Genomic DNA, 56,991 nt, shown 5'->3' with positions numbered 1-56,991 from the left:
AGGGCGATGTTGTCGGCAACCGAACCGCTGAAGAGGAAGGCCTCCTGGGTCACCATCACCACGGCGCGGCGCAGGTCCGTGGTAGCCAAGTCGCGCAAGTCCACCCCGTCCAGGGTGATGGAGCCGGACGTGACGTCGTAGAAGCGGGCGATGAGTTTGGCCAGCGTGGATTTGCCGGCACCTGTCTGTCCCACCAGGGCCACGGTTTGCCCTGCGGGGATGTGCAGGTCCAGGGCAGGAACAACCAGTTGGCCGTCGCTGTAGCCGAACTCCACGCCCTTGAAGTCGATCTCACCCCGTGAACTCTTCAGCGGCACCGGGTTCTTCGGCGGACGGACCGTGGGCACTTCCTCAAGCAGCCCCGAGACCTTCTCCAATGCGGCCTGGGCACTCTGGAACGAGTTGTAGAACATCGCCATCTGGTCAACGGGCTGGAAGAAGCGCTTGGTGGAGAGGATAAGTGCCAGCAGGACACCCACCGCGAGCTCGCCGCTGAGCACCCGGAAGCCTCCGAACAGCAGGACCACGGCTACGCAGACGTTGCCGATCAACACCAACCCTGGCTGGAAGATGCCGTTCAGGTTGATCGAGCGGACAGTGTTCTTGCGGTAGTCCTCGGCCAACTCGCCATAGCGGGCTGCGTTCTCGCGCTCCTTGCGGAAGGCCTTCACTGCACGGATGCCGGTCATGGTCTCCACGAAGTGCACGATGAGGCGCGCCGAGACCACGCGGGACTCCCGGAACGCGATCTGCGAGTGCTTCTGGTACCAGCGGGCCAGGAAGAACATGGGGACGCCGGCCGCGAGCACGATCAGCCCACTGCGCCAGTCCAACGCAAACACCGTGAAAGCGGTGAACACCATGAACAGCATGCCCGAAGCCAAGGAGCTGACGCCGGAATCCAGAAGCTCCCGCAGGGCTTCCAGGTCCGAAGTTTGACGGGCAATAATGCGTCCCGAGGTGTATTTCTCGTGGAATTCCAGGCTGAGGCGCTGCGTGTGCCGGAAAACGCGGAGCCGGAGGTCCAGCAGCATCGCCTGGCTCAACCGGGCCGTGGAGGTTACGTAGAGCGCGGTCATTCCAGCCGTGGCAATTGCGGCGGCCAAGTAGAGCGAGCCAGCCAACACCAACGGACCGTTGTCGCCGGACTGAAGTGCCGGGAGTGCGTGGTCGATGCCGAACGCGATCAGCGCCGGCCCCGCAACCCGGGTGAGCTGCGAAACCACCACCATCACGATCGTCAGCCAGAAACGCAACCGCACCGGTCGGATGAGCGAGGCAAGCAAGGCGAGCGACCGGCGTCGTACGGCTTTGCTGTCTGCTTTGCTGAGGAGGGTGTTGTCCTCATTGGCGGTACCAAAGGTGGTGGCGCTCACCGGCGGGCCTCCTCAGCTTCTTCGAGCTCGTCCAGTTCGGTATCGAGGTCTTTCGGGCCCGCGTCCAGGCTGGCGATGACGTAGCGGTAGTGGTCGTTTTCGGCCAACAGTTCCGTATGGGTTCCGACGGCGGTGATGGTCCCGTTTTGGAGCAACGCCACCCGGTCCGCCAATGCCACAGTGGAAGGACGGTGCGCGACGATCAATGTGGTGGTCTCGCGGAGGACCTCGCGCAAGCGGGCTTCCACGCGTTCCTCGGTGTTTACGTCCAGGGCGGACAGGGGATCGTCGAGGACCAGGACTTTCGGCTTGGCGGCGATGGCACGGGCCAGGGCAATGCGCTGCCTTTGGCCGCCGGACAAACTCAGGCCTTCCTCGCCGATCAGGGTGTCAACGCCCTCGGGCAGGGAGTACGCAAACTGGGCCTGGGCCACGTCCAACGCCTCGTCCAGGGCGGCGTCACTGGGATCGGGGGCGCCCAGGAGCACGTTGTCCCGGACCGAACTTGAGAAGAGCGTGGTGTCCTCGAAGGCTACGGCCACGATCCTGCGCAGTTCCGCGATGTCGACGTCGCGGACGTCAACGCCGTCGATGGTCACTGCACCGGACGTCACATCGTAGAGGCGGGGGACCAGTTGAAGCAGCGCGCTCTTGCCGCTTCCCGTGATTCCCACCAGGGCCATGGTTTCGCCGGGACGGATGTCCAGGGTGATGTCGTGCAGAAGGGTGCCGCCGTCGTCGAACCCGAAACCTGCCTGCTCAAAACGCAAGGCGCCTTTGACGGTTTCCGGTACCACCGGCACGTCCGGCGACGTGATGGTGTTTTCGGTGTCCATGACCTCGAAGTGGCGGTCCAGAGCGGTCTTGGCCGTCAGCGCCATCGCCAGAAGCATGCCGGAAAATTCAACGGGAGTAGCCACAACCGCCGCGGTAGCGAAGAAAGCGACCAAGGCACCGATGCTGAGCTGACCGCTGGCCGCCAGCATGATGCCCACCACCAGTCCGACGCCCAGCGCGAGCTCAGGCAGCAGGGTGACAACCAGCGTGAAACCGGCCTGCTGTTTAGCTTTGGCGATCTCGGTCTGGCGCAGCTCCTCGGCCTGGCCATTGAAGTTTTCCAGCGCCTCGCGGCTCCGTCCGAACGCCTTCAGGACGCGGATGCCGTGGACGGATTCTTCCACCGTGGTGGCGAGGTCGCCGGCTTGGTCCTGGCTGAGCCGAGTGACAAGGCTGAAGCGCCGACGGAACCGGAAGGAGTTGATCATGATCGGCACGGCCGCGGCCAAGAAGATGAGTGCCAGCTGCCAGCTCATGGAAAACATGACTCCGACGCCGATGATCACCGTCAGCGTCGTGACCACCAGCATGATCGCGCCGAACGCCATCCACCGGCGCAGGAAGCTAAGGTCCGTCATGGCCCGCGAAAGCAACTGGCCCGAGCCCCAGCGGTCGTGGAACGCAACCGAGAGCTGCTGCAGGTGTCCGTAAAGGGTCACACGCATCCGGGTCTCCACGGTGGTGGCCGGATTGATCACGAACTGGCGGCGCAAGGCCACCAGGCCGGCTTCGGCCACGCCGAGGCCAAGAATCACGACGGCGGCAATCCACACTGCTTCCGGGGAGCCGCCGGGCTGCAACGAGTTGTTGACCAGGATCCGCAAAACCTGCGGGATGGTGAGTGCGACGATGCTGGCAAGCAGGGCGCAAATGAGGCCCATGACAAGGCGGGGGAGGATGGGCCGCACATGGGGATACAGGCGGCCGACGGAGGTGAAAAATGACGTTTGCTTGGACATGCCCGCTTCTCAACAGCTGGATCTTCAGATGGTGCGGAGGTAGTTTCCCGTAGCAACTACCCTATGCCATGGCGTGATTCGTTTCACAGGACCACGCAACGTCGGTGAAATGTTTGACCCAGTTATTGGGATTCGTAATGCTGCCCGGTGTTTAGTTGCGCGGCGTGAGCGTCAGCAGCACAGCTTCCGGGCGGCAGGCGATGCGGACGGGAGCGAAGCGCGAGGTGCCGATGCCGCCCGAGACGTTCACCGGCGTCGTGAATCCCTTGCTTTCCCAATCGTGGAGGCCCTTGGCGCGCCACGTGGGGAGGTCGCAATTGGAGACCAATGCGCCGTAACCGGGGACGCAGATCTGGCCACCGTGGGTGTGACCGGCGATGATCAGGTCTGCACCGGCCTCGGTGAAGTGGTCCAGCACGCGTTGGTACGGAGCGTGGATCACGGCGACTTTGAGGTGAGGCCGGGCGTCCTGGTTCACGGTGCCGCGGGGCCAGCCGGCGTAGCGTTCTCTTCCCAGGTGGGGATCGTCAACGCCGGAGAAATCGAACCGCAGACCGTTGAGCACCACAGACTGGGCGCGGTTGGTGAGGTCGATCCAGCCACTCATGCCGAAGGCGGAGCGGAGCTTGGGCCAGTCGAGCTGGAGCGGTTCCTTCTTGGGTTTCGACGGACCACGGAAGTAGCCCGCAGGGTTCTTGATCCGCGGAGCGTAGTAGTCGTTGGAGCCGGGAACGAAGACGCCGGGGAACTCCATCAAGGGCTTCAAAGCCTGGATGAGGGGGTCGATGGCCTTGGTGTGGCTCAGGTTGTCGCCCGTGTTCACCACGAGATCCGGCTTGAGGTCTGCCAGGGACTGCAACCACTGGGTCTTTTTGGCCTGTCCCGGGACGAAGTGGATATCGCTCAGGTGCAGGACGCGAAGGGGTGCCGAACCTTCGGGGAGGATTGGCAACGTTTCGTGGCGGACCTCGAACTGGTCCTTCTCCCACCAGCCGTAGGCGGCCGCCGCCGTGCCTGCCGTTGCACCCAGGGCAGCAGTGACGGCAAAACCGCGCCCGAATGAACGGACGCGGTCTGCCAGCGAATCCCGGAACGCCACCCGCTAGTCCTTGCCCGGGGCGTCGCCGCTGTTTCCATTGCCGTTACCGTTGTTGCCGGTTCCGGTGGACGGGGCCGGGTTCGGTGTCTGCTTCGGTGCGGACGGCGTGGTGTTCGACGGCGTGTTGTTGCGTTGCGGTGTCGGCGCGCCGAGCAGGTTGGACGGCGGTTGCTGGAACGGGTTGGTGCCGTATGCCGGGGCGACAGCCAACATGTAGTTGGTGAACTGCGGGCCGGCGATCATGTAACCGTCAACGAAATCGTAGAACTTACCGTTGACCGTGAGATTGCGTCCGTAGCGCGACTGGTTACCCAACGGGTCTCCGAACCAGGACGCTGTGGCGAGACCAGTGGTGTAGCCGACAACCCACGTGGAGCCGTTGGTGTCGTTGGTGCCGGTCTTGGCGGCAACAGGGAAGTTCTTGGAGTTCAAGGCAGGGCGGATCAGCGAGCCTGAACCTTGATCCAGCACCTTGCCCATGGCGTAGGCCACGCCCCGGGCTACCTCAGGTTTCACGGCGTCCTTGCAACTGGACGACTGGGCCGGAAGATCAGCGCCCGATTGGTCCTTTACCGAAGTAATGGCAATCGGTGCACAGTACTTCCCATCTGCTGCGAAGGTTGCAAAAGCCGCGGCCATGGTCAGGGGGGCGGTCTGGGTAGCACCGATCAGGTTAGACAGTCGAGTCATAGGCACCTGTGGGTTTGGATCCGTGACCTTGCCGGTGCCGTCTCGGGTCGGAAGCCCCCCGTGAATGCCGGTGGCGTCTACGATCCCTTGAATGCCACAGAGATCAACCTGTGACGCAGAGGCGAACGTTGCAGTGTTGATCGAGTTCATGAGGCCGTACAGCACCGTCATGTTCCTGTAGTAACCCTCGTCAGAGTTCTGAAGGTCGAAACTGCCAGGCACGTTTCTGTCGTAGAAACCGTCGACTGGCGTCGGACAGGTGTTCTTCCACGGGAAGTTCTGCGGATAGTTTCGTCTGGAAGCATTGATGGTGGTTTCCATCGACTTGCCCTCGTTCAGCCACTGGGCGAACGTGAAGGGCTTCATCGTCGAACCGGGCTGGAAGCCGCCAATGCCGTTGAGGTCGTTGCCGTTGGCGTCGAGTACATCAACGTTGAAGTTCTGTGTCTGATCAAACTTGCCCTCTTGAGGCAGCCAAACGGTGTTCTGGGCCATGCTGACGATCTGGCCCGTGCCCGGCTGGACAGAGACGATCGAGGCACCCCACTTGTCCGGGTTGGCACCTGCCGTGGCGTCGACCTGCTGCTGCGCCACGTTCTGGGCGGTCGGATCAAGGGTGGTCTGAATGGTCAGGCCGCCGCGCATGACGCGCTTTTCGCGGTCTTCCTGCGTGTCACCGTAAGCGGGGTTGTTCAGCAGGAGGTGCAGGACGTAGTCGCAGAAGTACGGAGCCATCGAGGCGTAGGCACAACCCTGGCGGGCCGGGGTCACCTTGGTGGTGACCGGCGTGGCCACGGCTTCATCGTGCTGGGCCTGCGTGATCTTCTTCTGGGCCAACATGGCGTTGAGCACCAAGTCGCGGCGCACCTTTGAGTTGTCCGGGTTGGTGATCGGATCAAAGGCCGACGGGCTGTTCACCAGGCCGGCCAGCAGGGCGGCTTGGGGAAGTGTCAGGTCTTTGGCGGTGGTGCTGAAGAAGAACTTCGATGCCGCTTCAATGCCGTAGGCGTCGCGGTTGAAGAAGACGATGTTGAGGTAGCCCTCAAGGATCTGCTCCTTGGAGAACTTCTTCTCCAGGGCGATCGCGAGCTTCATTTCGCGGAGCTTGTCGCCCACGCCCTTGTTCACACCGTTGAGCAGGACGTCGTCGCCCTTGCCGGAAGCCACCAATGACTCGTTGATGACGTTGTTCACGTACTGCTGGGTGATGGTGGACGCACCCTGCTTGTTGCCTCGGGCGGTGCTCACCAGTGCTCGCATGATGCCGGTGGTGTCGATGCCGCCGTGCTCATAAAAACGGCTGTCCTCAATGGAGATGACAGCGTCCTTGATAAACGGGCTCATCGCGTCCAGCGGAACCTTGGTCCGGTTCTCCGCGTAGATCGAGGCGATCGGCGTACCGTCCTTCGCCAGGATCGTGGTGTTCTGGCTGGGCGGATCCACCTGGAGCTCCGCTGGCAGAGTGTCAAAGAACTGGATGGAACCACTTGCGGCACTGCCCGAGACGGCTGCGGCCGGGACAAGAAGTCCAGCCACCAGGACGCCACAGATCGCACTCACGCCAAGGAAACCTAGAATCTTTCCGAGGGTGGTGGCAGTGTCGAATATGGGGTTCTTGCGAGTCACCATGTTTTCCAGTTTACCGGCACGGGCTAGGCTTTCTGTCATGACCAAATGGGAGTACGCCACGATTCCGCTTATTATTCACGCCACCAAGCAGATCCTGGACCAGTGGGGCGAAGACGGCTGGGAGCTTGTCCAGGTTGTCGGCGGCCCCGATGGCAAAGGCCTTGTCGCATACCTGAAGAGGGAGAAGCAGTAACCATGACCACCCCCGCAGAAACCACCTCTCCCGCGGAATCCGGCGCCCCGACGTCGGCCGTCGAGCAGCGTCTGGCCGAGCTCGGACTGACCCTTCCCGAGGTCGCTGCCCCCGTGGCTGCCTACGTGCCCGCCGTCGTCTCCGGCAACTACGTTTACACCTCCGGACAGCTGCCCTTTATTAACGGCAAACTCGAAGCTACGGGCAAGGTCTCGTTGGGCGAGTTGGGCGCGTCGGATGAAGCAACTGTCGATCCCGAGGAAGCCAAGCGCTACGCAGCCGTGTGCGCGATCAACGCCCTGGCCGCCGTCAAGAGTGTCATCGGCGACCTCGACCGCGTCACCCGCATCGTCAAGGTGGTCGGCTTCGTTGCCTCCGAGCCCACCTTCACCGGCCAGCCCGGCGTCATCAACGGTGCTTCCGAACTTCTGGGACAGGTATTCGGCGACGCCGGCATTCACGCCCGTTCCGCCGTCGGCGTTTCTGTCCTGCCCCTCGACTCTCCCGTAGAGGTCGAGCTCATCGCTGAATTCAGCTAAGGAACCGGTTCACCGAAGTGCCGCAGCTTGCCCGTCGCCTTTTTGTACTGCCCCCGGAACTCGAAGGGGCAGCACAGAACTGGCTTGAGCTCGGCGAGCGGACCCCCAGGGCCGCCCGCTATGCCTCATCTGTTGTCCTCTTGCGCGATTCGCCCTCCGGTTTGGAAACCTGGCTTGGCTACAGGCCCGGTTCCTCGCCGTTGGGCGTCGTTGCGTTCCCCGGCGGGTCCTTGGACCCGTCCGATGACGACCCCGTAGCTTGGGTGGGTCCCTCGCCCCAGCAGTGGGCCGAGCAGATGGGAACGGACGACGTAGGACTCGCCCGCCGTCACGTGGTGGGCGCCATCCGTGAGCTCTTCGAAGAGACCGGCGTCCTGCTGGCTGGTCCGGATGCCTCCTCCACGGTGGAGGCCAACTCCACCGTGGAGTGGATGCGTGCCCGCGAAGCCGTGGCCGCCCAGGAGAAGTCCTTCACGGAGGTGCTCACAAAGCGGGGGCTTTCCCTGCGAACCGATCTGCTGAAACCGCTGGTCAACTGGCTCAGCCCGGACTTCGCCCACACGCGTTTCAACACCCGGTACTTCGCCGCCACGGTTCCGGTGAACCAGCAGCCCAGCATCCTTGGCAGCAAGGGTGTCTGGGGCCGGTGGGTGTCGGCGTCCGAGGCCATCGCCCTGCGCGATACTCCTGCCCTGGGCGATGAGATCGGCCAGCCAAACACCGTGGGCCTGACCTTGGGCCAGCTTTTGGTGCCGGGCTCGGAGATCATGCTCGAGAAGATGGCCCACGCCAATGGCTGCATCGCGTACCTGAGCTACAAACGCAAGGCCCACGTTTATCAGCCCAAGCTGGTGGACGAAGGCGGGCAGCTCATGCTCGAAGTCGAAGCCGCACGCACCGTCGCCGGCGAGCCCCAGCGCGAACGCTGACCCTCGCTCACATCCCACCCGCTTGAGTCGATCGCTCGCTCACCAAAACAACAAAAAGCCGCCCCGGCGTCGAACCGGGGCGGCTTTTTTGTGAAGCTTTTTAGCGCGAACGCTGGCGGAGTCGCTGCATGTCCAGGATGACGACGGCGCGGGCTTCCAAGCGCAGCCAGCCGCGCTGAACGAACTCGGCCAGTGCCTTGTTGACGGTTTCGCGGGAAGCGCCCACCAGTTGGGCCAGTTCTTCCTGGGTGAGCTCGTGGGCCACCAGGACGCCGTCGGTGGCCGGACGACCGAAGCGGTCAGCGAGGTCCAGGAGCGCCTTGGCAACGCGGCCCGGCACGTCGGAGAAGACGAGGTCGGACAAGGAATCGTTGGTCCGGCGCAGGCGGCGGGCCAGTGCCTGCAGCAGCTGGGCGGAAACCTCGGGACGCGTGCGGAGCAGGGCGTTGAGGCTCTCGTTCTTCAGGCCTGCAAGGCGCGTTTCGGAAACGGCGGTGGCCGTGGCGGTACGCGGGCTGGGGTCGAACAACGCCATCTCGCCGAAGAGTTCGCCCGGGCCGAGGATGGCCAGCAGGGACTCGCGGCCGTCGGGGGAGGTACGGCCGAGCTTCACCTTGCCGGAAACGATGAAGTAGAGCTGGTCACCCTGGTCGCCTTCGCGGAACACGGAAGCTCCACGTGAAAGGTCCACCTCGGTGAGTTCGTCCGTCAGCAGGCGGAATGCGTCGTCGTCAAGGGTGGCGAAGAGGGGTGCGCGGCGCAATACCTCGATGTCCATGAAATCTCCTGAATATAAGTTTCGGTCGTGGCGCTCCAGCCATTGTTTCAGAATTTTTGAGCTTCTGTGACGTACTTGGCACGTGAAACGCTGAAATGGCGCGGGTTGGCGGCGTCCGAGGCCCAAAGGACCGCCTTAAAACAACCTTTGACCGTGACCCCATGGTGATGTGACTAACGGTTGGCTGTCAGGGTCCACAACTACAATTGGCGCTACCCGGCTATGAGGAGCATTGGTGTTTGGCTTGACGATATTGGATTTGGCATTGATTTTGATGCTCCTGTCCTACTTGATCTATGGCCTGCGCAACGGCTTCATGGTCACCTTGGGCGGTATTGCCGGATTCATCGTCGGTGCCATCGCTGCATTCGTGGCCGTCCCGCTCGTCAGCAACTGGGTGACCGACAGCGGCTGGAGGCTGGCCGCCACGGTGGGGGCCGCCGTCGTACTCATCGCTTTGGGGCATGGGCTTGGGACCATGATCGGGCGCAAAGTCCGCCACGCCGTGCGGATCAAGCCGTTGCATGCGGCGGACCGCCTGATCGGTGGCGTGGTGAGCGTGGTGGTGGCCGCGCTGGTGATGTCCATGCTGGCGTTCAGCATCAGTTCCCTTGGTGTGCCGTTTGTGTCGCAGCAGTTGGCCGAGTCCCGGGTGATCCGTTACATCGACAACATAACGCCGACGCCGGTCAAGAGCACCATGGCGCAGCTGCGGTCCACGGTGATCGGCGACGGCATTCCAAAGCTGATTGAGGGCATCGGGCCGGGCACGGCAGTCCCTGTTCCCAATGAGTCCACCGACACTCCGGCTTTGAACAAGGCTGCTGAATCCGTGCTGAAGATCGCCGGAACGGCCTTCGAGTGCGGCCAGAACCAGACCGGTTCCGGATTCGTGGTTTCGCCCGGGCGCGTCGTCACCAACGCGCACGTCGTGGCGGGCGTGTCGCAGCCCGTTGTGGAAATTCCCGACGGCGGTGCGTTGCCGGGGCGCGTCGTCTACTTCGACCCCCAGCGGGACATCGCGGTATTGGCCGTGGACGGCCTGAAGTCCAACCCGCTGCCGCTGAGCCCGGACCTGCCGGGTGGAAGCCCCGCAGCGTTTGCCGGCTACCCGCATGGCGGTCCCTTCCAGTCGAAGCCCGCCACAGTGCAAGGGATTTCGCCCATTCTGGTTCCGGATATTTATGGCAACAATCCCTCGCCGGAGCTGGTGTACAAGCTGGCCGGGGATGTCCAGCCCGGAAACTCGGGCGGACCCCTGCTGACGATGGACGGCCAGGTAGCCGGCCTGATCTTCGCCAAGACCACCACGGATGCGGCCTTGGGCTTCGCCTTGACCATGGCCGACGTTGAACCTGTGGCGGCGCAGGCGCCGGGCCTCAGCGAGCAGGTCTCCGCTGGGCAGTGCACACGCAAATAACCAACGCTCTCTCACATCACCCGGGCATTTGGGTGGCCCTCTCTCACATAGTGACTGTTTTAGGGCACGCTCTCTCACCTAATGGGCCTAATTCCCGGACGCTCTCTCGCGGCGATAGATTGGGAGCCATGACTGAAGCCACCCCCGCCACCGAAGCCGGTCGCGGCACCATCCTTGTGATCAACGGACCCAACCTCAACCTTCTGGGCACACGCGAGCCCGAGAAGTACGGAACCTCCACGCTGGCCGACGTCGAGCACCTCGCCATGACTTCAGCCACCGCGCATGGCTTCACGGTGGAGTGTGTGCAGTCCAACCACGAAGGTGACCTGGTGGACGCCATCCATGCAGCCCGCGGCACCGCCGTCGGCATCGTCATCAACGCGGGTGCTTACACGCACACGTCCGTGGCGCTTCGGGATGCCATCGCGGCCGTGCAGTTGCCCGCCGTCGAGGTCCACATCACCAACGTTCACCAGCGCGAAGAGTTCAGGCACCACTCGTACCTCTCGGGGGTGTGCAACGCGATCATCGTTGGCGCAGGCGTGCTCGGGTACAAGCTGGCGATCGATTACTTGGCTGATACGGTCTAGCGCGCTGGTGCCGGTGAGCGAGGGTTCCCGGGAAGCCCGTGGGTTGTGAGCGAGGGTTCCCGGGAAGCCTTGGGGATGTGATGGAGCGTTACAGGGCGGTGAGCCGCAGCACGATGGCGTGCTCCGGGTTCAGCACGGGCATCGGGAGCCCGACTTCGCCCAGGAAACGCCCGCTGGCTTCCGCCCCTGACACCAACCAAGGAGCTGGCTTGGCCTCGGTAAACGTGTGGCCGTAGTCGGCATCCGCCGGGGTCGGAAAGAGAAGCTCCGCCCGGTAGGAACGCAGCGGATCGAGCCCCGGAAGTGCCACCCGGCCCAGGAGTTCGTTGAAGCCCGTCCGGGTCTTGACCACGGCGAACAGTGCCGCTGTGGCACCTGCTGGAGTGCCGCCGTCGTGCTCTGAAGCAACCACGCCATGTACCATCAGCGACTCGTCCGGGACATCCGCACGGACCATTCGTCCGCTGTGGATGAGGCCCCGATGTTCCTTGTACAACGCGATGAAGCGCTTGAGTTCCTCGCGCTCGGCGCCCGCAACGGACCGGACGTCCCACTCCATGCCGAAGTGCCCGAACAAGGCCGTGATGGCACGGAACGAAAGGTCGTGCGTGCGGCCGGTGGTGTGGGAGGTGGTGGGGCCGACGTGCCCGCCGACCAGTTCGGGCGGAACCACGACGCCGGTCCAGCGCTGGATGGTCTGCCGCTCCAGGGCATCGTTGCAGTCCGAAGCCCAGATCCGGTCTGTCCGTTCCAGGATCCCCAAGTCCACGCGGGCGCCGCCGGAGGAGCAGCTCTCAATCTCCACACCCGGGTGAGCCGCCCGCAAGGCGTCGAAGAGCCGGTAGGCGGCCAACGTTTGCTCGTGCACTGACGCCCTGCCGGCATGACCGTGTTCCAGGAGGTCCCGGTTCTGGTCCCACTTGAGGTAGCTGATGTTGTTCTCCCTCAGCAGGGCATCGATGCGGTCAAAGATGTACTGCCACGCTTCCGGGTTCACGAGGTCAACCACGTGCTGCTGCCGCCACTCCAAGGGGAGCCGCCCGCCGTCCTTGTGGGACACGGCAGCAGGGCCAACGATCCACTCCGGATGCTCCCGGGCAACGTCCGAATCCAAGTTGACCATTTCCGGCTCCACCCACAGTCCGAACTCCATGCCGCGGGAGGTCACGGCGTCGATCAAGGGAGTGAGACCCGAAGGCCAGAGAGTCTCGTCGACGTACCAATCGCCCAACCCGGCGTGGTCGTCGCGGCGCCCGCGGAACCACCCGTCGTCGAGCACGAAACGCTCAACGCCAAGGTCGGCAGCCGACTCCGCCAGCTCGATCAAGGTGTCCAAATTGTGGTCGAAGTACACCGCTTCCCAGGTGTTGAGGACTACTGGACGGGGTGTGGCCACATGGTGGGGACGTGACCGGAACCAGCTGTAGAACGCCTCGCTGATGCCGTCCAGCCCACGGTCCGAGTACGCGGCGAACAGTGCCGGAGTGGTGTAGCTGTCACCTGGTTGCAGCACCACTTCAGCCGGGCCCAGGAGCTCCGAACCGCCCACGATGGTGCGGCCATCGGCCACGCTGTCCGCGAACTGCTCATGGTTGCCGCTCCATGCCAGATGCGTGGCCCACACCTTGCCATGGCGGTTTCCAAAACCGGCCGTCCCGGCGGCCAGCAGCACTGACGAATCATGCCCTGTGCGGCCATGGCGGCCGCTGCGCACCCACGTACCTTGCTGGATTGCCCGTCGCTGCGGGCGCCGCTCACGGCACCAGCGCCCGGTCAGGTCCAAAAGCTCGACGGCGTCCGGCGCCACCGGAAGCATGGTGGCCAGCTCATCCACCTGGAAAGGCGAAGAGCCGTCGTTGGTCACTGTGTGCCGCAGTTCCAGAAGCCCGCCCGGATGCAAGGTGACGTTGCTGGTCACCGTGATACCGGCGTCGGGATCCGACTGAAGCACGACGGCGGTACTGCCGTCCGTCGTCGCACTCACCACGCGCAGGCGCACCGAGAAGTCGAAGCCGGGTACGCCGTCTGCGATGCGGTGACCACGCAGCCCAGGCCGGCCCTGCCACGACGACGAGGCCTGGGGGAGGAGCCCGGCAGGAACGTTGGCGTCGATCGAGGACGGCGGGATGGGCTCGTTGAGGATGGCGAGGTCGGGCAGGGAATCGCCCAGGTCTGCTCCCCAGTGGGTTATCTCAGCCTCTCCTCGGTGGGTGCTGATCACCAGGCTGGTACCTGCGGAACGGAGATGGAGCGGTTGCATGTATGAGTCGCTTTCAGGATCGGGAGTTTGGTGTTGTGAGGCCTGCTCTGCGTGCTTTGCGGGGTAAATGGGGCGCAGAGCAGGCCTCGCAACGGGAGGGTTCTACTTGAAGAGTGCGTTGACTTGCTCGTTGGCGGCTGTCAGCGAACTGGCAGGGGACTTACCCGAGACAACCGCGTCCATGGCCGGCTTCATGATTCCGGAAACCTTGGCGGCGTTGTCCGTGATCGGGAGCATGAAGGTGGTCTTGTCCTTCACATGCTGGGTGAAGGCGCTGACGTCCACGTTCTTGGCTTTGAAGGCATCTGCGGCCTTCTCGGAGGAGGTGGTGATGGCCGGGAATACGACGGCCTTTGAAGCTACGACGTCCTGGCAGGCGGCGGAACCAAGGTATTCCACCCACTTGATGGCTGCGTCCTTCTTCTTGGTGCCGGCCCACACGGAATCGGCCAGACCGTTGAACATGGACGCACGTTTGCCTTCGGGGCCCTTCGGCGTGGGAGCGATGCCGACGTCTATGCCCTTGTAGCCGGTGTACTGGCCGATCATCCAGGAGCCGTTGCTGTTGATGGCGGCCTTGCCTGCACCGAAGTTGTCGGCGGCGTTGGCACCGACGGTGGTTTCAAGTTTGGGCATGTAGCCCTTCTCGGTGAGCGAGGCCCACCAGTCGATGGTGTCCTGAAGCTTCTTGTCGTCGTAGTTGAAGTGGGTACCCCAAGGGTTCTTGTCCGTGGTGGTCCAGCCAGTGGTGGCGGACAGGTAGCTCCACTGCGTCTGGCCGGCGTTCTCCGCGTCGGATCCCGGCAGACCCAATCCGTAGACGGCAACATTGTTCTTGTCGAAGCCCGCTTCGTCGCCGCGCTTGCCGTTCTTATCGATGGTGAGGCGGGCGATCACCTTTTCGTACGTCCCGCCGTCCTGCGCGTTCCAGGTCAGCGAGCCCATCTGTTCGGAGGTGATGCCGGCGTCGGCAGCCATCTTCTGGTTGTAGAAGAGTGCGATCGTGTCCCAGTCCTTGGGAAGGCCGTAGCGCTTGCCGTCCTGGCCCACCCAGAGGTCTGCGAGGCCTTCGTTGTACTGGGAGAGGTCTACGTTGTCCTTCGAAACGGCGTCATCGAGGGCCACCAGCTGTTTGGTCTTGAGGAAGTCCGGATACTTGGACAGGTGGTCCGTGAAGACATCCGGCGCAGTGCCGGAGGCCATGCCGTTGGTGAGCTTGGACCAGTAGTCGTCCCAGCCGGTCTGGGTGATCTTGACGGTGATGTCCGGGTTGGCCTTGCTGAAGTCAGTGGCGCACTGCTGGTATGCGGGGAGCTGGTTGGCGTCCCAGAGCCAGTAGTTGATCTCGCCCTTGGCCGAGTCTCCGCCGGAGCTGCCTCCGGAGGCTCCACCCGAGCAGGCGGACAATGCGAGGACGGCGGCTGCTGCGACGGCGACGGCGCCGATTGCCTTCTTGTTCATCATGGTTGGTCCTTTCAGGACGGGATGGGGTGCGTACCGGCGCATGCCGGTTTCCGCGTGAGGGAGGTGGAGAGAGCTATTTGGTGCCGTTGAAGCCGATGGAGTTGACGATTCGTTTGCCGAAGATGGCGAAGAGGATCAGCACGGGCGTGGCGGACACGAGTGTTGCGGCCATGAGCCCGGACCAGTCGGGAGCACCTTGCGGGGACTGGGATTTGAAGACCCCCAGTCCCACGGTGAGCACCCGGGATTCTTCGGAGGTGCCTACCAACAGGGGCCAGAAGTATTCGTTCCACTGACCCATGAACGTCAGCAGCGCCAGGGTCGCGATCGGGGCTGCGGCGTTGGGCATGATGATCTGGAAGAAGATCCGCCAGTGTTTGGCGCCGTCGAGCATTGCGGCCTCTTCAACTTCCCGGGACATGTTCAAGAAGAACTGGCGCATGAAGAAGATGGCGAACGGGGTCATGAACAGGTATGGCAGCACAAGTCCGAGCATGGAATTGAGCAGGCCCAGGTTCTTGATGAGCAGGAAGTTGGGCAGGGCGGTGAAGATCGGCGGGACAAGCATGGTGGCAAGGAACAGGGAGAAGACTGCGTCGCGCCCCTTCCACCGCAGTCGGGAGAAAGCGTAGGCGGCCATTGAGCTGAAGAACACGGCGCAGGCTGTGGTGATGCCTGCGAAAAGCAACGAGTTCCAGAGGTACTGCCAGAAATTGATCGACGCGCCCGAGCCGCCTTCTGCGATGGCTTCGGAGGAACTCTGGAGGCCGAAGACCCGCTTGAACGCCCCCAGGTTGAAGTCGGCCGGCAGCAGGTTGGCGGAGTTCGCGGCGAGGGATCCGTTGGTGGACAGGGCTGTGCGCAGCACCCAGTAGAAGGGCAGGATGCTCACGGCGATGGCCAAGGCAAGGAGGGTCAGGGCGATGGCGCGGCGCCAGTTGAAGGGACGGCTGAGTGGGCGACGGCCGACGTTGGTGCGTGAGGTAAAAGTGGTCATGGCGTGTCCTTAGTCCAGGTCCGACTGGTTGCCGCGGAGGAACTTCATCTGGATGAAAGCGACGATGGCAAGGATGAGGAAGAGGATGACAGCCAAGGCAGATCCGTAGCCGAAGTCCTGTTCGTTGAAGGCGCGCTGGTAGATGTAGAACTGCAGCACGCGGGTCGCATTGACAGGACCACCGGCCGTGGTGACCGCAACGGTGTCAAACACCTGGAAGGAGCCGATGACGGTCACGACGAGGACCAGTACAAGAACCGGTCGCAGCAGTGGCAGGGTGATCCGCCAGAAAGTGGTCATGGCTTTGGAACCGTCGATGCTGGCGGCCTCATAGACACTGCTCGGGATGGCCTGGAGCCCGGCGAAGATCAGGAGCGCCGTGTAGCCCATGTGCCGCCACGTGTTGATGAGCGCTTGCGTGGGGATGGCCCATTGCTCGCTGCCGAAGAACGCTACCCGGGGCAGCCCGGTCCATTCGATGATCTGGTTGATGATGCCGATCTGGTAATCAAGCATCCAGAACCACAGCAGAGCCGCGATGACGTTCGCCATCAGGTAGGGCATCAGGAGCGCGCCGCGAATGAGTGTGGATCTGGCAACCCGGTGCATCAGGATTGCAAGGCCCAGGGCCAAGGCCGTCTGCAGGACGATGTTGATCACCACGTATTCCCCCGTGACGCCCAGGGCGTTCCAGAACAGCGGATCCTTGGCTATGCGTTCGTAGTTCTTTGCGCCTATCCATTCCGGATCGCCCAGGATGCTGTACTCGGTGAAGCTGAGGTAGATACCCCGGATGGTGGGGACAAGGTAGAAGAGGATCAATCCGACCATCGCCGGGGCGATGAAGAAGAGCGCGACTTTCAAGTCTCCGATGCCGCGGAACCCGTCGGATGGTTTTCCCCGCTTGTGCGACTTCCGCGGCGCCCTGGGGGCAAGTCCAGGATCCGGTTGCTTGGTTAGCGTGGTCATCGTCGACCCTTTCTTGGGAGTGATGCGGGTAACAGCTGGAGGCGAATCTACACGAGTAGATTTTGCCTTGGCAAGACTTGCCGCAAATTTTTGATGATAAATGTTCGGAATTGTTGCTTTTGTTGACTCGTGTAGATCGCGGGTGCGACACTCGACCGTACACAGGACACGACGGACAAACGGCTGCTCTGCGCGGCCGCAGGAAAGGCAAACAATGACGTTTTCGATTGGTGTTGTTGGCGTGGGGCAGTTCGGCAGCCAGTTCGCCCATCTCTTCAAGCTCCACCCCGGTGTCAGCGCGGTCTACGCGGTGGACGAACTCCCTGATCGAGCCGCGGCAGCGCAGCAGCGCTGGGGTCTGGACGGCACCATGGCCTCGTTCGAGGAGCTGCTGGAGTCCGACGTCGATGCTGTCGCCATCTTTACGCAACGGTGGACACACGGCCCCCTGGTCGAGCGGGCCCTAAGGGCCGGAAAGCATGTGTACTCGGCGGTGCCGATGGCAATTTCCGAAGAGGAGATCGAACGGATCATCGAGGCCGTCCGAGAAACCAAGTTGGTCTACGCGATGGGGGAGACCAGCTACTACAACCCCGCCACAGTCTTCGCCCGGCAGCAGCACGTCGAAGGGAAGTTCGGCCGGATCTTCTACACCGAGGGCGACTACGTCCACGACATGGACCTCGGCTTCTACGAGGCCTACCAATACAGCGGCGGGGAACGCTGGAAGGAAACCGCGAGCTACCCGCCCATGCTGTACCCCACCCACGCCATCGGCGGCGTGCTCGGTGCTGTGCCAGGCCACGCCGTCAGCGTGAGCTGCATCGGAGTTAAGGACCAGCGGGGCGATGGCGTCTTCGACAAGGACGTCAGCATGTTCGCCAACGACTTCTCCAATGCCACCGCACTGTTCGAAATGAACGACGGCGGTGCGATGCGCACCAACGAGATGCGCCGCGTGGGATATCCGTCCCACATCCGCGAATCCCGCTTCCGCTTCTTCGGAACGGACGCCAGCTTTGAACAGCTCGCCACCACTACTGTCTGGCAGGACAAGTCCTCGGTGCAGGACGTGTCCGAGAAGGTGGAAACCAGGCCCACCATGTCCGCCGACGATCCCTCGCTGGCGGACGTGGCGCCCGAGCTCCGGGACGCCTTCATCTCAGGACTGGCTCCAGTGCACGATCAGTCCCGGCTCCCCGAGGAATTCCTCGGAGCGCCCAACGGGCACGAGGGCAGCCACCAATTCCTTGTGGACGACTTTGTGACTGCCGTGAACAACCGCAGCCTTCCCCCGGTCAACGCTTGGGTAGCCGCCCGGTTCACCCTTCCCGGCATCGTGGCCCACGAGTCTGCCCTCCGAGGCGGCGAACGGCTTCCGATCCGCGACTTCGGTGATGCCCCTGTGGAGTAGCTAGCATTTACCCCATGACAACAGCAGCAGTACAAACCCCGCGCGGACCGGTTACACGCAAAGACGTGGCCCGGTACGCCGGGGTGAGTACCGCCGTCGTAAGTTATGTGGTCAATGGTGGGCCAAAGAATGTTGCGCCGGCAACGGAAGCGAAAGTCCGCGAAGCCATCCGCATCCTTGGCTACCGGCCCAATGCCGCTGCACGCGCGCTGAAGCTGGGTTCCAGCGAGACCATCGGAGTGGTGGTGCCGGACAATACCAACCCGTTCTTCACCCAGCTTGCCCACGCGGTTGAAGATGCTGCTGCGGAACTTGGCTTCGGGATGGTGCTGACCAACTCGGACGGAAGCCTGACGCGGGAGCGCAAGAACATCCGTACCCTTGCCGCCCGGCAGGTCGATGGGGTGTTCCTGGCAAGCTGTGTGTTCGATCCCGATGTCACGGAACTGGAAGCCTCGGAGATCCCGGCCGTCCTGTTGAACAACGCCGGCTCCCCGCAGGGTTTCAGCAGTGTGGGCGTTGACCTGGAAGCGGGTGCGCGCGCTGCCGTGGAGCACTTGATCGGCCATGGCCACACCAACATAGGCCTGGCCATTGGAACTAACACGGGCAACCAGTTGGACGGCCGCGAGGTGGGATGGCTTGCCGCGCTCCGTGAAGCCGGATTGGCCGAAGGCCCCATGCTGCATGGCCCGTTCAGCCGTCCCGGGGGCTATGAGGTCGGCAAGCGTTTCCTCGCCATGGCCAACCGGCCCACCGCTGTCTTCGCCAGCAATGACATGCAGGCCATCGGCATCCTCAGGGCGCTCCACGAGGCGGGCGTGCGCGTTCCCGATGAGCTGGCTCTGGTTTCCTTCGACGGCTCCCTGGACTCCGAATACAGCTGGCCGGCGCTCACCACCGTCGCGCAGCCCGTCAAAGCGATGGCCCAGGCAGCCGTTCGGGCCTTGGTAGGCAAGGGGCGCGGCGAAGAGCTGCAACACCAGGTCCTGCCCACGGAGTTGATCATCCGGCAATCCTGCGGCTGCGCCTAGGGTGCCTCCGACGTGGCACTTAATGACAATGTTTGGGCCCAACATTGTCATCAAATGCCAACTCGGCGGGGCTTGCTACGAGTCCACGCTCGCGTAGCGCTCCGGACGGGCCAGCACCTGGGCGATCTGAGCTGTCCCGGCGGCAACAGCAAGCCGAACCAGAAGGAACCCGGCCGCGAACACTCCCGCGATGGTCAGCAGCACCACGGGCTGGGTCAGCAGCACCGCACCCGTCAACGGCAGGACCAAGACGGCGGCAGCGGCCGCGGATATCCCCGCCACCAGGAACAGCGGAGACATCACGGCCTTGACCCGCGCGGCCACCATGAGTTTCCGCGGCATCCCCACCCGGTCGAGGGCCACCAGCGTTGACGCCCGATCCAGTACTGCGGCGGCCTGGTTCACGCCGGCCGAACACGCCACCATCAAAAACGAACCCAGCAGCGTAATCATCACTCCGGTATTGATGTCCCGAACGAGCAATGCAGCTTCGGTGTCGCCGGCGGTGCCCATGGCGTCCGCTATGGCCATGCCCACGCCCACGAAGACTCCCACAAAACTGGTCATCGCGACGCCCCCAACTTGCCGCCACGATTCTTTGGGACTCTCCAGTACAGTGCGTGCCGCGAGTAACTGCTCCGGCTTTTTCGCCCGCTTGAGCTGCGAGGATGCCCGCAGGCGCAGGACCCACGGGCCCATGAGGTTCAGCGCCAACAACGCCAGGCCAAAGCAGCCACCCATGACGGCGATGATCACGATGAAGGCCCCAAAGCTGCTGAGCATTCCCATCGCCACCACTCCGATCACCACAACAACAGCCGCGATGAGTCCGCGAACCCAGTGCGCGCCGTCGGCCGTTTGCCGGGTCCTGACGCCCAAGGGCGTCACCACAACTTTCCGCAGCCCAAGCGCGGCGCTCGCTGCCGCAAGGATGCAGACGGCCAGGATGCAGCCCAGGATGGACGGGATGGACAGCCATGCGTGGCTGCCGATCGCCTGCCCACGGAACTGGATCAAGCCCAGGAAGGGGGCCGCGCACGCGTACAGTCCGGCGCCGGCCAGCGCTCCCACTCCGGCGAGGACCGTCGATTCGATCACAGTCATCCAGACGACGGTCGCGCTGTTGGCACCCAACAGGCGCAGGGACGCCAGTCGGTCGTCACGACGGCGGGCGGCCAGCCGGGCGGCCGAGGCGCCGAGCGTCAACAGCGGGATGATGAGCAGGACCATTGCGACGACGGCCAGCGCCTGGTAAGTGCCTGCGATGTCGTCGGTCCAGGACCAGAAAACCTGCGAGCCGCCCGCGACAGTGAGCAGCAGCGCGGTCACTGTGCCGAAGGCAAGGATGGGCAGGCCGGCATCACGGAGTCCTGTTTCCCGGAAACTGTTCCCGCTGCTGCGCGCAAGGTAGGGGGTGAGCCGGAGAGCCATGGTGAGGCTAGACATTGAAGGCACCCTTGAAGCTGGTGGTTGCGGGAGCAGGGCTGGCAGCGGCAGGCGCGATTCCGGCGCTGTCCACTAATCCCGCGTTGTCGGCCACAATCCTGCCGTCCCGGAGTTCCACGACGCGTTGGCAACGTGCGGCTACGTTGGGATCGTGGGTGACAACCAGCAGGGTTCGCCCGTTGGCAGCCACCGAGTGTAGAAGCACATCGAGAACTTCGGTTGACGTGGCTGAATCCAGGGCGCCGGTCGGCTCATCGGCAAACACGACCCTGGCGCCGGTTACTTGTGCGCGGGCGATGGCCACACGCTGGACCTGGCCACCGGACAGTTCACCCAGCCTGCGCTGTTCCATGCCGGCCAGGCCCAGCGCAGCGAGCCACTCCGCGGCTCGGGACTCGGATGTGGCGCGGTCGGTGCCGTTCAACATGAGCGCCAGGGCCACGTTTTCCACGGCAGTGAGCTCGGGCAGGAGCATGCCCTGCTGGAAGACGAAGCCGAACTCCTCGCGGCGCAGACGGGACAACGCTGCGTCCCCCAGAGTGTCCAGGCGCAGCGGTGCCGAAGGAGTGCTCAAGGTGATCGTGCCGGCGTCGGGCCTTAGTATCCCGGCGAGGCAGTGCAGAAGGGTCGTCTTGCCGGAACCCGAAGGGCCGATGATCGCGATGGATTCACCGGCGTTCGCGGTGAAGTCGACGTGGTCCAGCGCGATGCTGCCGGGGTAATGCTTGGTGAGTTGTTGAGCGTGGAGGATGGCGTTCATATATCCAGCATCCCCAACCGCCCTATCCGGCCGCGTCAGTCCACTGGTTGAACTCCGCGGCCCGGCCTCCACCCGCGGTATGAGAACCAACTGGGGGACAGATAACGCTCCAATGGACCGTCATTGGAGCGTTATCTGTCCCCTAGTTGGGTGCGGTGGCTGGTTGGGCAGGACAGCTAGTTGGGTGCGGTGGCGATCCTGAGCCTGGCCACGTTCTCCTCCAGCACCCGGCGCGCGTCATCGCCGAGCAAGGAATCCGTGATGAGCTCGTCAGCCTCTTCCAGCGCAGCGATCGAGGCAATGCCCACCACACCCCACTTGCTGTGATCGGCAAGGACCAAGGTGCTGCGTGCAGAGGACATGAAGGCGCGGTCTGTCTCGGCTTCGAGCAGGTTTGGGGTGGTGAATCCGGCCTGCGCGTCCATGCCATGCACCCCCAGGAAGAGGACATCGAGGTGCAGTTGTTTGAGCGAAGCCGTGGCGATCGGCCCCACCAAGGCATCGGAGGGGGTGCGCTCGCCGCCAATCAGGATGACGGTGGAACCGAACCGCCCCGGACCGGAGGACGCGCCGTGGTGGAACAGGTCCGCGATCCGCACCGAGTTGGTCACCACGGTGATCCGGGGACCGTTGACGAGTTCCTTGGCCAACGCCCAGGTGGTGGTTCCTGCGCCCAAGCCAATGGCCATGCCCTCCTGCACCATGGACGCAGCTTCCACCGCGATCGCATGTTTTTCCGCCGTGAGCTGGGTGGATTTCAGCTCGAATCCGGGTTCATGCGTGCTGGCGTCACCGGGCAGCTTGGCTCCTCCGTGGATGCGTTCCACCCTGCCGGTTTCCTCCAGGGCCTCGATGTCGCGCCGCACGGTCATGGGGGAGACGCCCAGCAAGTGGGCGAGGTCGGAGACCCGTACCACGCGCTCGCGCTGGACGGCTTCGATGATGGCGGAGTGGCGTGCTGCCTGAAGCATCAGGGCCTTTCTGGGAACCTCGTCAAACATGGGGCTGGGTCTGGCACCAGTCTAGGACGCGGCCACTGGTTAAACGCGTATAACGCACGACGACGCCGCCCACCCCGGGAGGCGAGCGGCGCCGTCGTGCGTTTGGACCCGGTGACGCTACTTGCGCAGCGACTCCGCGATCTGGGTCATGATGCCGGGGTCTGCCAAGGTGGTGGCGTCGCCGGTATCGCGGCCTTCTGCGATGTCCTTGAGCAGGCGTCGGACGATCTTGCCCGAACGCGTCTTGGGCAGTTCCGGAACCACGAGTAGCTGCTTCGGCTTGGCGATCGGGCCGATTTCCTTGCCCACATGATTGCGCAGTTCCAGTACGGTTTCGTCACCGTTGTTCACGGCGTCGCCGCGGAGGATGACGAACGCGACGACGGCCTGGCCGGTGGTCTCGTCGGCGGCACCGACCACCGCCGCTTCGGCGACGGACGGGTGGCTGACCAGGGCGGATTCGATCTCGGTGGTCGAGAGGCGGTGGCCGGAGACGTTCATGACGTCATCCACGCGGCCCAGGAGCCACACGTCGCCGTCTTCATCCTTCTTGGCGCCGTCGCCTGCGAAGTACATGGCCTCGAACCGGGACCAGTAGGTGTCCTTGAAGCGCTCCGGGTCGCCCCAGATGCCACGGAGCATGGACGGCCACGGCTCGCGGACCACCAGGTAGCCGCCTTCGCCGTTGGCCACCGAAGCGCCGTTCTCGTCCACGACGTCCACGGCGATCCCGGGAAGCGGGACCTGGGCGGAGCCGGGCTTGGTGGCGGTGACGCCGGGCAGCGGTGCGATCATCTGGGCGCCGGTTTCGGTCTGCCACCACGTGTCCACGATCGGCGCGGGGTGTTCCTTCTTCTCACCGTTCTTGCCGGCGTTTCCGCCGATGACGTCCCGGTACCACATCCAGGCCTCGGGGTTGATGGATTCGCCCACGGAGCCCAGTACGCGGATGGAGGAGAGGTCGTACTTGTCCGGGACGTCCCGGCCCCACTTCATGAACGTGCGGATGGCGGTGGGAGCCGTGTAGAGGATGGAGACCTTGTACTTCTCAACGATTTCCCACCAACGGCCTTGGTGCGGAGAGTCGGGAGTGCCTTCGTACATGACCTGGGTAGCGCCGTTGATGAGCGGCGCGTAGGTGACGTAGGAGTGGCCGGTGACCCATCCGACGTCGGCGGTGCACCAGTACACGTCCGTTTCCGGGTGGAGGTCGAACACGGACTTGTGTGTGTAGGCGCCCTGGGTGAGGTAACCGCCGGTGGTGTGCAGGATACCCTTCGGCTTTCCGGTGGTGCCCGAGGTGTAGAGGATGAACAGCGGGTGCTCGGAGTCATGTCCGACGGCGGTGTGCTCGGTTCCAGCGACGCCCACGGTGTCGTCCCACCACAGGTCGCGGCCCTCGACCCAGTTGACGTCCTCGCCGTTGCGCTTGACCACGACGACGTTCTGGACGGTGTGGCCTTCCTTGCTGAGGGCTTCGTCCACGGCCGGCTTCAGCGGGGACGGCTTGCCGCGGCGGTAGGTGCCATCGGCGGTGACCACGAGCTTGGCTTCGGCGTCCTCGACGCGGGAGCGCAGAGCGTCGGCCGAGAAACCACCAAAGACTACTGAGTGCACTGCGCCGATCCGGGCGCAGGCAAGGAGAGTGATAACGGCCTCGGGAATCATGGGCAGGTACACGGCCACGCGGTCGCCCTTGGCCACGCCCAGGGCTTCGAAGGCATTGGCAGCCTTCTTGACCTCTTCGGTCAGCTCCGCGTAGGTGTAGCTGCGGGTGTCGCCGGGTTCACCCTCAAAGTAGATGGCAACGCGGTCGCCCAGGCCGTTTTCGACGTGGCGGTCCAGGGCGTTGTAGGCGGCGTTGATTTCTCCGCCCACAAACCACTTGGCGAAGGGCGGGTTGGACCAATCCAGGGTTTCGGTGAAGTCCTTGCTCCACGTCAGCAGCTCACGGGCCTGCTTCGCCCAGAACGCGGGACGGTCGGCTTCAGCCTCTTTGTAGGCGTCCGCTGTTGCCACGGCGTTCGCGGCGAACTCGGCCGAAGGCGCAAACTTGCGGTTCTCATGAAGGAGGTTTTCAAGGGCCTCTACGTGGGGGGCCTGACCGTTCTGAGCCGATGTAGCTGCAGCGGTGGCCGTGGATCCGGTGGTGTCCTGGGACATGGTGAACCTCATCATTCATCGATCTTTGCTGCGCGGAGCCCGCCGTTAGGTCCGCAGAGTACTGTCCGCCTTCCACACTATCGCCTCGAGACGTCCTACGTGTGCGTGGTCACAAACGCGGCAGCGAGCGGCATATTTTTAGCGCCGAATGGCACCTTGGGTGGCTGGGAAACGCTTACATGACGTACGACGCCGGTCCGCGCCCAGCGCTCTCAGCGGCCGAAACCGGGGCCGCTTTCTGTAAGCAACCTTGGAGTTCGCTGTGGGCGATGCCGTATGACCGTTTTCAGCTAGAAGGCTGTCAGGGGGGTGGCATAGGCTGAAGAGGTCTTGGGACGCACCCTCAGGCGTGTCCGGCGATCCTGCGGAATCCCGCAGAAATCGCTGGACCGGACTGCCCAAGGCGCCGCCGTACAAAGGAGAAATACATGAACCAGCTGAGCCCAGGGCCGCACGACTCACAGCCGACGGGACCGGACACCACGGCTGGAACGCCCACTGGATCAAGTGGCACTGCAGCTGCCAGCCCTTCTGTGAGCCCTGCTGCCAGCCCTGCGCAGAGAACGCCTGCCGCATCAGGAAAACGCGATGCGACAACCAGTGGCGCCACTAAGTTCGATGCCGTAGCCGGCCCCTTCACCATCCGGGACCTCACCGTCTTTGGCTCCACGCTCCTGATGTTTGTCGCGTCCCTTTTGCCCATGTTCGGCTCCCGCTACAACCTCTGGAACCTCGGCAACCTGTTCTTCCTGCTGCTGGGCATCATCCTGCCGCTGGTAGTGGTGGCGCTCTTCGTCGCCCGCCGCTTACAGCCGGGAACCATCGTCCGCGTGGGTTCGCTGTCCGTTGACCAGTTCGCCTCCGTCACGGCCTCCTTTGCTTTCCCTTTGTTCTTCCTGACCATCGCCAATTCGTTTAATGGCAGCGTCCTTTTGGGCTTGGTTGGTTCGGTGGGCCTGCTTGCCGCGACCGTCCTTGCCCCGCACCTTCCCTTCCTCTCTGCCGATTTCAAGGGACGTGCTGAGACTCCGGCCCATGTGGTTGCCCGCGAAGCAGCTGTGCCCAGCCGCAAGCCTGCTGCTCCCAAAGCGCCGAAGGCACCTAAAGCGCCCAAGCCGAACACGTCGACCTCCACGCCAGGTGCCACCTTCGGTGCTTCCGGCGGTGGATCCTTCAACGCCAGCGCCTCGGGTGCGGGCGCGGGCTTCCCCGGAGCCTCTGCTGCTTACCCGGCCGCCGGCACTGCAGCCGGTGCAACCGCAGCCGCCCCTTCCCCAGCTGCCCCGGGCGCAACCGCAGCCAGCGCAACCGCCCCCGGCGCAGCTGCTGCCAGTGCCACCAGCGCGGCCGCACCCAGCCCCTTCGCCCCGCCGGCCAGCTACGGAAGCGAGCCGTCGCAGGCAACGGAAACTCCCGCCGTCGTGCATTCTGCAGACAGCAAGCTCCCCGGGGAGCCAGCCGGTCAGGAATCCGTCGCAGGGAGCTCGGGTGCGGGTGCCTCGGCTGCGGTACCGGCAGCTGAGCGGGAGGGTTCCGCCAAGGATGCGCAGCCCGCTGAAGCTCCTGCAGCAGCACCGTCCACTGCTTCCGAGCCCGCCACCACGCAGCATGCCCAGCAGCCCGCTGCCCAGCAGCCGTGGGCGGCTACCATGGCTACCCCGATCGTTTCCGGAGACACACGCAGGGTCAGCGACACCATCGGTGCCACGGTGGATCCCGCGAGCCGCCCCGAGGAGTCCGACGCGCCGCAGTATGAGGCGTTCTGGTTTGCCGTCGCCCAGCCGCGCACTGCTTACGACGAACGCACGGGTGCCCCGTCCTTCACCATCGAACCCGGTGGCTGGGTGCTCGCACTCGAAGACCGGGGCCATGAGTTCCTGGTCCAGGACACCGACGGCAAGCTGGGGGTTCTTCGGGAGCTCAGCAACATCGAACGCGGCTAGGACGGGACGAAGTGGCCATCGCCGAAGCTGGTTCGCTGCTCGCACTCAAGCGCCGGGCACGCAAGATCAACAGGGTTCTCGCGGAAAAGTATCCGTACGCGCATGCGGAGCTGGACTTCAGGAATCCCTTCGAACTGGTGGTGGCCACGGTCCTGTCCGCCCAAACCACGGACGTGATGGTCAACCAGGTCACCAAGATCCTGTTTGCCCGCTACCCCAATGCCCGGGCCATGGCCGAGGCCGACCCCGCTGAGCTGGAGGTGATTCTTCAGCCCACCGGCTTTTTCAGGGCCAAGGCCCGGAACGTCCTGGCGCTCAGCACGCGGCTGGTGGATGAATACGACGGCGAGGTCCCCGGCAGGCTCGAGGACCTGGTGACGCTTCCCGGCGTCGGACGCAAAACAGCGAATGTTGTGCTGGGTAACGCCTTCGGAGTTCCCGGCATCACCGTGGACACGCATTTCGGCCGCCTGGCCCGAAGGTTCGGCTGGACCACTTCGGACGACCCCGTGAAGATCGAGTTCGATGTGGCAGAACTGTTTGAACCGCGGGACTGGACGATGTTGTCGCACCGGGTGGTGTTCCACGGGCGCCGGGTGTGCCATTCCCGGAAGCCGGCCTGTGGCGCATGCCCGGTGGCCAGCCTGTGCCCGAGCTACGGGGAAGGCGAAACGGATCCCGTCAAAGCCGCCAAGCTCCTGAAATACGAGCTCGCCCCGGGCAACGAGGAACTGTTGGAAAAACTGCTGGCCGAAACACACCGTGCCGCTGAAATCCGGATGGAATCGCAAAGGAGGCCCGGGTGACCGCGCTGGAGGAACTGACCGCCTTGGTGACAAGGTTCCAGACCGGTCAGCAGGAGCACTCCGCCCTCTGGGACATGCTCCCCGTCACGGCCGAGACCAACCGGGCAGCTGCGGTCCTCATGCTCTTTGGCGTTCTGGATGACGTTCCCGCAGAGTCAGGCCGCCCTATCGCTCCCGCCGACCTTGACGTCCTGCTTCTGGAGCGCGCCCACACCTTGGACGACCACCCGGGGCAAGTGGCCTTTCCGGGCGGCAGCGTGGACCCCGAGGACGAGTCAGTCGTGGCGGCCGCACTGCGTGAAGCGGTGGAAGAAACAGGGCTGGATGCCAATGGTGTGCGCGTCCTGGGCGTCATCCCCGAGCTTGGGCTCATCCGCAGCAACTTCCGCGTGACGCCAGTGTTGGCATGGTGGGATGCGCCGTCGCCGGTCCGAGTAGTGGACTACGCCGAATCCGCGCAGGTTTTCCGGGTCCCGGTCCGCGACCTTTTGGACCCGGTCAACCGGGTCACGGCCACGATTTCCCGCTTTGGGCGCACCTTTACCAGCCCGGGGTTCACCATCAACGGTGTCGTGGTGTGGGGCTTTACAGGGATGGTCCTCAGCGGTCTTTTCGACGAACTGGGCTGGACCGTTCCGTGGGACCGGGCCAAACTCCACGACATCAACCTCTGACGACGCCGCCAGTGAGACCTTTTACGCGGCCTTTCGTTCCGGCGTCGAACGATCCACGATGAGTCCCGTTGCCGCGTTTTCCCGCACGGCCTCGATGCCGGCCACAACCCCGTCGAGGTGTGGGAATGTTGGCGACTCCGCCACTACAGTCCCATCGGCGGCCGTGAGGCGGAACCGGTAGCCCTGACCGCTGTCAGAGAGAATTTCAAACCTGCCTGCCATGCTTCCCCCTTGTGATGCTTCCTTGCATGCCCTGTGGACTCCTAAGGCCACTTACCTAGTGAAAGTATCGGGAAGCGGCGTCGAACCAAAGTCGCCTGTCATCCGCAGGTCATGGCACCTCATCCGGCGAGATATGACTGGAAAGTCTGCACTCTTACCGCTAATGTGCGGCTATTTTGCCTTGTCATAAGAGTCGACGACGGCCACACTCACCGGAAATTCCACGGGAATCGGCCCGAACATCAAGTCCTTGGCCGCAGCGGCGGACTCTTCGATGGCCCTGATGCACGCGTCCACGGCGTCATCGGGGGCATGGACCATGACTTCATCGTGCAGGAAGAAGACGAGTTCCCCTGACGGTGAGCCTTCCGCACGCAAAGCCCGCAACCGGCGTCGTAATTCCGCAAGCCAGCACGCTGCCCACTCGGCTGCCGAGCCCTGGACCACAAAGTTCCTCGTAAAACGGCCGCGGGAGCGGGCCAGGTTGTCGGCCCGGCGTTGTTCCTCCGCAGTGGTTGATTGCTGGCTTCGGAGCCAACCAGCCGACGGCGGCGGGCTGCTTCGTCCGAGCCGCGTGGTGACAGTCCTGCCGGCTTCGCCTTCCCGGGCCGCGTGTTCCACGTACCCCACAGCGCGGGGATAAGTGCGTGCCAGCTGTGGCATAAGCCTGCCGGATTCGCCGGTGGTGGCACCGTAGATAGCTCCCAGCAGCGCGACTTTCGCTTTAGCCCTGTCGCCGCCGAAACCCTGGGCGGCGATGCCGGCGTAGAGGTCTTTGTCGCGGGCAGCCTCTGCCATTTTGGTGTCCTGGGCCAAGGCCACGAGTACCCGCGGTTCAAGCTGCGAGGCGTCAGCGACGATCAGCTTGTGGCCCGGGTCCGCGTGCACCGCCGCACGGATGTTGCGCGGAATTTGCAGGGCGCCGCCCCCGCGAGAGGCCCATCGGCCCGACACCACGCCACCCACCACGTACTCCGGGTGGAAGCGCCCGTCCCGTACCCAGGCGTCCAGCCAGGCCCAGCCGTTGGCGGTGTGGAGGCGGGAGAGTTTCTTGTAGGCGAGCAGGGGCTGGATGGCGGGATGCTTCGACTCCTGAAGCTCCCACTGCCGCGTACTCTTCACCTCGATGCCGTTGCGATGGAGCGCACGCATGAGGTCCTGCGGCGAGTCCGGGTTGAGGCTGGGGGAGTTGAGGATGGTCCGAAGCTCAGTGCAGAGCGCTTCCAAAGCCGGAGGCCGGTTGCCGGCGGCAGGGCGTGGGCCAAGGACATCGGCCAGGATCTGCTGGTGCAGCTGTTCCCGCCACGGTACGCCGGCGTGCTGCATTTCGACGGCGATGATTGCGCACGCCGATTCAGCAGCGAGTAACAGCTGGAGTCGTTGCCTGCGCTGCTGGTCGGTGCCGACCTGTGCCACCGCCTCTTGCTGGGCCGCGAACTCCGCTTTCAGTTCCGCCAGGCCTGCTTTGGGATCCGACGGCGTGAGGTCCTCAAACAGTGCGGCTTGGTCCGCGGAGGGCGGTGACGGCTGAAGGAGGCGGGGTGGGGTGTCGTCATCCTGGGTGAGGTGGACCGCGTTCCGGGCGTAGTCCGTGTGTGCAGTGAATTCCGAATGTGCCAGGATCGCCCCGCAGAGCGCCAGGTCATGGCACCGCTCCAACTCGACGCTGTGATCCAGCAGACCTGGGTACCAGTCCTGGGCGCGGTGCCACACCCAGCGTGGCCGCTGGGTTTCAAGTTCACGGACGACGCCGGGCAACTCACCACGGGTGACGACGCGGGCGTCTGCTGTAGCTTTTCCTGCAGGAGAGATCCTCTGTATGGCTGCGCCGTCCGGGTGGGCGGCAAGCAGCAAGTACATGCGTCCCATTCTGCCCTGTTGGAAGGACTGCTGCTGTGCAGACAGCGGTTTGCTGCTCAGGCCGGACTTGAGCGCGTGACTTGTCCTCCACAAGCAGCTTCCGGCCTGCAGAGGGGTCAGGTTTTGCACATACGGGCTTTGGGGGCTTATCCGGGTTCCAGGGTTCGGCGAGGGTGTTGACATGAGCAAGGGAATTCGTCGGCACAGGCAACCCATCAGTCAGCCAGAGGAAGGGGATCCGGGCGCATTCTGGCTGCCGCGGGAGGCGTCAGGGGTGCTCCTGGTTTCGGCGGACCCCTACCTCCAAGAGGAAGCAAAGCGGATAGTGGCCGCGGCAGGAGGAACTCTTCGAACAGCGGTAGGCGTCACCGAGGCCGTCCACGGATGGGACAGCGCAGACGTTGTCTTGGTGGGCAGCGATGTTCGGGAACTACCGCCGCGTCGGCGGGCGCCTTCGGTATTGCTGGGCAAGGCCAGCGACGGAGACGGACTATGGCGCATGGCTGCCGCACTGGGAGCAGAGCGCGTGGCAGTCCTCCCCGAAGCCGCCGCCTGGCTTGCCGAACACTTGACCATGTCGGGTTCGCCCGACCCCGGTGGGACGGTGACGGGGATCGTGGGTGGCTGTGGTGGCGCGGGCGCATCGACCGCCGCGATTTGGCTTGCCCAGGCCGCGGCCTCACAAGGAGTCGGCACGCTGCTCATCGACGGCGACCCATGGGGAGGTGGACTGGAACTTGCGGTCACTGATGAGCCGGTTCCGGGTCTTCGATGGCCGGACTTCCAGGAAAGCAGGGGAAGCATGGATCCTGTCCAATTCAGGGATTCCCTGCCGGTCGCTGGTGGTTTCACGTACTTGTCCTGGCCTGGCACCCGTGAGTCTGTGATAAGTCCGGATGCGGGTGCCATTGCTGCCATTATGGATGCTGCACGCCGGGCCTTCGAGCTCACCTTGGTGGACCTCGGACGGAGCAGCGAGGGCGTGGGAAGACTTTCATGGGACTGCGACAATCTGTTGCTGGTCACAACCGCTCATTTGAGGTCTGCCGTTGCGTCCGCCCGGATCCTGGACGAGCTCCCACCCGTGGACACCGGCCTGCTGGTGCGCGGCAGCAACGCTTCGCAGGTTCAGCCGACTTTCATCGCAGAATCGCTCGGGGTCCCGCTGGTCGGGGTAGTCCCTGACATACGCGGCGTGGCAGCCGGGACGGAACTGGGCAGGCTGCTGGAACTTGGCCGTCGAAAGGACGTTGGCCGCTTCACTCGGAGCGTGCTGGAACTGAACGGAGCCCTCCAGTGAACAGGTTCCGTGAAGGGCCGCGCCGCCAGCAGGCTCCAAAGCTGGACACGGTGCTTCTTGAGACAGTCCGCGAATCGGTACTTGCGGGCCGGGGACCGGTCACGCCGTCCACCGTGGCGGCAGCCATCCAGGCCAGTGGCAGGCTGTTGGGAACCGCCGGTGCCCTGGAAGCCGCAGAGTCCATCAACGCCGAACTGAGTGGGCTGGGCCCATTGCAACAACTGGCCCAAGACCCCTCGGTGACCGACATTTTCGTCAACGCACCGGACTCAGTGTGGTTCGACCGCGGGCGGGGTCTGGAACGCAGTTTGGTACGGTTCGACGCCGAGCATCACGTCAGGTCCCTTGCAGCACGGCTGGTAGCCGCCGGGGGACGCCGGCTGGACGATGGTTCGCCATGTGTCGACGTCCGTCTCAAAGGCGGTTACCGCATCCATGCCGTACTCGCCCCCATCTCGACTGCAGGAACCCTCTTGTCCATCCGCATACGCCGTGAAGAAGTGTTCTCCTTATCCGAGTTGAGGGCAGGCGGCATGTTTTCAGAAAGGGTTGAGGGAGTTCTTCGGGCCATTATTGAGCGGAGGCTGACCTTCCTGATCAGTGGTGCAACGGGCTCCGGAAAAACCACGCTCCTGTCCACCATGCTGGGCCTCAGCGATCCGGATGAACGATTGGTTCTGATCGAGGACGCCGCCGAACTCAACCCTGTCCACCCACACGTGGTCTGCCTTGAATCGCGCCACGGGAATCTGGAAGGCGAAGGCAGCGTGGACCTGGCTGAGCTGGTCCGGCAGGCACTTCGCATGCGACCCGACCGGCTGATCGTCGGAGAATGCCGGGGCGCTGAGGTCCGCGAATTGCTGACGGCGTTGAACACGGGGCACACAGGCGGCGGCACCGTCCACGCCAATACTGCAGAATCGGTTCCAGCACGACTCGTGGCCCTCGGCGCGCTCGCGGGATTGAATGCCGAGGCCGTTCAGCTGCAGGTCTCCTCGGCCCTGGACACAGTAATCCATGTGGCCAGAACCCAGGCGGGGCGACGAGTGACTTCCATCGGGATGATGGTCCCGACCCCCAGCGGTCCCGAAGTGATCACCGCGTTGACCCTGGGCCCCGCCGGGATAGTAGAAGGACCGGCGTGGCCGGAGCTGTCCAGGCGCCTCTCCCCGGATCCGCAAGCATGATGAGCATCATGGTTCTCGTCCTGGCCTGCGCGGCGTGGCTGCAGTTCAGGGGCGACGAGGCAAACCGCCGTCGCAGGACACGAAGCCTGGGCAGGCGGGGCGACACCAGTGCGCGCCCGTCCGGGACAGCCTCGGCCCGAAGATTGCTGCGACACCGTTCTCCCGAGGCGCTCAAACTGGTGGTCCTTGTTCAGCAGTTGGCGGCACTCCTGCGCGGGGGCCGCGGATCGTCGGCACTGTGGGAAGAATTATGGCTTGTCCATGATCCGCAATCCACGGTGCATTCCGGTGTGAAGACCGGAACCGGCCGTGGAGTGGATTCCCCGTCCCGCCGGTCAGTTCTTTCCCCTGACTCGTTAAAAGTGCTGGGCGCAGCGCGGACCGCTTCCGCCATGGGAAATTCGCCCGCTGACTCCATCCGTCGGACGGCTGCGCAAACGTACCCACAGCGGGGAAGTTCAGAGCGACGGGTGTGGATGGAGCTGGCGGCCTGCCTGGATGTAGCCGAAGCCAGCGGCTGTCCGCTGGCAGATCTGCTGACCCGGTTCGCATCACAGCTCGAGGCTGAGGAAGATGCCGAGGCCGCACGTCAGACCGCGCTCGCAGGTCCGAAGGCCACGGTTCGGCTGCTGTCATGGCTCCCATTGCTCGGGTTGGTTCTCGGCATGGTCCTGGGCGTGGACCCGCTGGGCATCTTGCTGGGAAGCCCTTGGGGTGTTGCCACGTTCGCTGCCGGACTGTTGCTTACGGTTGCCGGACGTATCTGGTCCTCCACGTTGGTCTCCGCCGCGGTGGGAGGCAGCTGATGGCGGGGGTGGGGGTCCTGTTGTTAGTGGGAGTCCTGGCCCTCGCGGCGTGCGTAGCGTTCGCTGTCCCCGCCCGTGCCAGTCTGTTGTTTGACGCCCTTCCCGGTTCATCGATGGCGCCCGGCGCTTCGGCTGGTGCGGGCGCTTCCGTGGACGGCCTTCGCGATCCGGCGATGATGCTGGAGCTGGTAGCTTCCATGCTGGACGCCGGAGCCGGCATCGGGAGGGCCCTGGACCTGCTCGCCGGAGCGGCCTCGCCTCCCATCAGCCAGTCATTGCGACCTGTCGTCGGCGCGTTGGCCATTGGCGCCGACTGGGAAACTGCATGGCGCACGCCTGCACAGCACGCCCCGGAGGTCCTGCGTCTCAAGGAAGCACTGTCCTTCGCTGCGCTCACCGGCGCACCCTCGGCGTCGATCCTGTACGCCCAAGCCGCCCGGGAACGGCGCGAAAGCTTCAGGGCCGCTGAAAAGCGAGCGGCTGCCTTGGGCGTGAAGCTCGTGGTGCCGTTGGGGCTTTGCTCTTTGCCCGCGTTCATCTGCCTGGGCATTGTTCCAGTGTTGATCGCCATGCTTCCTTCGGCGTGAACTGCGGGTTCACCACCCCGACCTGCACTCTTCCTCCACATTCGGCCTTTCGGAGCGGGTTATCCACTTGCAGGAATCGTGTACTTTCAGCCCCCACCGGACCACGGAAGAGTCGAATTAGCCAGATACCGCTGGCACCCCTTGAAAGGAACCCACTGTGATAACAACATTCAGTCCGCCTGCTGCCGGGCCTGTTGCCCGCAACGCCTCGACGCTCCCCGGCATTGCCCACGCTGAACCACGCCAAGCCGTTGTGGCGGTCGGTGGCCGGGAGCACGGGAGTGAGCCCGTGAGACGACGGAGGCGGCCCCGGACAGGACCCTCGAAACTGCTCATGGGTTCGGAGTCGGGCATGGCCACCGCAGAGTATGCGATCACTACCCTGGCAGCAGTTGGTTTGGCCGGTTTGCTGGTGGTCATCCTGCGCAGCGAAGAAGTCCGGGGCTTCCTGCTCAACGTGATCCGTACGGCGTTGTCCTTGCCATGACGGAAGTGCTGCTTGTCCGCAGGAGGGCTGTCCCGGCAGGTCACGAGTGCGGAGCCGTGACTGCCGAGTTCGCTGTCGCGTTGCCGGCCGTGGTGCTTCTGCTGGCTTTCCTGCTGGCAGGCGGCGCTGCCGGCATCACGCAATTGCGGTTGGAGGAGGCGGCCAGGGCGGGTGCCCGGGCTTCCGCGCGGGGCGAAACCGCCGCCGTTGTGCAAGGCACCATCACACGGCTGGCCGGGGAGGGTGCCAGTTCATCACTTAAAGCCGACGGCGGCTGGCTCACCGTTACTGCTTCATCACCGGTCGGGGGAGCCATGGGGTCACTGATCCCGTGGAGACTGACGGCGTCAGCGTCCGCCCGCGCAGAGGCAGGAGCATCGTGATCCAAGGAACTGTCAGCTTTGACCATGAGCGCGGCGCCGGATCGGTGCTCGCTCTGTCGTTGGGAGCTGTGGTGACTGCGCTCGTGCTCGGCGTGCTGCTTTTGGCACAAGCAGGGGTGATGGCCGCACGCGCCGCGTCCGCTGCCGATCTTGCTGCCCTCGCAGGGGCGGATGCTGCCAGGGGGCTGACCCCGGGAGAGCCGTGTGCCGTGGCGTCGGAGGTGGTCGGGCGTCACAACGCAACCCTCAGCTCCTGCGTGGTGACCGGCGGTGAGGTGGTGGAGGTCGTCACGGAACTGGCCTATCCGTTCAGCTGGGGCGTCGCTTCAGGCCATGCCAAGGCGGGGCCACCGCCGTCACCACCGGGTGCTTAGACAGCATCCTTGAGCAGGACGCCAAGGAGGGTGATGGCGGCTGCCTTGTCCAGGGGGTTGTTCTTGTTGCCGCATTTGGGGGACTGGACACAGGAAGGGCAGCCGGCTTCACACTCACAGGCCTTGATGGCGTCCCGGGTGGCGGTCAACCAGGTTTTTGCTTTTTCGAAGCCACGCTCCGCGAAGCCGGCGCCGCCAGGATGTCCATCGTAGACAAAGATCGTCGGGACCCCGGTGTCGGCATGGAGTGCCGTGGAAACACCACCGATGTCCCAGCGGTCGCTTGATGCCACCAAGGGCAGGAGCCCGATGGCGGCGTGCTCTGCGGCATGGAGGGAACCGGGGAACTCGGCTTCCACCAGACCGGCTCCATGCAGTGATCTGTTGTCCACCACGAACCACACGGCCTTGGTGAACAGATCACGGGCACCCAGATCCAAGGGCTCTTCGCCAAGGATCTCATTTGAAATCAACGCTTTTCGCTGGAAGGACACAACTTGGGTGGTTACTTTGACATCGCCAAAGTGAACCGTAATGTCTCCCCATTGAACCGAGCGCGTCGTGTCAAGAACCTCGATCTGCGTTACATCACGCGCGGTGGTGTAAAAGTCGGGGTTCACCCGCCGCACCATGACGCAGTGGTCGGTCTCGTTCAGATCTTCCACCAGGTAGCTGTCGCCCTGATGTACATAAATGGCGCCCGTGTGGGCTTGGTAATGCGTTTGCGGCGAGTCCATCGTTCCCAAGAGGGAACCGGTCTCGGCGTCCACAATGCTGACGGGCCCACCGCCGTCAGCCCGCAGGTTCACCATTCCCGCGGCACTTTCCGGGTGGGTCCAGAACCATCCGGCGGGCCGCTTGCGCAGGTACCCCTGCGCCACCAAGCGATCCAGCAAACCCTCCGCAGCAGGGCCGAACAGATCGAGCTCGGCCGGGCCAATGGGCAGTTCGGCGGCCGCTGCGCACAAGTGTGGTCCCAGGACGTAAGGGTTGCCGGGATCGAAGACGGTGGCTTCCACGGACACGTCGAAGATGGCCTCCGGATGGTTCACCAGGTAGGTGTCCAAGGGATCATCGCTGGCAACAAAAGCCGCGATTGCGTCCTGCCCGGCCCGTCCTGCCCGGCCAATCTGTTGGAACAGGGAAGCGCGGGTACCGGGCCACCCTGCCACCAATACAGCATCCAGCCCGGAGATATCGATTCCGAGTTCCAGGGCAGAGGTGCTCGAAACTCCAAGCAGCTGGCCGGACCTGAGAGCCTGCTCCAAGGCTCGCCGTTCTTCGGGCAGATAGCCGGATCTGTAGGCTGCCACCCGTCCAGGGAGGCTGTGGTCCACCTCGTCCAGGAGTCTTTTGGTGATGGAAGCGATGGACTCCGCCCCGCGCCGGGACTTGATGAAGGCGATGGTGCGGATCCGCGAAGACACAAGGTTGGCCAGGATGTCGGCCGTTTCTGCGACTGCTGTCCGGCGCTGTTTAGCGCCGTTCTCGCCCTTGACGTCGGTCAAAGCGGGCTCCCAGAACGCTACTGTGGTGGACCCGTGCGGGGAACAATCCTCGGACACTTCACGGACGGGCGCACCAATGAGGCGTCCAAAGGAAACCGCGGGATCGGATGCGGTGGCCGAGGCCGCGATGAACACCGGCTCGGGGAAGGATGTCCCTGCACCGTAGTAGGCACAAATCCGGCGCAAGCGTCGCATGAGGTTTGCTACATGGGAGCCAAAGACCCCGCGGTAGCTGTGTGCTTCGTCCACGATCACGTAACGCAACCTGCGGAAGAACCTTGCCCACCACGTGTGGTTTGGAAGGATTCCAAAGTGCAGCATGTCCGGGTTTGCCAGGATGAAATTGGCATGGTCCCGGATCCAGCGCCGGGAGGCGGGATCAGTATCGCCGTCGTAGGTTTCGGCACGGACAGTTGGGAGGTTCAGCGCCCTGATGGCTGCCAGCTGGTCAGCAGCCAATGCTTTGGTGGGCGAGAGATAAAGGGTGACGGCGCCGTCGTCGTGGATTTTTCCGGGGTCGGACAAGACCCGCAATTCGGAACGATGGATCGCATCCAATGCCGGCAATTGATAGGCCAGGGACTTTCCGGACGCTGTTCCGGTGGCAATGACAACGTGCTGGCCGTCATGGGCAATATCGGCGGCCTGGATCTGGTGCCGGTACGGTTCGTGGATGCCCAGTGTCTCGTAACTGGCCACGACATCCGCGTGTACCCAAGCCGGCCAGGGCTCGCTGACCGCTTTCCGGGCCGGGATGGTGTGGACATGGCGCAGCTGCTCAGGATCGGGGGTCCGGCCCAGCAGGGAGATCAACGAATGAGGTGCAGCCACCAAATCATTCTGTCACTCCGAAGAGACGCTGCCGGCGGCGGCCCCATGGAACCGCCGTCGACCAGGGCCGCAAAGCGCGAGCCCTACTTCCCGGAAAGGTCCGAACCTTCTGCTCCGCTGACCGACATCATGAGCACGTGGCACACAACGTCCCAGCCCAGGTGCGAATACAGCTTTTGGCCGTCAAGGGATGCAAGAAGGAGGCCGTTTTCGACGTCGTGCGAGAAAGCCTGCGCAGCCAGGGCCTTCATGATGAAGCTGCCCAGCCCGCGGCGCTGGAACCCGGGCTCGGTGACAATCTTGTCAAAGACGGCGGTGCCGTTCACCACGTAGACCCTGCCGCTGGCGGCCACCTGCTCGCCGGCGTGCACTACTGCGTGATGGACGCCGTTGGATTCGGAGGTGGCCAGTTCCAGGTCGTCGTCGGGGAGCCATGGGTCCTCGGCGTCCTGGGTTTCCATGTCCACGATCATCATGGTTTGCGAAGCGGAGGTCACAGTCAGTCCATGTTGCTCGGCAAGGTATTTGTACCGTTGGACGTCGTTGGTGAGGATGGTCAGGATCCGGCTGGAGGATTCTGCGGTCTTGCCTGCCAGGGCGGCGAACTCGTCGTCGGAGGGGTCATGGGCGAAATACTCCCAGTCACCGGTTTTGTCGGCGCGAAAAGCGGCAGGGAAGCGGCCCTCCTGGCGTGACTCGTAGCCCCGGCAGCCGGACCAACCAGCCACCCAGACTTCCAAAAGGTGCGCAATGTCTTCAACCAAGGCGTCTGGACTCATGTAGAGAGACTATGCCAGCGCTCCCTGAAGGAACAGAGCGATGTCAACGGAAGAATCGTTGCTTATGAAATTGTGACGTGGGCTATCGGCCGCACCTGCGTTTTACTGCACCAAGTACCCTTTAACAGTGGCTTTGAACCGAATTGTGCTCTTCTATGGCTTTACCCCGATCGCCGACCCCGACGCCGTGCGTCTGTGGCAGCGTGCCCTCTGCGAAAAGCTTGGCCTTAAGGGCAGGATCCTCATTTCCAAGGACGGCATCAACGCCACTGTGGGCGGCGAGCTGAACAACATGAAGCAGTACGTGAAAACCACCAGGGAATACAAGGGGTTCCACGGCATTGACTTCAAATGGTCCGAAGGCGGAGCAGACGATTTCCCGCGGCTCAGCGTCAAGGTACGCGACGAGATAGTGTCCTTCGGCGCCCCGGGCGAGTTGAAGGTTGACGCGAATGGCGTGGTCGGCGGCGGCAAGCACCTCCAGCCTGAGGAACTTCACGCCTTGGTGGATGCCAAGAAGTCCAAAGGCGAAGACATCGTGTTCTTCGACGGCCGCAACGCGTTCGAGGCACAGATCGGCAAGTTCAAAGATGCCATCGTCCCGGACGTGGACACCACCCATGACTTCATCAAGGAACTCGACTCCGGCAAATACGACGACCTCAAGGACAAACCTGTGGTTACGTACTGCACGGGCGGAATCCGTTGTGAAGTGCTCTCCAGCCTGATGGTCAATCGTGGTTTCAAAGAGGTCTACCAGCTGGATGGCGGCATTGTCCGCTACGGAGAAACCTTCAAGGACCAAGGCCTATGGGAAGGCTCCCTCTACGTGTTCGACAAGCGCATGCACGTTGAATTCAGCGACGAAGCCAAGACCGTCGGCGAGTGCGTGAGGTGCGCTGCCCCCACCAGTAAATTTGAGAACTGCTCCAATCCCAGCTGCCGCACGCTGACCCTTTACTGCGCCGAATGCGCGTCAAGCCCGGAGACCCTCCGCTGCCCCGGTGGCTGCGAAGCTGCCTAAGACAGGGTTCAAAGCCTGCTGACGCGGTAGGCAAAGTTGGCATCCGACCCCGCCCCCACGGTGATGGAAAGCACTGCGTCCTTGTCCAGCTGGACTACGCTGACCCGGGCATTTGCGCATCCGAGGGTGAGGTCGATGAGTTCTGCCTCTCCCAGTTTCACCGCGAACTTCACCCGGCGTGTACCCCGGCACGCCAAGGTCACCGCGTAGGTGCCACCCGGCAGCACCACTGTTTGCTCGGTCTTTGATTCGCCGGCGGCAAGATAGCCGTTGCTTGAATAAAACGACTGACCCTGCGATTCGGGCAAGGACGCGGCCGCCCACTCATCCAACGCTTTGCCGGTGACGGTTTCCTGCAGGGCAGGATCCGGCGGGAGGACCACGTTCGCGGCTGTCGACGTGGCGCTGGGCTCGCCGCGGCCGCCGTCCTCATAGGTATATTCGCAAGCAGTCGCGCTTCCGCAGAGCATCAAGAGTACGACGGCGGTCCTCGCCAGCCGCTGTACCGTTTCGGAGGGAGCTGCCTTGCTGCCCATGAGCTGACTTTACGCCGGTGCGGGCCTGGGCTGAAGGCCGCGTTTCGCAGCGCTGGGCTTCGGTCTAACCGGCAGCTGGTACCAGGTGGTAGGCGAAGATCAGGGGGGCGTCCACGCTGCTCGTTGAGATGCTCACTGAGCCTGTCGCAGGCACCTTGATTTTGACGACGTCGAGGCTTCCGTTGCAGGCTGCAGCTGCGTCGGTGATCTTTGATCCGCCCGAGGATACCGCAAAGTAGGCCTTGCCGCCGCCGTCGCACGCCATGGTGAGCGTGTAGTTGCCTGCCGGGACGTTGGCGGACTCCTTGACCAGGGGATCCCTGTTGAGAATTTTGCCCGAATCCTCCAGCACGGCGGTGCTGGCTGCCGGGAGGACTTTGCCCTTCCATGCTGGGACGTCCGCGTCCTGGATGTTGACCGGAGCCTGGCAGGCCGAGACCCCGAAAAGAGCCGCCGAGGAGATGGCAACAAGGCCGACAGCGCGCCCTGCGGAGGAGAAGTTGAGCATGAATCCAACGCTACCGGGTTCGGGAGGTCCTGTTTGTCCACATAGCGCGTCCAAGGAACCCGCGGGCCAGTTGTGCCACCCCTACACTGGCAAGGTGACTGACACAGCTTCCTTGTTTACCGCCGGCTCCATCGACGATGCTCCCCGCAGTGACCGGCCGGACCTCCTCCTGGCCCTCGCCGCTGATCTTCGTGCGATCTCCTACACCGTGGATGGGGTGGCGGGATTCCTGGGAGAGTCCGCGTCGGAAGCTTTGTCCCGGGACCAGCTGGTTCCCGCGCTGTTGGCCAGTGAACGTCTGGCTTTCTCTGAGGACCACGGCGTCCGCTCGCTGTCGACCATTGTCCGGCTGTGGCTGTTGGCGGTTCCGCAGACTGTCGCCGACGTCGACGCCGCACTGCCCGGAACCGGTTCCCGCGGCCTTGATGCTCTGGGGCTTGTGGTACTCGATGCAGGGATGGTCCGCGCCAAAGTGGACCTCCGCCCCTATGGCTGGGACGCCAATGCTGACGGCACTGGCGGGGCCGAACTCTGGGTAGCCAGTGATCTCGCTGCCCATCAGCAACCGGGGGTCCTGAGGCACGATCACGTCCTGGGGATCGGACGTGCGTCCACAACGCTTGTCCAGACCACCGTCAGGAAGCACACGGGACGGGCGCTGGATGTGGGGACCGGCTGCGGAATCCAGACCTTCCACCTCCTGCATCACTGCGAGCACGTCACCGCGACTGACATCTCCGAGCGGGCATTGGCATTCGCCCGCTTCAACCTGTTGCTCAACGCAGCGGAGCTGGATCTGGACCCGAACAACCTTGAGAGCCGCGTGAGCCTGAAACTGGGCTCCTTGCTGGAGCCCGTGACCGGGGAATCTTTCGGCCTGGTGGTGTCCAACCCGCCGTTCGTGATCACGCCCCGGACGGGTGGGGAATCCTCCGCTGACCAGTTCACTTACCGGGACGGCGGACTGCCGGGTGACGAGATCGTGGCATCCCTGGTGCAGACCCTCGCCTCGGTGCTGGAGCCCGGCGGCACTGCGCAGATGCTGGGCAACTGGGAGGTTGCAGAGGGAACTGACTGGAAGGATCGTCCCCAGGCCTGGCTCAAGGATTCCGGTCTGGATGCGTGGTTCATCCAGCGCGAGCAGGTTGGTCCTGAACAATATGCGGAAACCTGGTTGCAGGATGCCTCGCAGAACCGTGACGGCGACCACTACAAAGACGCCTACGCCGCGTACCTCAACGACTTTGCCTCCAGGAATGTCGAGGGAATCGGCTTTGGCATGATCTGGCTGCGCCGCCCCGCGCTTGGGCAGAGTGCAGTCATCAGCCGCTTCGAAGAAATCACCTACCCCATCGAACAGCCGGTCGGTCCACATCTGGGCGCCGCGGTAGGGCGGGTCGATTGGGTGACCGCCAACTCCATCCAAGAGGCACACCTGGTAGTGGCCGAGGACGTTACCGAAGAACGGCACCAGCGTCCGGGAGCCCAGCACCCGGGAGTCATTCTCCTGCGACAGGGTGCCGGCCTGCGGAGAACCAATCTGCTGAGCACTGAACTGGCGGGTTTCGTCTCGGCATGCGATGGACAACTGTCGGTCCGCCAAATTGTTTCCGCGTTGGTGGCTCTTCTGGGCGGTGACGAGTCCTTTGACGAGACCGCTTTCCGTGAGGGTCTCTTCAACGAAGTCACCAACCTTGTTCTGGACGGTTTCCTGCTCCCCGACTCCGACGGACCAAGCGCATGAATGGGCCGGACGTGCGTCGTTCGTCGAAGACCGGCCTTCCTGTTAGTGACGCTGACTACACTGATGAAGTGATTGCGAACAACGAGACATCCTCAACGTCAGGCGACCTCCCTCGGCGGAAGCGCGCAGAGAAGACGGTTGAGATCACAGACCCCAAGGCCATCCGCGCCCTGGCGCATGCTGCCCGTATTGAGGTCATCTCAGAGCTCTACGCCACACAGGTCAGCCATACGGCCACCGAACTGGCCGCAAGGACCGGCCTCACCCCAAGCGCCATGAGCTACCATCTCCGGGCACTCCAGAAATGGGGCATCGTGGCTCCTGCAGAGAACTCCGGCGATGCACGCGAAAGGCGATGGAAAGCGGCCGGTACGGACTTCACCATCTCGGGGGGCAGCGTGGCCAGCCCGGAGATCGCAGTGGTGGACCTCGAACTCGATGCCTTCCGGCGCCGTGCTTCGGCGTTTGCCAAGGCCAGGGGTGAGCGTCGGCAAAGGGGAGAGACGGCGGAGGAACCGGCGGCCGTGGTTCTTTCCAGCAACCTGCTCTACTTGACAAACCCGCAAAGGAAAGAGCTCGCGGACAGAATCCGGGAGGTGGTGCGCGAGTACGAACTTGAGGATCCCACCCGGATTCCCGAGGGCGCAGTACGGATGGCAACGTTGTGGTCGATGATCCCGGACGACCGCGTGGCGCCGGGGCAATAGCGCCATCCCAGGTCCCCGAAGGACCGCCTGGTTTTCCTGCCCAAAGCGCAGGATTCTGCAAACTATGGTGAACTAGGCCAATATGGGCAGCAGCCCAATTACACATTTTTTCTGTAGGAGCACCGTGCCCAGCAAGGCAAAAACCGGCAAGAAACTCGTGATCGTGGAGTCTCCGGCCAAGAGCAAGACCATCGCCAAGTACCTTGGCGAGGGCTTCATCGTCGAGGCCTCCATCGGCCACATCCGGGACCTTCCACAGCCCTCCGACCTCCCTGCAGAACTGAAGAAGACCTCGCTGGGCAAGTTCGCCGTCGATATCGAAAACGACTTCAAGCCGTACTACGTCGTTTCCCCGGACAAGAAGAAAAAGGTTGCCGAACTCAAGGCCCAGCTGAAAGACGCTGACGCTCTCTACCTCGCAACCGATGGGGACCGCGAAGGCGAAGCCATCGCGTGGCACCTCCTGGAGGTCCTGAAGCCCAAGGTTCCCGTTTACCGCATGACCTTTGGTGAAATTACCAAGGAAGCAATCCACAGGGCCATGGACAACCTGCGCGATGTCGACGGTGCGCTCGTTGATGCCCAGGAGACGCGTCGTATTCTTGACCGGCTCTATGGTTATGAGATTTCCCCGGTCCTGTGGCGCAAGGTTGCCCGGGGCCTCTCGGCTGGTCGAGTGCAGTCCGTGGTGACCCGCATGGTGGTGGACCGTGAACGCGAACGCATGGCGTTCCGCGCGGCTTCCTACTGGGACCTGACCGGTCAGTTCGGTGCGGGATCGGGCTCGTTCAAGGCAAAGCTTGCTGCGGTTGACGGCGCAAAGGTTGCCAGCGGCCGCGACTTCAACGACAACGGCCAATTGACGTCCTCCAACGTGGTCCACCTGAACGAGGAACGTGCCACGTCCTTGGCCGCCGGGCTGGAAAACGCAGATTTCCGTGTCCGCTCCGTCGATACCAAGCCGTACACCCGCAGGCCGGCAGCTCCGTTCACCACCTCGACGTTGCAGCAGGAAGCTGGCCGCAAGCTCCGGTTCTCTTCCAAGAGCACCATGCAGATTGCGCAGCGCCTGTACGAAAACGGCTACATCACCTATATGCGTACGGACTCCTCGGCGCTGAGTGATGAAGCACTGACCGCGTCCCGCCGCCAGGCTGCCGAACTCTATGGGCCCGAGTATGTGCCGCAAAGCCCGCGCGTCTATGCGAACAAGGCCGCCAACGCCCAGGAAGCACACGAGGCCATCCGTCCCGCCGGTGACTCCTTCCGTACGCCGGCCCAGGTTGCCAAACAGCTCAGCGGTGACGAGTTCCGCCTGTACGAGCTCATCTGGAAGCGCACGGTGGCCTCGCAGATGGCCGACGCCAAGGGTTCCACGGCTACGATCCGCCTGGGTGCAATTGCCTCCGATGGGCGGGACGCGGAGTTCTCTGCCTCCGGTACTGTCATTACCTTCCCCGGCTTCCTGGCCGCCTACGAAGAGGGCAAGGACGAAAGCCGCGGCGACGACGATTCTGAGGAAGCCCGCCGCCTGCCGAACGTTGCCAAGGATGATTCCCTGACGGCGTCGGACATCGTGGCTGTTGGTCACGAAACGTCCCCGCCCCCGCGTTACACCGAAGCTTCCCTCACCGCGGAGCTGGAAAAGCGCGGCATTGGCCGTCCGTCAACGTACGCGTCCACGATTTCCACTATCCAGGACCGCGGTTACGTCCGTAAGCAGGGCTCCGCCTTGGTTCCCAGCTGGATTGCGTTCTCGGTCATCCGCTTGCTGGAACAGCACTTCACGGACTACGTGGATTACGAGTTCACGGCGGACATGGAAGGCGACCTGGACAAGATCGCCAACGGCCAGGCCGCCGGGACCGAGTGGCTCAAGCACTTCTACTACGGTGAGGACGCCGATCCCGGCCTGCTCAGCATCGTCAACAACCTCGGCGAGATCGACGCGCGCGAGATCAACTCCGTTCCCATCGCCGAGGGCATAACCCTCCGAGTGGGCAAGTTCGGGCCGTACCTGGAAAGCTCCATCCCCACCGTCGATGAGAAGACAGGCGAAGTGGTTGAGTCCGCCCGCGCCAACGTCCCGGAAGAGCTTGCCCCCGACGAGCTCACGGCGGAAAAAGCCAAAGAGCTGATGGAGACGGCCGCCCCCGAAGAACGTGTTCTGGGAACGGACCCCCACACCGGTCACACGGTGGTGGCCAAGAACGGCCGTTACGGTGCCTACGTCACCGAGATCATCCCCGAGATGACCGAAGAGCAACTGGCCAATCAGCCGGTGGAGTACTACAAGAACGGCAAGCCCAAGCCCCCCAAGAAGCCGGTCAAGGCCAAGCCCCGCACGGGTTCGTTGTTCAAGTCCATGACGGTGGACAGCGTGACCCTCGATGAGGCCCTGCAGCTCATGAGCCTTCCGCGGGTCCTGGGCGAGGACGCTGAGGGCAACCCCATCACTGTCCAGAATGGGCGGTTTGGCCCGTACTTGAAGAAGGGTACGGACTCCCGGTCCATCGGATCCGAAGAGGAAATCTTCACGATCACCCTGGACCAGGCGCTGGAGATCTACTCGCAGCCGAAGCAGCGTGGAGCACGGGCAGCCGTCCCGCCGCTGGCTGAGTTCGGCCCGGACCCGGTTTCGGAGAAGAACATTGTGGTGAAGGAAGGCCGGTTCGGGCCCTACATCACCGACGGCGTCACGAACATTACTGTGCCGCGCTCAACCTCGCTTGAGGAACTGACCCGGGAACGCGCCGTCGAGCTTTTGGCCGAAAAGCGGGCCAAGGGACCGGTCAAGCGAACCACTACGCGCAAGGCGCCTGCCAAGAAGGCAGCAGCCAAGAAGTAGCCTCTTTGGGGCCGGCCGGGAAGCAATCGCGAATTGCGTCCTGGCCGGCATCGTGGTCGAGTAGAACCATGACTGAACAGACGGTTTCACCGGACAACGAACCCTTGAACGACCTCGAGGCGAAGCTCGCACTGGCCGACCAGCCGGACGCGAACCCCGTGGATGTCATCCTCGCGTTCCTGAACAATGAGGTCTACCTGGTGAGCTCGGAAGCTGTAGACGGTCCGGACTCCTCAGTCGAGCCCTTGGTGCTCTCGAATGCTGACGGACAGCCCGTTTTGGCTGTCTTCAGCCACCCCAGCCGCGTTGACGAGCGTTTCCTCGAGGCCGCGCCGCACGTCCTGGGCACGCTGGGTTCAGCGATCCTCGGCAATATCGGTGACGAGCTCGGCATGGTCATCAACCCGGGGAGCGAATTCGGCTTCGAAATCGATCCTGAGGGTATCGCGAACATCCGGCGCGACTTCAAGCGCGCCGATGAGGTGGCAGATCAGGCGGAATAACACCCCACCGGCTTCCTTCCTGTCGGCGAAACGTCATTGCCAAGTTGCTTACCGGGCTTCGAATCGGTGAATAATGGCAGAATGCGTCTTGGCGTTCTCGATATCGGGTCCAACACCGTCCACCTGCTTCTGGTGGATGCCCACCCTGGCGCGCGCCCGGTAGCTTTCGCTTCCCACAAGCGCCCGCTTTCCCTGGTGCAATACCTCGACGGTGACGGCAACATCAACGACGCCGGCCAGCACGAACTCATCGAATTCGTCCTGGAGGCCTGGGAGTTCGCTGCCAGCCACAAGGCGGAGGATCTCCTGGCCTTTTGTACCTCTGCCATTCGCGAGGCAACCAACGGCCCGGAGGTCCTGGCCAGGGTCAAGCATGAAACGACGGTGACCCTCCAGGAACTCACCGGCAGCGAAGAAGCATCCATGACCTTCTTCGCGGTCCGGCGTTGGTATGGCTGGGGTGCGGGGCCGATCCTGGACCTGGACATCGGAGGCGGCTCCTTCGAAATGGCGTATGGAACCGACGAGCTCCCTGAGTTCGCCACGTCGGTCCCGCTGGGCGCCAGCCGCTTGACGCGTGACTGGCTCCACGATGACCCTCCCACCGCCAAGAGCGTCAAGGAACTCCGCCGCTACATCCGGTCCACGCTGAAACCGGTGGTCCGCAATTTCCACGACCTTGGCCGCGCCAACCTTGTGGCCGGAACGTCCAAGACGTTCCGCTCACTGGCCCGTATTGCCGGCGCTGCACCGAGTGCGGCCGGCCCCTACGTGAAGCGCGAGCTCCACGCGGCTGACCTCGGTTTGTGGGCGCAGCGTATCTCTGCCATGACAGTCGAGGACAGGCTGTACTTGCCAGGTGTTTCGGATGCCCGGGCGCGCCAGTTGCTGGCAGGCGCGCTGGTTGCTGAGGCGGCGCTTGAACTGTTCGAATTCCCCACCATGGAGATCTGTCCGTGGGCCCTCCGGGAAGGCCTGATCCTGCGGCGCCTGGATCAGCTGGTCTTCGAAGAAGCCTTGGATCCCGCACCCCATGTGGGAAAGAGGAAGAAGAAGGACAAGTCCAAGAAGAAAGCCGCCAAGGAAAGCGGCCCAACCCCCGATAGTGATGAATCCCAGCCCGATGTGAAAGAGTTTCCGGTGCCGGTAAATTCCCCTGCCCCTTCCCCAATTCCAGCCCCCGCGGCAGGCGGGCTGGCCTCCTGAGATGAGCAACGACGTCGAACCTGAAGTGAATGACCGCCAGATCCCCGTAGCGCTGTCCAGCGCCTCCGTCTATCCCTTGAGTGTCCATGACGCTTTCGCCGTGGCCCAGGACCTGGGTTACGAGGGCGTTGAGGTGATGGTGACCAACAACGCTGTGAGCCAGGACCCCGCGGCCCTGATCCAGCTCAGCCACCGCTATAACCAGGAGATCGTTTCGATCCACGCCCCGACTTTGCTGTTGACCCAGCAGGTGTGGGGTACTGCGTGGAACAAGATCGAGCGGTCCTGCCAGATGGCCACCGAGGTGGGCTGCGACACTGTGGTGGTCCACCCTCCTTTCCGCTGGCAGTCCAACTATGCGGAGAACTTCGTTGAGGGCGTGCGTGAAATCGCCACAATGTATAAGGTCCGCATCGCGGTGGAGAACATGTACCCGTGGCGCGTGCGGGGACGCGAAGCGGTTGCCTACCTGCCGCACTGGGACCCGCTGGGGCAGGATTACGACGACGTCACGTGGGACTTCTCGCACGCCGCCACTGCCGGGGCCAACAGTTTGGAAGCCATCAAAGCCTTGGGCAGCAAACTCCGGCACGTCCACCTGACGGACGGCTCGGGTTCGGGCAAGGACGAGCACTTGGTTCCGGGTACGGGAACCCAGCAATGCGCGGATGCCTTGCAGCATCTGGCGGCTTCGGGCTTCGACGGCGTGGTGGTGGCCGAGATTTCAACGCGCAAGGCAAAAGTGGCGGGGGAGCGGGAGGAAATGCTGGCCGAAACCCTGCGTTTCGCACGGCAACACCTTACGGTTCCGCTGGTTCGCAGCACGGACCAGTAACCCGAAACCGCGGGCTAAAAGCGCCGGTTTAAGCCCGGCTTAAAAGCGAAAGCACCGGTGGCCGAATCGGGAAATGGGGGAAAACCCGTCCGGCCACCGGTGCTGCTGGCGGACATCCCCATGCCCGCCTCATCACCCGCACCCTCAATGAGGTAACTACTAAGTTACGGACCAACCATGAGTGCCGCCTGCAATAACCTTGGGAACAAGCTGTGAATCCGGAGCCCATTCGACCCCGTCCGAGCTCAACTGCAATGATGGAGCCATGAGCAACCGAATCGCATTCCTTGGCTGTGGATCCATGAACGAGGCCATCATGGGAGGCCTGCTCGCTGCGGGCACGGACCCCTCGGACATCGTCGCAACGGTCCGCAGGGCGGAGCGTGCCGAAGAACTCGCACAGCGCCACGGCGTGACGGCGATCGCCGGTGAGGAAGAGCCCGACAACAACAAGTTGGCCACCAAGGGCTCCAGTATGGTCATTCTGGGCGTCAAGCCGGTGGGCATCCTGGACCTGGCCCGGGAGATCAGCCCTGCCTTGGCGAAGGACACCATCGTGGTGAGCGTCGCGGCGGCGGTTTCCATCGCGCAGCTGGAAGCGGCGTTGCCGGAAGGCCAGCCGGTGATCCGCACCATGCCGAACACACCCGCCCGGCTTGGACGCGGCGTCGTATCTGTTTCGCCGGGAACGCATTGCACTCCGGAGCAGCTTGAGAGTGCCAAAGCCGCGCTGGCAGGCGCCGGCAAGGTCGTGGAGATCCCGGAGGAGCAGGTGGACGCGTTGTCTGCCATCAGCGGTTCGGGCCCGGCCTACGCGTTCTACCTCGCCGAGGCCATGGCGGCAGCCGGCGTGGAGCTCGGTTTGGACGAGGAACTGTCTGTCATGCTTGCCCGCGAGACGGTCGCGGGCGCTGGGTTCATGCTGGCCGAACCGGGCGCGGATCCGCATGCCCTCCGCGTCGCCGTCACCAGCCCCAACGGCACCACCGAACGCGCCATCGCTGCGTTCGACGACGGCGGGATCCCCGGGATCATTGCCGACGGCGCCAGGGCCGCAGCGGCCCGCGCGGCCGAAATCACCAAGCAGCTCGGCTAGTTTTTGTACAGCCAACGCCCTCAAAAGGGTGTCTTAGGGGCGTTGGCTGTACAAAAACTCCGCAGGGGGTTAGGGGCGTGCGGCGAACCGCTCCAGCAGGTCCACGTGTCCGGAGACGATCAACATGTCGTGGCCGGACACTTTGGTTTCCGGCCGGGCATAGGTGAAGTCCTCGCCAGGGGTCTTCACGCCCACAATGGTCACGCCGTACTTGGAGCGGACCTTGGATTCTTCCAGCGTGAAGCCAACGGTCTCCTTGGGCGGGTACATCTTGACGATCGCGTAGTCGTCGTCGAACTCGATGAAGTCCAGCATGCGCCCGGAGACGAGGTGGGCGGCACGGACACCTGCATCGGCCTCAGGGTAGATCACGTGGTTGGCGCCGATCCTGGTGAGGATCTTGCCGTGCGACGGGGTGATCGCCTTGACCCAGAGGTGCTGGATGCCAAGATCCACCAGGTTCACGGTGATGAGCACGGAAGACTCAATGGACGTGCCGACACCGACGACGGCGGAACTAAACTCCTGAGCGCCAAGCTGGCGGAGGGCATCGATATTGGTGGCATCGGCCTCAACAACATGGGTCAGCACCGGAGCCCATTTCTGGACCAGGGTACGGTCGCGCTCGATGGCCAGGACTTCGCGGCCCTGCTTGACCAATTGCTCGGCCGTTGCGGAGCCGAACCGGCCCAGGCCGATGACCAACACCGGGGCATTGTGTGCGGGGCGGTTGGCGGCCCCCGTGGTACTAGCCAATGATTGGCCTCTCTTCCGGGTAGTGGAACAGCTGGCTGCGCTGGCGCAGTGCAAGACCTGCTGCAAGGGTTACGGTGCCGACGCGTCCGGCGAACATCAGCGCTGTCAGGACATAAACGCCCGACGGCGGCAGCTCGGCGCTGAGGTTGGTGCTCAGTCCTACAGTGGCGAAGGCGGAAATGGATTCAAAGAGCACCCGGTCCAGCGAGGCTCCGCTGATGGAGAGCAACAGGAACGCTGCCACAGACACCAACGTGGCGCCGGCGACAATCACGGAGATGGCCACGCGCATCGTGCCCTGGGGAATGGTGCGTCCGTACACCTTCACATCGGCGTCACCGCGGGCCTCTGCCATGATTGCGAGGAACATGACGGCGATGGTTGTCACCTTGATGCCGCCGGCAGTGGAGGCAGAGCCGCCGCCGGCAAACATCAGGGCATCGGTGAGGAGCATGGTGGTGGACTCCATGTGGTTCTGGTCCACCAGGTTGAAACCGCCCGAACGCGTCATGACGGAGGCGAAGAGCGAATGCGTGATCTTGTCGCCAAGGTTCATATTGGCAATGGTCCGCACGTTGTCCCACTCCATCAGGGCCCACAGGACGGTACCGGCTGCCAGCAGGATGAAGGAAACCTGGATGGTGAGCTTGGTGTGGAGGTTCCACTTTTTCCAGTTGAGCCCGTTCTGCTGCAGGACCATCACCACGGGGAAGCCCAGGCTGCCGAGGAATACACCCAGCATGAGGGGCACCAGGATCCAGAGGTCGGTTTCGTAGGGAACGATGCCATCGGAGTGGGGCGTGAATCCGGCGTTGTTAAAGGCTGAGATGGAGTAGAACACGCCGTGCCATACTGCCTGCCAGAAATCTTCGCCCAGCACAATGAAGCGCGGAATCAGTGCCAGCGCAAGGGCTCCTTCAATGACCACCGACGTCGTGATGACGATCCGGAGCAGGGTACCGACTTCACCCAGGCGGCCGGCGTTGTTCATGGCTTCCTGGGCGATGAGCTTGCCGCGAACGCCGAGGCGCTTGCTGACCATGAGTGCCAGGAGCGAGGCGAGGGTCAGGGTCCCCAAACCTCCCACGAAGATGCCCACCAGGATGACGAGCTGGCCGAAGAACGTCCAGTGGGTTGCCGTGGAGACCACGGTCAGGCCGGTGACGCAGACACTCGATACGGCCGTGAACATGGCCTGGTGCAGCGGCGTCACGGTCCCTTCCGTTGACGCTGCTGGCAGGGAAAGCAATCCAGTGAAGAACAGGATGACCACGGCGAACACTGTCAACGCCAAACGCGCCGGTGAGGTGTTGGCAATGTTGTCGATGAAGTCGCGCACACGGGTGAAGATCCAGAGACCTTCACGCTCCTGCTGGTTGGGTTGCCAGTTGGTCGGGCTGGTGGACCGCGACTGGCTCTGGGACATGGCGCTCTTCCTTGGTTGAAACAAGCTTTCCTGAGTAGTAAACCACTATTCGCGCGCGTAACCCGGGCGTCGGGCCGTTCCAGCCTCAGGTAGCCTGTTCTGGATGAACTCCACGCTTGGAACAACTGCTTCCAGCATTACGCGCTCCGCACTGCCAACGACGGTGGTGTGGGATCCAGCCATGACTGCCTACAATTTCGGTCCGGGCCACCCCATGGCACCGCAGAGGCTTGAACTGACAGCCCGCCTTGCCCAATCCCTGGGCCTCTTCGATCACCGGCATGTGGCGGTGGAGGCACCCGGCCTGGCAACCGACGTCGAACTTTCTACCGTCCACAGCAGCGAGTACGTTGAGGCGGTCCGGCGGGTCAGTAACGACCCAAGCCGCCCCGAGGAAGACCGCGGGCTGGGGACCGAGGACGATCCGGCATTCGCGGGGATGCACGAGGCCAGCGCCAGGCTGGCCGGCGGTTCCCTGCTGGCGGCGGACACCGTCCTGTCCGGCCGGGCGGTGCGTGCGGTCAATTTCAGCGGTGGCATGCACCACGCGGCACGTGACCGGGCGAGCGGATTCTGCGTCTACAACGACGTCGCGATGGCCATCCAGAGACTGCTCGACGGCGGTGTGCAGCGCGTGGTGAGCATCGACGTCGACGCCCATCACGGTGACGGGACGCAGGGCATTTTCTGGAACGATCCCCGCGTCATGACCATCAGCCTCCACGAAACCGGCCTGACCCTGTTTCCTGGCACGGGCTTTGCCAACGAAACCGGTGGTCCTGACGCACCGGGGACCGCAGTGAACGTTGCGCTTCCCACGTTTACGGGGGACGCCGCATGGTTGCGCGCATTCCATGCCGTGGTGCCCCAGCTTGTCGGCGCCTTCAAGCCTGAAGTGATCGTCAGCCAGCACGGTTGCGATTCACATAGGGACGACCCCCTGACGCACCTGAACCTCAGTGTCGACGGGCAGCGCGAGGCCGCCTCCGCCGTCGCCAGCTTGGCCGCCCGCTACTGCGACAACCGCTGGATCGCCACAGGCGGCGGCGGCTATGACGTCACGGGCGTGGTGCCAAGGGCCTGGAGCCATCTGATCGGGATGGTGACCCAGCGGCCGGTGGCACTTGGCCTTCCCGTGCCGGAAGCATGGCGGACGTACGTCAAGGAAACGTACGGCGTGTGGGCTCCCGAAAAGATGGGCGACGACGTCGACGTCTGGTGGCGCTCCTGGGAGGTGGGCTACGATCCCGCGGACGAAGTGGACCGGACCGTCATCGCGACCCGCAAGGAGATCTTCCCGCTGTACGGCCTGGATCCTTGGTTCGACTGACCCCCGGGGGAATGCACAAGGAAACAAGGGATGCCAAGTGGCGTATATGTCGCTAGGGTGTAAGGCATGGTGACTGACGACGTATTTGCCGTCATAGCTGAGGCAACCAGGCGCGACATCCTGGTCTCCCTCCGCTCTGGGGATAAAGCTGTAGGGGAACTGGTGGAAGAACTGGCTGCGAGCCAACCCACCATCTCCAAGCATCTGAAGGTGCTGCGCGAGGCCGACCTCGTCAGCATGCGGGCGCAGGGCCAAAAGCGCTTCTATGCGCTCAATCCCAAGCCGCTCGCCGGCGTCGCGAACTGGCTTGAGACGTTCGACGTCGGACCGGCAGCTCCCGCCGCCGTCGCACCCGCAGTGCCGTCGCAGGTTGTGGAACCGGTCGCTGAATCGCCAACGCTTCCCGACGCCATCAACCAGGCCGCGAAGGTCCACGCAAGCGATACCGCCGTCGTACTGGATCCGGCGTCGGACGACACCGTTCCGCAGCAGATCGGCCGCACGGTCGGCCGGGCGGCGACCAAGGCTGCCGACCTGTTGGCGAACCTTCCCAACCTCCCTAATCTCCCCAAGTTCGGGCGTAAGCGGTAAGCCGTATTTAACGTGACGATTGTCACATTGTGAGTTTTTGTTAACCTCCCGTTCCTTGAGATACCGCTGATTTTCTACGGTTGTGTTAACTCCGTAGCCTGGGTCACAATGTCCTCGGATGGAGATCCTACGTCCTTCGGTGCAACCATGGGCGGGACTGATTGTCCCGCCGCTGGGCGGCCCACCGAGGATAGGAAGACCCATGGATTCAAGGCTCGAGACCGTCCGCGACACCGTTCTGGCGCGGAACCCGGGGGAGAAAGAATTCCACCAGGCCGTGACCGAGGTCTTTGAAAGCCTTGGGCCGGTCCACGATCGTCATCCGGAGTTCCTTGAAGGTGCCGTCCTGGAACGACTGTGCGAACCCGAGCGCCAAATCATCTTCCGCGTCCCGTGGACCGACGACGCCGGACGCGTGCACGTGAACCGCGGCTTCCGGGTGGAATTCAACTCAGCGCTCGGCCCGTACAAGGGAGGACTGCGCTTCCATCCTTCCGTGTATCTGGGAATCGTGAAGTTCCTGGGCTTCGAGCAGATCTTCAAGAACGCGTTGACCGGCATGCCCATCGGCGGCGGCAAGGGTGGATCCGACTTTGACCCGCGTGGCCGCTCGGATGCCGAGATCATGCGGTTCTGCCAGTCCTTCATGACCGAGCTGTACCGCCACATCGGCGAGTACACCGACGTTCCCGCCGGTGACATCGGAGTGGGTGGCCGGGAGATCGGCTACCTTTTCGGCCAGTACAAGCGAATCACCAACCGCTATGAGTCCGGCGTCCTGACCGGCAAGGGAATTTCCTGGGGCGGTTCGCTGGTCCGCCCGGAGGCTACAGGGTATGGCACGGTGATCTTCGCGCAGGAGATGCTCAAGACGCGGGGTGCCTCCTTCGATGGGCAGCGCGTTGTGGTCTCCGGTTCAGGAAACGTAGCCATCCATGCGATTGCCAAGGCCCAGTCCCTCGGCGCCACGGTGGTGGCCTGTTCGGACTCCGCCGGTTACGTCGTGGACGAGGCGGGGATCGACGTCGAACTTCTGAGCCAGATCAAGGAAGTGGAGCGCGGCCGCCTCACCGAATACGCCGCCCGCCGCGCCGGTGCCAGCCATGTTGCCGGTGGCTCCGTCTGGGACGTGAACGGGACGGTTGCACTGCCCTGCGCCACGCAAAACGAGCTCGACGGCGAGGCTGCCGCCAAGCTGGTCAGCAACGGATTGATCGCGGTGGCAGAAGGCGCGAACATGCCGTCGACCCGTTCGGCGGTGTCCGTCTTCCAGGAGGCCGGCATCCTGTTCGGACCGGGCAAGGCTGCCAACGCCGGTGGTGTTGCTACGTCCGCGCTCGAAATGCAGCAGAACGCCAGCCGCGATTCCTGGTCCTTCGAGCACACCGAGCAGCGGCTCACAGAGATCATGGTGGGCATCCACGATCGCTGCGCCGAGACGGCAGAAGAATACGGTGCGCCGGGGAACTATGTTGTTGGCGCGAACATCGGCGGCTTCGTCAAGGTAGCCGACGCGATGCTCGCCCAAGGCCTCATCTAGCGCCCGTGGCACCCAACTAGGGGACAGCTCCTGTCGCAATGAGCAGTCATAGCGACAGGAGCTGTCCCCTACTTGGGTTAGCGCTGGAGCAACCGCACGTGGTCCGGGTTCAGGTCCGAGACCTTGCTGACGCCCAGGAGCGCCATGGTCCGGGTCATGTCCTTTTCCAGGATCTGGATGGTCCGGTCCACGCCCTCGCGTCCGCCTGCCATCAGGCCATAGAGATAGGCGCGGCCGATCAGGGCGAAATCTGCGCCCAATGCCAGAGCCGCCACGATGTCCGCGCCGCTCATGATGCCAGTGTCCAGGATGACGGCGGCGTTGCTGTTGTCCGCCTTCAGCGCCGCGGTGACCTCGGGCAGCAGGTGGAAGGGGATGGGCGCGCGGTCCAGCTGGCGGCCACCATGGTTGGACAGGATGATGCCGTCGGCGCCGTGGTCAACAACGCGCCGGGCGTCCTCCACGGTCTGGATGCCCTTGACCACCAGCTTGCCCTTCCACGTTTCGCGCAGCCAGTCCAGGTCCTCGTAGGTCAAGGTGGGGTCGAACATGGAGTTGATCAGGTCGGCCACGGTCCCGGTGTAACGCGAGAGGGAAGCGAACGTCAGGGGTTCGTGCGTCAGGAAGTTGAACCACCACGCCGGGCGGTAGGAAGCATCCAGGACAGTCTTCACGGTAAGGGCAGGCGGGATGGTCATGCCGTTGCGGACGTCCCGGAGGCGTGCACCGGCTACGGCGGTGTCCACGGTGACCATGAGGGTGTCGTTGCCGGCCTTTGCGGCGCGTTCGATCAATTCCAGCGAGCGGTCGCGGTCGGTCCACAGGTACAGCTGGAACCAGTTGCGGCCGTTCGGGGCGGCCGTTGCAACGTCCTCGATGGAGGCGGTGCCCATCGTGGACAGCGTGTACGGGATCCCGGCGGCTTCAGCGGCCTGCGAGCCGGCGTATTCGCCCTCGGACTGCATCATGCGGGTGAAGCCGGTGGGTGCAATGCCGAACGGGAGGCGGGATTCCTTGCCGAGAATGTCCGTGCGGAGGTCGATCCTGGACACGTCCCGCAGGATGCCCGGGCGGAATTCGATGTCCTGGAAGGCCTGGCGTGCCCGGCGCAGGGTGATTTCTTCTTCCGCGGCACCGTCGGTGTAGTCAAACGGCGCTTTCGGTGTGCGGCGCTTGGCGATGTCGCGCAATTCCCAGATGGTGCTGGCGCGCCTGAGCCGTGCGGCTTTGCTGAACTCGGGCTTCTTGAACTGCATGAGCGGCGCGAGGTCGGAGACTTTGGGAACCCGGCGCTTCAGGGCCGGAGGCTGCACGACGGCGGGTCGCGGCTGGGGCGGCCGGGTCACGTTTTCGTCGCTCCCGGCGTTGGCGGGCGCGGCCGTGATCTTGGGATCGAGGGTGTCGGTCATGCTGTTCTCCCTTGAATGCTGTGTGGTCTAACCACACTGTAATCCATGTGGTCGGACCACATCAACTAGTATTCCGGTATGCGAACGCACGAACTTGTCCTGCAGTGGATCGAGAAGCAGCTCTCCGATGGCGAGCTCGTCCTGGGTGGCCGCCTGCCTGGGGAGCGGACGATGGCCGAGCAACTCCAGGTCTCGCGGACCTCCGTGCGCGAGGCAGTAAGGATCCTCGAAGCCATGGGTGTGGTGCGCGCCGGCGTGGGTTCCGGCAAGGATGCCGGGACCATTGTCATCGCTGAGCCGGGATCGGCGTTGGGTTCAACCCTTCGGCTGCATGTGGCAACCCGCCATCTTCCCGTGGCCGACATCGTGGAGACCCGCGTCCTGCTGGAATCCTGGGCTGCGGCGCGCGCCAGAGTGGGCGTACCCGCGCTGGGGGAGGCCGCGGAACTGCTGGACCGGATGGAGACGACGCAGGACATTGCGACCTTCCTGGCCCTGGATGCCCGCTTCCATGTTGCCCTGGCGGAGGCGGCAGGCAACGCGGTGGTCAGCGCCATGATGGCCTCGCTGCGTGGCGCGATCGAGAACTACGCGGGCGAACTGACGGAAAACCTGCCTGATTGGAACGCGACCTG

At 63.7% G+C, this 56,991-nt stretch carries 51 protein-coding genes (2 of these 51 running past the window's edge); 29 read left to right on the top strand and 22 right to left on the bottom strand.

The features are described 5' to 3' along the window. The 4 genes from ACFVSI_RS14085 to ACFVSI_RS14070 form a co-directional block, all read right to left on the bottom strand. Positions 1 to 1,376, bottom strand: the 5' portion of a protein-coding gene (locus ACFVSI_RS14085) for an ABC transporter ATP-binding protein (protein WP_387824631.1). Its footprint begins 457 nt before the window's first position; the window shows 1,376 of its 1,833 coding nt (coding positions 1–1,376); the start codon lies at positions 1,374 to 1,376; the stop codon falls past the left edge of the window. Then, entirely contained in the window at positions 1,373 to 3,172 is a 1,800-nt protein-coding gene (locus tag ACFVSI_RS14080) for an ABC transporter ATP-binding protein (protein ID WP_387824627.1), read from the bottom strand. Before ACFVSI_RS14080 ends, ACFVSI_RS14085 begins: the two co-directional genes overlap by 4 nt. Before the next feature lie 151 nt (positions 3,173 to 3,323). Further along, entirely contained in the window at positions 3,324 to 4,271 is a 948-nt protein-coding gene (locus ACFVSI_RS14075; protein WP_387824624.1) for a metallophosphoesterase, read from the bottom strand. A gap of 3 nt (positions 4,272 to 4,274) precedes the next feature. After that, complete coding sequence (locus ACFVSI_RS14070; protein ID WP_387824621.1) at positions 4,275 to 6,629, bottom strand: transglycosylase domain-containing protein; 2,355 nt, start codon at positions 6,627 to 6,629, stop codon at positions 4,275 to 4,277. On the opposite strand from ACFVSI_RS14070, the gene ACFVSI_RS14065 reads away from it, so the two are divergent. The 3 genes from ACFVSI_RS14065 to ACFVSI_RS14055 are packed head-to-tail and all read left to right on the top strand — an operon-like array spanning position 6,628 to position 8,251. Continuing rightward, positions 6,628 to 6,783: a DUF4177 domain-containing protein gene (locus ACFVSI_RS14065; RefSeq protein WP_011775990.1), complete on the top strand. Its 156-nt coding sequence runs from the start codon at positions 6,628 to 6,630 to the stop codon at positions 6,781 to 6,783. The two genes, ACFVSI_RS14070 and ACFVSI_RS14065, sit on opposite strands and share 2 nt — an antisense overlap. A 2-nt stretch (positions 6,784 to 6,785) precedes the next feature. Beyond that, positions 6,786 to 7,322 carry a RidA family protein gene (locus ACFVSI_RS14060; RefSeq protein ID WP_144663380.1) on the top strand — a complete coding sequence of 179 codons (537 nt, stop codon included), beginning with the start codon at positions 6,786 to 6,788 and terminating at the stop codon, positions 7,320 to 7,322. Positions 7,323 to 7,339: 17 nt separating this feature from the next. Further along, positions 7,340 to 8,251, top strand: a complete 912-nt coding sequence (locus ACFVSI_RS14055) for an NUDIX hydrolase (protein ID WP_387824618.1) — start codon at positions 7,340 to 7,342, stop codon at positions 8,249 to 8,251. 100 nt (positions 8,252 to 8,351) lie between these two features. Here the strand turns inward: ACFVSI_RS14055 and ACFVSI_RS14050 are convergent, their stop codons facing one another. Then, complete coding sequence (locus tag ACFVSI_RS14050) at positions 8,352 to 9,029, bottom strand: Crp/Fnr family transcriptional regulator (RefSeq protein ID WP_011775987.1); 678 nt, start codon at positions 9,027 to 9,029, stop codon at positions 8,352 to 8,354. 235 nt (positions 9,030 to 9,264) lie between these two features. Here ACFVSI_RS14050 and ACFVSI_RS14045 point away from each other — a divergent pair, with 235 nt between their 5' ends. Both ACFVSI_RS14045 and aroQ read left to right on the top strand, forming a co-directional pair. Beyond that, the gene (locus ACFVSI_RS14045; RefSeq protein WP_387824615.1) at positions 9,265 to 10,449 is read left to right on the top strand and encodes a MarP family serine protease; all 1,185 of its coding nucleotides are present in this window, start codon (positions 9,265 to 9,267) and stop codon (positions 10,447 to 10,449) included. Positions 10,450 to 10,577: 128 nt separating this feature from the next. Then, positions 10,578 to 11,042 carry a type II 3-dehydroquinate dehydratase gene (aroQ, locus tag ACFVSI_RS14040; RefSeq protein WP_387824613.1) on the top strand — a complete coding sequence of 155 codons (465 nt, stop codon included), beginning with the start codon at positions 10,578 to 10,580 and terminating at the stop codon, positions 11,040 to 11,042. A gap of 88 nt (positions 11,043 to 11,130) precedes the next feature. Here aroQ and ACFVSI_RS14035 read toward each other — a convergent pair whose 3' ends face one another. The 4 genes from ACFVSI_RS14035 to ACFVSI_RS14020 all read right to left on the bottom strand — a co-directional run bounded on the left by ACFVSI_RS14035 (position 11,131) and on the right by ACFVSI_RS14020 (position 16,732). After that, positions 11,131 to 13,302 (bottom strand): alpha-galactosidase, encoded by a 2,172-nt coding sequence (locus tag ACFVSI_RS14035; protein ID WP_387824610.1) that lies wholly within the window; start codon positions 13,300 to 13,302, stop codon positions 11,131 to 11,133. Positions 13,303 to 13,404: 102 nt separating this feature from the next. After that, on the bottom strand, positions 13,405 to 14,766 hold the full coding sequence (locus tag ACFVSI_RS14030) for an ABC transporter substrate-binding protein (protein ID WP_387824607.1): 1,362 nt from the start codon (positions 14,764 to 14,766) through the stop codon (positions 13,405 to 13,407). A gap of 73 nt (positions 14,767 to 14,839) precedes the next feature. Beyond that, a complete protein-coding gene (locus tag ACFVSI_RS14025; protein WP_387824604.1) occupies positions 14,840 to 15,763 on the bottom strand; it encodes a carbohydrate ABC transporter permease in 924 nt (307 codons plus the stop codon). A 9-nt stretch (positions 15,764 to 15,772) separates the two neighbouring features. After that, positions 15,773 to 16,732 carry a carbohydrate ABC transporter permease gene (locus ACFVSI_RS14020; RefSeq protein ID WP_387824601.1) on the bottom strand — a complete coding sequence of 320 codons (960 nt, stop codon included), beginning with the start codon at positions 16,730 to 16,732 and terminating at the stop codon, positions 15,773 to 15,775. Positions 16,733 to 16,946: 214 nt separating this feature from the next. On the opposite strand from ACFVSI_RS14020, the gene ACFVSI_RS14015 reads away from it, so the two are divergent. Continuing rightward, positions 16,947 to 18,146 (top strand): Gfo/Idh/MocA family protein, encoded by a 1,200-nt coding sequence (locus ACFVSI_RS14015; protein ID WP_387824598.1) that lies wholly within the window; start codon positions 16,947 to 16,949, stop codon positions 18,144 to 18,146. Positions 18,147 to 18,160: 14 nt separating this feature from the next. Further along, positions 18,161 to 19,180: a LacI family DNA-binding transcriptional regulator gene (locus ACFVSI_RS14010; RefSeq protein ID WP_387824595.1), complete on the top strand. Its 1,020-nt coding sequence runs from the start codon at positions 18,161 to 18,163 to the stop codon at positions 19,178 to 19,180. A 75-nt stretch (positions 19,181 to 19,255) separates the two neighbouring features. Here ACFVSI_RS14010 and ACFVSI_RS14005 read toward each other — a convergent pair whose 3' ends face one another. The 4 genes from ACFVSI_RS14005 to acs all read right to left on the bottom strand — a co-directional run bounded on the left by ACFVSI_RS14005 (position 19,256) and on the right by acs (position 24,550). Continuing rightward, positions 19,256 to 20,626, bottom strand: a complete 1,371-nt coding sequence (locus ACFVSI_RS14005) for an FtsX-like permease family protein (protein ID WP_387824592.1) — start codon at positions 20,624 to 20,626, stop codon at positions 19,256 to 19,258. Next, entirely contained in the window at positions 20,619 to 21,386 is a 768-nt protein-coding gene (locus ACFVSI_RS14000) for an ABC transporter ATP-binding protein (protein ID WP_387824590.1), read from the bottom strand. Before ACFVSI_RS14000 ends, ACFVSI_RS14005 begins: the two co-directional genes overlap by 8 nt. A 176-nt stretch (positions 21,387 to 21,562) precedes the next feature. Continuing rightward, positions 21,563 to 22,357, bottom strand: a complete 795-nt coding sequence (locus ACFVSI_RS13995; protein WP_387824587.1) for a DeoR/GlpR family DNA-binding transcription regulator — start codon at positions 22,355 to 22,357, stop codon at positions 21,563 to 21,565. Between the two features lie 147 nt (positions 22,358 to 22,504). Continuing rightward, positions 22,505 to 24,550: an acetate--CoA ligase gene (gene acs, locus ACFVSI_RS13990; RefSeq protein ID WP_387824669.1), complete on the bottom strand. Its 2,046-nt coding sequence runs from the start codon at positions 24,548 to 24,550 to the stop codon at positions 22,505 to 22,507. A 428-nt stretch (positions 24,551 to 24,978) separates the two neighbouring features. On the opposite strand from acs, the gene ACFVSI_RS13985 reads away from it, so the two are divergent. From ACFVSI_RS13985 to ACFVSI_RS13975, 3 genes are read left to right on the top strand one after another with little or no spacing between them, the layout of a single operon-like run. Next, the gene (locus ACFVSI_RS13985) at positions 24,979 to 26,493 is read left to right on the top strand and encodes a hypothetical protein (RefSeq protein WP_387824584.1); all 1,515 of its coding nucleotides are present in this window, start codon (positions 24,979 to 24,981) and stop codon (positions 26,491 to 26,493) included. Positions 26,494 to 26,504: 11 nt separating this feature from the next. Beyond that, positions 26,505 to 27,299 (top strand): endonuclease III, encoded by a 795-nt coding sequence (nth, locus tag ACFVSI_RS13980; RefSeq protein ID WP_387824581.1) that lies wholly within the window; start codon positions 26,505 to 26,507, stop codon positions 27,297 to 27,299. Further along, a complete protein-coding gene (locus tag ACFVSI_RS13975; protein WP_387824578.1) occupies positions 27,296 to 27,973 on the top strand; it encodes an NUDIX hydrolase in 678 nt (225 codons plus the stop codon). The genes nth and ACFVSI_RS13975 overlap by 4 nt, the downstream gene beginning before the upstream one ends. 21 nt (positions 27,974 to 27,994) lie before the next feature. Here the strand turns inward: ACFVSI_RS13975 and ACFVSI_RS13970 are convergent, their stop codons facing one another. Together ACFVSI_RS13970 and ACFVSI_RS13965 are read right to left on the bottom strand one after the other, a co-directional pair. Next, positions 27,995 to 28,195 carry a YegP family protein gene (locus ACFVSI_RS13970; RefSeq protein ID WP_387824575.1) on the bottom strand — a complete coding sequence of 67 codons (201 nt, stop codon included), beginning with the start codon at positions 28,193 to 28,195 and terminating at the stop codon, positions 27,995 to 27,997. 171 nt (positions 28,196 to 28,366) lie between these two features. After that, positions 28,367 to 30,055 (bottom strand): bifunctional 3'-5' exonuclease/DNA polymerase, encoded by a 1,689-nt coding sequence (locus tag ACFVSI_RS13965; protein WP_387824572.1) that lies wholly within the window; start codon positions 30,053 to 30,055, stop codon positions 28,367 to 28,369. A 181-nt stretch (positions 30,056 to 30,236) separates the two neighbouring features. Here ACFVSI_RS13965 and ssd point away from each other — a divergent pair, with 181 nt between their 5' ends. From ssd to ACFVSI_RS13930, 7 genes are all read left to right on the top strand, one after another. Next, complete coding sequence (gene ssd, locus ACFVSI_RS13960) at positions 30,237 to 31,355, top strand: septum site-determining protein Ssd (protein ID WP_387824569.1); 1,119 nt, start codon at positions 30,237 to 30,239, stop codon at positions 31,353 to 31,355. Continuing rightward, positions 31,352 to 32,542: a TadA family conjugal transfer-associated ATPase gene (locus tag ACFVSI_RS13955; protein ID WP_387824566.1), complete on the top strand. Its 1,191-nt coding sequence runs from the start codon at positions 31,352 to 31,354 to the stop codon at positions 32,540 to 32,542. Before ssd ends, ACFVSI_RS13955 begins: the two co-directional genes overlap by 4 nt. 8 nt (positions 32,543 to 32,550) lie before the next feature. After that, the gene (locus ACFVSI_RS13950; protein ID WP_387824563.1) at positions 32,551 to 33,348 is read left to right on the top strand and encodes a hypothetical protein; all 798 of its coding nucleotides are present in this window, start codon (positions 32,551 to 32,553) and stop codon (positions 33,346 to 33,348) included. After that, the gene (locus ACFVSI_RS13945) at positions 33,348 to 33,935 is read left to right on the top strand and encodes a type II secretion system F family protein (RefSeq protein ID WP_387824560.1); all 588 of its coding nucleotides are present in this window, start codon (positions 33,348 to 33,350) and stop codon (positions 33,933 to 33,935) included. The genes ACFVSI_RS13950 and ACFVSI_RS13945 overlap by 1 nt, the downstream gene beginning before the upstream one ends. A 157-nt stretch (positions 33,936 to 34,092) precedes the next feature. Then, entirely contained in the window at positions 34,093 to 34,422 is a 330-nt protein-coding gene (locus ACFVSI_RS13940; protein ID WP_387824557.1) for a DUF4244 domain-containing protein, read from the top strand. Then, positions 34,419 to 34,805, top strand: coding sequence for a TadE family type IV pilus minor pilin (locus tag ACFVSI_RS13935; RefSeq protein WP_387824554.1), 387 nt, complete (start codon positions 34,419 to 34,421; stop codon positions 34,803 to 34,805). The genes ACFVSI_RS13940 and ACFVSI_RS13935 overlap by 4 nt, the downstream gene beginning before the upstream one ends. Beyond that, complete coding sequence (locus tag ACFVSI_RS13930) at positions 34,802 to 35,179, top strand: Rv3654c family TadE-like protein (protein WP_387824551.1); 378 nt, start codon at positions 34,802 to 34,804, stop codon at positions 35,177 to 35,179. The genes ACFVSI_RS13935 and ACFVSI_RS13930 overlap by 4 nt, the downstream gene beginning before the upstream one ends. Here the strand turns inward: ACFVSI_RS13930 and ACFVSI_RS13925 are convergent. Continuing rightward, entirely contained in the window at positions 35,176 to 37,518 is a 2,343-nt protein-coding gene (locus ACFVSI_RS13925) for a DEAD/DEAH box helicase (protein ID WP_387824548.1), read from the bottom strand. The two genes, ACFVSI_RS13930 and ACFVSI_RS13925, sit on opposite strands and share 4 nt — an antisense overlap. 83 nt (positions 37,519 to 37,601) lie before the next feature. Next, positions 37,602 to 38,297, bottom strand: a complete 696-nt coding sequence (locus ACFVSI_RS13920) for a GNAT family N-acetyltransferase (protein WP_387824546.1) — start codon at positions 38,295 to 38,297, stop codon at positions 37,602 to 37,604. 127 nt (positions 38,298 to 38,424) lie between these two features. Here ACFVSI_RS13920 and ACFVSI_RS13915 point away from each other — a divergent pair, with 127 nt between their 5' ends. Further along, positions 38,425 to 39,321 carry a rhodanese-related sulfurtransferase gene (locus tag ACFVSI_RS13915; protein ID WP_387824543.1) on the top strand — a complete coding sequence of 299 codons (897 nt, stop codon included), beginning with the start codon at positions 38,425 to 38,427 and terminating at the stop codon, positions 39,319 to 39,321. A gap of 8 nt (positions 39,322 to 39,329) precedes the next feature. Here ACFVSI_RS13915 and ACFVSI_RS13910 read toward each other — a convergent pair whose 3' ends face one another. Further along, positions 39,330 to 39,857: a hypothetical protein gene (locus ACFVSI_RS13910; RefSeq protein ID WP_387824541.1), complete on the bottom strand. Its 528-nt coding sequence runs from the start codon at positions 39,855 to 39,857 to the stop codon at positions 39,330 to 39,332. Between the two features lie 64 nt (positions 39,858 to 39,921). Next, positions 39,922 to 40,365: a hypothetical protein gene (locus ACFVSI_RS13905; RefSeq protein ID WP_387824538.1), complete on the bottom strand. Its 444-nt coding sequence runs from the start codon at positions 40,363 to 40,365 to the stop codon at positions 39,922 to 39,924. Between the two features lie 94 nt (positions 40,366 to 40,459). Between ACFVSI_RS13905 and ACFVSI_RS13900 the strand changes: the two genes are divergently transcribed. From ACFVSI_RS13900 to proC, 7 genes are all read left to right on the top strand, one after another. Next, entirely contained in the window at positions 40,460 to 42,109 is a 1,650-nt protein-coding gene (locus ACFVSI_RS13900; protein ID WP_387824535.1) for a methyltransferase, read from the top strand. Continuing rightward, on the top strand, positions 42,106 to 42,816 hold the full coding sequence (locus ACFVSI_RS13895; protein WP_387824532.1) for an ArsR/SmtB family transcription factor: 711 nt from the start codon (positions 42,106 to 42,108) through the stop codon (positions 42,814 to 42,816). The genes ACFVSI_RS13900 and ACFVSI_RS13895 overlap by 4 nt, the downstream gene beginning before the upstream one ends. 124 nt (positions 42,817 to 42,940) lie before the next feature. Next, entirely contained in the window at positions 42,941 to 45,664 is a 2,724-nt protein-coding gene (gene topA, locus ACFVSI_RS13890; protein WP_387824529.1) for a type I DNA topoisomerase, read from the top strand. Between the two features lie 68 nt (positions 45,665 to 45,732). Beyond that, a complete protein-coding gene (locus ACFVSI_RS13885; protein WP_387824526.1) occupies positions 45,733 to 46,167 on the top strand; it encodes an SseB family protein in 435 nt (144 codons plus the stop codon). Positions 46,168 to 46,248: 81 nt separating this feature from the next. Beyond that, the gene (locus tag ACFVSI_RS13880; protein WP_387824523.1) at positions 46,249 to 47,373 is read left to right on the top strand and encodes a Ppx/GppA phosphatase family protein; all 1,125 of its coding nucleotides are present in this window, start codon (positions 46,249 to 46,251) and stop codon (positions 47,371 to 47,373) included. A gap of 1 nt (position 47,374) precedes the next feature. Then, positions 47,375 to 48,208 (top strand): sugar phosphate isomerase/epimerase, encoded by an 834-nt coding sequence (locus tag ACFVSI_RS13875; protein ID WP_144659130.1) that lies wholly within the window; start codon positions 47,375 to 47,377, stop codon positions 48,206 to 48,208. A gap of 265 nt (positions 48,209 to 48,473) precedes the next feature. After that, entirely contained in the window at positions 48,474 to 49,304 is an 831-nt protein-coding gene (proC, locus tag ACFVSI_RS13870) for a pyrroline-5-carboxylate reductase (protein ID WP_387824520.1), read from the top strand. 69 nt (positions 49,305 to 49,373) lie between these two features. Here proC and ACFVSI_RS13865 read toward each other — a convergent pair whose 3' ends face one another. After that, positions 49,374 to 50,012 carry a TrkA family potassium uptake protein gene (locus tag ACFVSI_RS13865; RefSeq protein ID WP_011775951.1) on the bottom strand — a complete coding sequence of 213 codons (639 nt, stop codon included), beginning with the start codon at positions 50,010 to 50,012 and terminating at the stop codon, positions 49,374 to 49,376. Between the two features lie 40 nt (positions 50,013 to 50,052). After that, positions 50,053 to 51,486: a TrkH family potassium uptake protein gene (locus ACFVSI_RS13860; RefSeq protein ID WP_387824517.1), complete on the bottom strand. Its 1,434-nt coding sequence runs from the start codon at positions 51,484 to 51,486 to the stop codon at positions 50,053 to 50,055. Between the two features lie 103 nt (positions 51,487 to 51,589). Between ACFVSI_RS13860 and ACFVSI_RS13855 the strand changes: the two genes are divergently transcribed. From ACFVSI_RS13855 to gdhA, 3 genes are all read left to right on the top strand, one after another. After that, the gene (locus ACFVSI_RS13855; RefSeq protein ID WP_387824514.1) at positions 51,590 to 52,816 is read left to right on the top strand and encodes an acetoin utilization protein AcuC; all 1,227 of its coding nucleotides are present in this window, start codon (positions 51,590 to 51,592) and stop codon (positions 52,814 to 52,816) included. Between the two features lie 66 nt (positions 52,817 to 52,882). Continuing rightward, complete coding sequence (locus tag ACFVSI_RS13850; RefSeq protein WP_387824511.1) at positions 52,883 to 53,407, top strand: ArsR/SmtB family transcription factor; 525 nt, start codon at positions 52,883 to 52,885, stop codon at positions 53,405 to 53,407. A gap of 202 nt (positions 53,408 to 53,609) precedes the next feature. Further along, complete coding sequence (gene gdhA, locus ACFVSI_RS13845; RefSeq protein WP_262275896.1) at positions 53,610 to 54,947, top strand: NADP-specific glutamate dehydrogenase; 1,338 nt, start codon at positions 53,610 to 53,612, stop codon at positions 54,945 to 54,947. Between the two features lie 77 nt (positions 54,948 to 55,024). On the opposite strand, the gene ACFVSI_RS13840 is transcribed toward gdhA, so the two are convergent. After that, complete coding sequence (locus ACFVSI_RS13840) at positions 55,025 to 56,356, bottom strand: alpha-hydroxy-acid oxidizing protein (protein ID WP_387824508.1); 1,332 nt, start codon at positions 56,354 to 56,356, stop codon at positions 55,025 to 55,027. A 78-nt stretch (positions 56,357 to 56,434) separates the two neighbouring features. On the opposite strand from ACFVSI_RS13840, the gene ACFVSI_RS13835 reads away from it, so the two are divergent. After that, positions 56,435 to 56,991: the 5' portion of a FadR/GntR family transcriptional regulator gene (locus ACFVSI_RS13835; protein WP_387824505.1), read on the top strand. Its footprint extends 139 nt past the window's final position; only the first 557 of its 696 coding nucleotides appear in the window; it begins with the start codon at positions 56,435 to 56,437; the stop codon falls past the right edge of the window.

This window comes from Paenarthrobacter sp. NPDC057981, assembly GCF_042886835.1.
Taxonomy (GTDB): domain Bacteria; phylum Actinomycetota; class Actinomycetes; order Actinomycetales; family Micrococcaceae; genus Arthrobacter.
This window is presented reverse-complemented; position numbering and strand designations above follow the sequence as displayed.

Excerpts from the sequence above, each read along its gene's own strand:
- ACFVSI_RS14080 (WP_387824627.1), bottom strand. The coding sequence starts at position 3,172 with ATGTCCAAGCAAACGTCATTTTTCACCTCCGTCGGCCGCCTGTATCCC.
- ACFVSI_RS14065 (WP_011775990.1), top strand. The coding sequence starts at position 6,628 with ATGACCAAATGGGAGTACGCCACGATTCCGCTTATTATTCACGCCACC.
- ACFVSI_RS14070 (WP_387824621.1), bottom strand. The coding sequence starts at position 6,629 with ATGACAGAAAGCCTAGCCCGTGCCGGTAAACTGGAAAACATGGTGACT.
- ACFVSI_RS14060 (WP_144663380.1), top strand. The coding sequence starts at position 6,786 with ATGACCACCCCCGCAGAAACCACCTCTCCCGCGGAATCCGGCGCCCCG.
- ACFVSI_RS14050 (WP_011775987.1), bottom strand. The coding sequence starts at position 9,029 with ATGGACATCGAGGTATTGCGCCGCGCACCCCTCTTCGCCACCCTTGAC.
- aroQ (WP_387824613.1), top strand. The coding sequence starts at position 10,578 with ATGACTGAAGCCACCCCCGCCACCGAAGCCGGTCGCGGCACCATCCTT.
- ACFVSI_RS14035 (WP_387824610.1), bottom strand. The coding sequence starts at position 13,302 with ATGCAACCGCTCCATCTCCGTTCCGCAGGTACCAGCCTGGTGATCAGC.
- ACFVSI_RS14030 (WP_387824607.1), bottom strand. The coding sequence starts at position 14,766 with ATGATGAACAAGAAGGCAATCGGCGCCGTCGCCGTCGCAGCAGCCGCC.
- ACFVSI_RS14025 (WP_387824604.1), bottom strand. The coding sequence starts at position 15,763 with ATGACCACTTTTACCTCACGCACCAACGTCGGCCGTCGCCCACTCAGC.
- ACFVSI_RS14020 (WP_387824601.1), bottom strand. The coding sequence starts at position 16,732 with ATGACCACGCTAACCAAGCAACCGGATCCTGGACTTGCCCCCAGGGCG.
- ACFVSI_RS14015 (WP_387824598.1), top strand. The coding sequence starts at position 16,947 with ATGACGTTTTCGATTGGTGTTGTTGGCGTGGGGCAGTTCGGCAGCCAG.
- ACFVSI_RS14010 (WP_387824595.1), top strand. The coding sequence starts at position 18,161 with ATGACAACAGCAGCAGTACAAACCCCGCGCGGACCGGTTACACGCAAA.
- ACFVSI_RS14005 (WP_387824592.1), bottom strand. The coding sequence starts at position 20,626 with ATGTCTAGCCTCACCATGGCTCTCCGGCTCACCCCCTACCTTGCGCGC.
- ACFVSI_RS14000 (WP_387824590.1), bottom strand. The coding sequence starts at position 21,386 with ATGAACGCCATCCTCCACGCTCAACAACTCACCAAGCATTACCCCGGC.
- ACFVSI_RS13995 (WP_387824587.1), bottom strand. The coding sequence starts at position 22,357 with ATGCTTCAGGCAGCACGCCACTCCGCCATCATCGAAGCCGTCCAGCGC.
- acs (WP_387824669.1), bottom strand. The coding sequence starts at position 24,550 with ATGTCCCAGGACACCACCGGATCCACGGCCACCGCTGCAGCTACATCG.
- ACFVSI_RS13985 (WP_387824584.1), top strand. The coding sequence starts at position 24,979 with ATGAACCAGCTGAGCCCAGGGCCGCACGACTCACAGCCGACGGGACCG.
- ACFVSI_RS13970 (WP_387824575.1), bottom strand. The coding sequence starts at position 28,195 with ATGGCAGGCAGGTTTGAAATTCTCTCTGACAGCGGTCAGGGCTACCGG.
- ACFVSI_RS13965 (WP_387824572.1), bottom strand. The coding sequence starts at position 30,055 with ATGTACTTGCTGCTTGCCGCCCACCCGGACGGCGCAGCCATACAGAGG.
- ssd (WP_387824569.1), top strand. The coding sequence starts at position 30,237 with ATGAGCAAGGGAATTCGTCGGCACAGGCAACCCATCAGTCAGCCAGAG.
- ACFVSI_RS13950 (WP_387824563.1), top strand. The coding sequence starts at position 32,551 with ATGGTTCTCGTCCTGGCCTGCGCGGCGTGGCTGCAGTTCAGGGGCGAC.
- ACFVSI_RS13945 (WP_387824560.1), top strand. The coding sequence starts at position 33,348 with ATGGCGGGGGTGGGGGTCCTGTTGTTAGTGGGAGTCCTGGCCCTCGCG.
- ACFVSI_RS13935 (WP_387824554.1), top strand. The coding sequence starts at position 34,419 with ATGACGGAAGTGCTGCTTGTCCGCAGGAGGGCTGTCCCGGCAGGTCAC.
- ACFVSI_RS13920 (WP_387824546.1), bottom strand. The coding sequence starts at position 38,297 with ATGAGTCCAGACGCCTTGGTTGAAGACATTGCGCACCTTTTGGAAGTC.
- ACFVSI_RS13910 (WP_387824541.1), bottom strand. The coding sequence starts at position 39,857 with ATGGGCAGCAAGGCAGCTCCCTCCGAAACGGTACAGCGGCTGGCGAGG.
- ACFVSI_RS13905 (WP_387824538.1), bottom strand. The coding sequence starts at position 40,365 with ATGCTCAACTTCTCCTCCGCAGGGCGCGCTGTCGGCCTTGTTGCCATC.
- ACFVSI_RS13895 (WP_387824532.1), top strand. The coding sequence starts at position 42,106 with ATGAATGGGCCGGACGTGCGTCGTTCGTCGAAGACCGGCCTTCCTGTT.
- ACFVSI_RS13885 (WP_387824526.1), top strand. The coding sequence starts at position 45,733 with ATGACTGAACAGACGGTTTCACCGGACAACGAACCCTTGAACGACCTC.
- ACFVSI_RS13880 (WP_387824523.1), top strand. The coding sequence starts at position 46,249 with ATGCGTCTTGGCGTTCTCGATATCGGGTCCAACACCGTCCACCTGCTT.
- ACFVSI_RS13875 (WP_144659130.1), top strand. The coding sequence starts at position 47,375 with ATGAGCAACGACGTCGAACCTGAAGTGAATGACCGCCAGATCCCCGTA.
- proC (WP_387824520.1), top strand. The coding sequence starts at position 48,474 with ATGAGCAACCGAATCGCATTCCTTGGCTGTGGATCCATGAACGAGGCC.
- ACFVSI_RS13860 (WP_387824517.1), bottom strand. The coding sequence starts at position 51,486 with ATGTCCCAGAGCCAGTCGCGGTCCACCAGCCCGACCAACTGGCAACCC.
- ACFVSI_RS13855 (WP_387824514.1), top strand. The coding sequence starts at position 51,590 with ATGAACTCCACGCTTGGAACAACTGCTTCCAGCATTACGCGCTCCGCA.
- ACFVSI_RS13850 (WP_387824511.1), top strand. The coding sequence starts at position 52,883 with ATGGTGACTGACGACGTATTTGCCGTCATAGCTGAGGCAACCAGGCGC.
- gdhA (WP_262275896.1), top strand. The coding sequence starts at position 53,610 with ATGGATTCAAGGCTCGAGACCGTCCGCGACACCGTTCTGGCGCGGAAC.
- ACFVSI_RS13840 (WP_387824508.1), bottom strand. The coding sequence starts at position 56,356 with ATGACCGACACCCTCGATCCCAAGATCACGGCCGCGCCCGCCAACGCC.